We start from the raw sequence: 55,676 nt of genomic DNA, 5'->3' as shown, positions 1-55,676 counted from the left end.
GCCGGATCCGCCAGACCATGGATGACGACCTCGAGGAGAGCCACGAGATCAATGTCACGCCGTTCATCGATGTTATCCTGGTGCTCCTGATCATCTTCATGGTCGCGGCGCCGCTGGCGACGGTGGATGTCAATGTCGACCTGCCCGGGTCGACCGCGACACCGGCGCCGCGGCCGGAGACCCCGCTTTTCCTCACATTGAAGGATGATCTCACACTCTCGATCGGCAATGACACCGTGCCGCGCCCGGCTTTTGCCGCCACACTCGACAGCCGCACCAAGAGCGCCAAGCAGACGCGCATCTTCCTGCGCGCCGACAAGGCGGTCGCCTATGGCGACCTGATGGAGGCGATGAACCTGCTGCGTGCAGCCGGCTATCTGAAGGTCGCCCTGGTCGGCCTGGAGGCCGCTTCCGCCAGTGATGCCGCCGCACCGGGGCCAGGCGCGACGGCTGCCCCATGACATGCTCCGCCGCCTCGGCCACGATGGTCCTGTCGCGCTTCGGCTGGCGCGATCTTGGCCTGTGGGCATGTGCGGCCGTGCTGATGCTTGGGGCGCACGTCGCGGTCGCCTATGCCGTGCAGAATTTCAGTCCAGCCGACCTGCCGGATGGCGGACCGCCGCCAGCCCTGATGATCGAAATGGCGCCGATGATGGTGACGCCGGCGTTACCTGAACAGGCCGCGATGCTCGGTGCGGCCATTCCCGACCAGACCGCGCCGGTTGAAGAGACCAAAAAGGTCACCAAAGCCGAACCCGACAAGGTGACCGAGCAAGCGGAGCCTGCTGCCGAGCCGGAGACGGTGCCGCCGGACGAGTCAACGGAGATGACGAAAGTCGAACCAGTCGACCAGCCGCCGCTGGAGGAGGTCGTCCCCGATATCGTCGAGACCGTCGCGCCGGAGATTGTCGTTCCGCTGCCGCAGGCAAAGCCGACGGAGCGGCGCAAGGAAAAGGAACCGGCCGAAGCCAAGGTCAAAAGGCCTGTCGACATGCCCAAGCCAAAGCCGAAGAAGCAAAAGGCGGAACCGCCGAAGACGGCAAGTGCCGCAAGCGCCGAGATCAAGCCCGCCGCCAAGGCAGCGACGCCGAAATCGGCGGCCGGGATTTCGGGTGTCAGCCCAGTCAAATGGGAATCGCGGCTGACGGCGTGGATCAACCGCCACAAGCGCTACCCGAGTGCCGCGAAATCCCGACGCGCGCAGGGCAATGCCAATGTGGCCTTCACCGTGGATGCCTCAGGCCGGGTGATATCGGCGCACGTGGTCCGTTCGTCCGGCGATGCCGAACTCGACCGTGCCGCGCTCGCGGTGCTGCAGGGCGCCACCGTGCCGGCGCCGCCGTCGGAACTAGGCTCGCGCGTCAGCCGTACGGTGCCATTTGTGTTCAGTTTGCGGGACTAGCAGCCGCCAGGAATTGAACGGTGTCTATCGCCGGCTCATCGACTGGCAGAGCGCCTCGACCTGTTCCAGGTAGAACGGCATTTGGTGCGCAGGATTCCAAAGGTTGGGATCGCCGACGCCATTGATGTCGATGGTCTGCATCATGAAGTCGAAATGGACGTGAAAGGCATCCGCCGCGCCCCAGAGGCTGTCGGCCTGCCAGGTATCGGCCATTGCCATGGAAATCAGCTGCCGGGCCTCGAAGCGGGCAGCATCCGGCGAGGCCGTCCGGCTGGCGATCAGGGCCTTCAGCCGAGATGCTTTCGCCGGTGTCGGCGCTCCTGATGGTCGCGATCATGTTCATTTGCTGGTCCCCTCAAATCTGTGCGCATGAATGTCCGTGTCGCGGGCTGCCGGCGATCAGGCCGAGGTCCGCGGCGACCTTTTCCAGCAGCGGCAGCAAGTTTTGCAGCACCGCGCTACGCTGTCCTTGGTTGAGCGTGGTTGCCTTTCGCGTGTGCCTTGGGGTGCATAGGGTTGCCGCTGAGCTGCGCATGTCTGGCCGGCCGTGCGCCGCGCAAGACGTCGAAGGCCTCGGCATAGGCCATGCCGAGCAGATAGGAGATCATGGGAAAACGGCTTGCTTCGGCCATCTGCACCAGCTCATTGGTCATCGTCGCGATATATTGGAGACTATCGAGCTCTGACTGACGTAAGGAATGATTTGACACGTGCTGCTCCTGTCATCGGATGGAACTCTGGGAAGGGGTATTGGCTACATTGGACATGTTAAGTCGGCTAATTGATCGACCAAGCCGCCGTAGTGCATGCCCTGCGAGAAGAAGGCGGTCTGCGTGCCGGCGGCAACCGTCAGCTTCGGGGCATTGTTGACTTTCTTGGCCATTTTCGTCCCTTTCCCGACCCCCCCAATGGGATCTGTTGAAGGATCCCCAAAAGGGATCCGCGAGAAGAAAGGTATGGTCCGAGGAGTTAATCCTTTGTTAAAATTGTAGTAAATCAAATACGATCTAAAATATCTTTCTTGGTAGTAAAGTCTAAAAAAATCGATTTTACTCAGATATGGAGTAGGCAAAAGCCAGCATACGCTTTTTCGGGATATTCTTGTTCTTTTTCAGCGTAAGCATGCGGCCAGCCCAGTCCATCCCGGGCGAGGCTGACGACGAGCTGATCGATACCGGGATCATCGAGCCTGATGATGTGCGCCATGCGGATCGCACGCCTGGGCGGGATATTGGACATGTCCTGCCGCATGATGACCGACACGAATGCCGGTCCGGTTTCGGTCAGAAGCATGGCCTTGCCCGTCAGCACCGGTTCGGAGATAGGCGCCCATTGCACCGAGATCAGCGACGGCTCGCCTGTCTGGCGGCGGTTGACGCCGCTGAAATAGATCCAGTTGAGACGCGAGATCGCCACGCCATAGTGGTTGCCGCGCGCCCGCGCCCATGTCGAGCCGCGGCGCTCCGACCATCCGGTAACCCTGCGGAATGTGACCAATTCGGCCTCGCGACGCACGAAGGTCACCGAGCGCATCAGGAGGTCGGCGCGGGTCGGAATCGAAAAATAGGTGAAATAGGTGCCGCTCGCGATCGACGGAGCGGGCGGGCGGATCATCTGGGTGAACAGGCTTTCGGAAATCGGCGGCAGGCCGGGAGCCGAGAGCTCAGGCGTGCCGGGGTCCCGGTACAGTTCGGGTTCATCGACGCGGAAGTAGTCGCAGATCAGCTTGGCGGTGGTCTTGTTGGGAACGGTCTGCCCCTGCAGGTAACGCTCGAACTGCGTGCGGTTGATGCCCAGCTCGCGGCACACCGCGCTGACGGAAGCATGGTCCTTGCAGAGCCGCCTGAGATTTGCAGCGAGATTCTCGCGAATGGACACTTTTTTGCTTCCGCGGGCGGCTTCTTCATTTCGAGTCGGAATCCGTATAGCGCCTTCGGTCGCCCCTGCCGAAACGCCTTGTCACAACACACAGAAAAAACTGATTTGAGAACGCCAGTCTAATGGGGCGGCTTCCAAAAAAAATAGCGTCTACCGGACAGAGGCCATCGCCATAAGTCCAATTGACAACCATTTCGCCTTGGGAACGCGAAATCGCATCTGGCCATTTTTGGGGGCATTGACGCCGTGGTATCGCATGATGCTTGGGCGTTACCGCTCGGGAAAGGCGGACAATCGATTATTCCGCTGGTGGAGCTGAGGAGGATCGAACTCCTGACCTCGTCATTGCGAACGACGCGCTCTCCCAGCTGAGCTACAGCCCCGTCCAGCGGATGGCGCATTTATCGGGGGACGCGGTTTCCTGTCAAGGCGGCGCATCACCGAAACCCGACCGCAGGTCGCATGGCGGAACCTACCCTTGCCGGTTTGGCGTGTAATGGCTACATGTCGGCAACAATTGGAGACCGGCATGCTCGCCCTCATTCAAACCATCGTTATGGCGCTCGACCTCTATTGGTGGGTCATCATCGCCTCGGCGATCTTTTCCTGGCTCTATGCATTCAACGTCGTCAACTCGCGCAACCAGTTCGTCGGCAGCATCGGCAACATGCTCTACCGGCTGACCGAGCCGGCGCTGCGGCCGATCCGGCGCTTCATGCCCGACCTTGGTGGCATCGACATCTCGCCGATCATCCTGCTGCTGATCCTGTTCTTCCTCAGGCAGTTCATTCTCACCACGGTGGCGCCGCTGCTGCTGGCCTGAAGATCGCATGAGCGCGCCGTACCGCGTTAGCGAGAGCGGCATCGAGCTGTTTGTCCGGTTGACGCCAAAGTCTTCGGTGGACAGGCTCGAAAGTGTCGAGACATCGGCGGACGGACGAAGTCACGTGAAGGCGCGGGTCCGCGCCGTGCCGGAAAACGGCGCCGCCAATCAAGCGCTGGAGAAGCTGGTCGCCAAGGCGCTGGGCGTGCCGGCTTCGGCCGTTTCGGTCGTTGCAGGCGGCACGGCCCGGCTCAAGACTCTGCGCATTGTTGGCGAACCGGCTGCGCTGGCAAGACGTGTCGAAGCGCTCTGCGATCAATCCTCTGCCTGAAGTTCAATCAATCGCCCAGCGGCAAACGCGGATCGTCGACCTTCAGCGTGTTCACGCTCTGCTTGATGCGACGCAGGTTCTCCAGCACCTTCGGGCCGCGCGTCTCGGCGACCGATGTCACGATCATGTCGACGATCGCCAGCAGCGCGTAGCGCGACGATGTCGGCTTGTAGATGTTGCCGTCCTCGAGCGGCTGCAGGTGGATGACCGTGTCGGCGGCCATGGCCAGTGCGGAGTCGGGCGCGGTGACGGCCACCGTGGCGGCGCCATATTGCTGAGCGACCTGCACCGCCTCGATGACCGAGCGGGCATAGCCGGAGACCGAGAAGGCGACCACGGTGGTGTCCGGCGTGGCGACGGCGGCGTACATGCGCTGCAGTTGCCCGTCGATCTGCGCCAGAACCGGCAGGCCGAGCCTGAACAGCCGGTTCTGCATTTCGGTCGCCATCATCGAGGAAATGCCACCCGAACCGATGCACAGCACATTGCCTGACGCAGCAAGGCGCGCGGCGACATCGACCAGCGTCGTCATGTCGAGATTCTCGCTGGCGCGCTGGATGGCTGTGACAGCCGCTTCGGTGATGGCCGACGCAATGCGCTGCTCGCGGGCGTCGCGGCTCAGCGGCTCCGGCGACAGATACTGGCCGCCGATGGCTATGGCCTGCGCCAGATGGAACTTGAAGTCGCGCAGGCCCTCGCAGCCGAGATTGCGGCAAAAACGGGTCACCGTCGGCTCACTGACGCCGACGCGCGCGGCGATCTCGGAGATCGCGGCCTTCGAGGCGAAGTCGAGGTCAGACAGGACAAGACTTGCCAGTCGGCGATCCGACTTGGTGCCGTCCTGCGACATCAGCTGCAGCCGGGTGATGATGTCGGCAGGCGTCTTCATATCCGAGTTTCCGTCGTCATCTCAGAGGCAGGCCCGTCGCCGTGTCGAACAGATGGATGTTGCCGGGATCGACGGAGACCGGCAGCAGGTCGCCTGGCCGGACCGGCAGCCGGTCGCGGAACACGGCGCGTACCGTATCAGTGCCAATGGCACCGTAGACATGGGTTTCGGAACCAGTCGGCTCGACGACGTCAACCTTGAGCGTCATGGTGCCGGTGGCTTCACCGACGATGAAATGCTCGGGCCGGATGCCCGCCTCCACCGCACTGCCTGCCGGCACCGGCTTGCCGGCGAGCGCAAGCCGCCCGCCGCCGACCGACTCGAACCAGGTTTTCTCGGGCGTCGTCTTGAGAGCCCCGGACACAAAACTCATCGACGGCGAGCCGAGGAAGCCGGCGACGAACTTGTTGGCCGGCCGGTCATAGAGCTCCAGCGGTGCCCCGACCTGCTGGATCCTGCCGCGGTCCATCACCACGATGCGGTCGGCCATGGTCATGGCCTCGATCTGGTCGTGGGTGACGTAGACGATGGTCGATTTCAGCCGTTGGTGCAGCGCCTTGATCTCGGTGCGCATCTGCACGCGCAACTGTGCGTCGAGATTGCTGAGCGGCTCGTCGAACAGGAACACCGAGGGTTCGCGCACGATGGCGCGCCCCATGGCGACGCGCTGGCGTTGACCGCCTGAGAGCTGGCGGGGATACCGGTCGAGATAGGAGAACAGGTTGAGGACGCCGGACGCCTTCTTGACCTTCTGGTCGATGGCCGTGCGGTTCTCGCCCCGGATTTTCGGGCCGAAGCCGATATTGTCCGAGGCCTTCAGGTGCGGAAACAGCGCATAGGACTGGAACACCATGGCGATGTTGCGCTGCTGCGGCGGCAGGTCGTTGGCGCGCGTGCCGCCGATCAGGAGATCGCCGGAACTGATGGTCTCCAATCCTGCTAGCATGCGCAGCAAGGTCGATTTGCCGCAGCCGGACGGGCCGACCAGCACCACGAACTCGCCGCTCTTGATGTCGAGGCTGATGTCCTCGAGGATCTTGTGCTGGCCAAAGGATTTCGACAGGTTGCGAAACTCGACGTCGGTCATGGTCACGCTCCCAATATGTCGTCGATGAACGGCAGGCAGCCGGCGGTCAATCCCGCATCCACGGGCATCACCACGCCTGTTACGCCCGAGGCCCGGTCGGAGGCAAGGAAAGCCACCGCTTCGGCGACTTCCGAGGCGTTGACGATGCGGCCGAGCGGATAGAGCCGCTGCAGCTTGCCCAAGATCTCAGGGTCCTTGGCAAGGCGATGGTCCCAGGCGGCGGTGCGGATCGATCCGGGGCAAACCACATTGGCGCGCACGCCGCGGCGGCCGAGCTCGACGGCGATCGATTTGGAATATGCGTTGATGCCGGCCTTTGCGGCGGCATAGGCGGGGTTGCCGAAATGCGCGATGGCGTTGACGGAGGAAATGAAGACGACGCTGCCCGAACCGCGCGCGGCCATCGCCTTGGCAATGGGATCGGCGAACATCATCACGCCGGTCAGGTTGAGGTCGAGTTCGTGCTCGATCCTGTCCGCCGTCAGCGCATCAAGCGTCTCGGCGCGGGTCCAGCCGGCATTGTTGATCAGGATGTCGGGGACGCCGTCCTTTTCAAGCACGGCGGCGATCGTGGCTTCGACCGAGGCCCGGTCGAGAAGGTCGAAGACATGGCGCGAGGCAAGGTGCGGGCTCGCCAGCGCCTCTTGCGACTGGTCGCAGCCGACCACCCGCGCGCCCCTGTCGGCCAGCAATGCGACGATCGCCGAGCCAAGGCCACCACCGGCGCCGGTGACTATGACGGTCCTGCCTTCGAATTCGGCTCTCGAAACCACGGCGCTTGCTCCTCCCGCAGGTCGGGCAGATGCCGGGAGGCTAAAGAACACGATGTAATTAAGCAACATATTAATCCGCTTGCATGCGGCGAATTCATCGATAATGTAGGAAAGTCACATAAATCTTGTGTCAGCACCGGCACAAGGAGCGCGAATGCGCGGACAAATGGGAGAGATCGGATGAACCTTGCAAAATGGACGGCCGGCCTGATGGCCGGAATGGGCATGCTGGCCTTCGCGGCGCAGGCAGAGGCCGGCGAAGTGCGGGTTACCGTCGCTGAATACAGCGCCAAGACCGGCCCCTACTTCGAGCAGGTCAAGAAGGAGTTCGAGGCGAAGAACCCCGGCATCACGGTCAAGTTCGAGGTGGTGCCGTGGGATGTGCTCTTGCAGAAGCTGACCACCGACATAACCGCCGGCACCAATGCGGATCTCTCCATCATAGGCACGCGCTGGCTGATCGATTTCGTCCAGCAGGATGTCGCAGAGCCGCTCGACAGCTATATCACGCCCGAATTCAAGGGCCGCTTCATCGACACCTTCCTGTCGCCCTCGATCATGGGCGGCAAGACCTACGGCCTGCCGATCGCCGCTTCGGCGCGCGCCATGTATTACAACAAGGAGCTGTTCGAGAAGGCCGGCATCGCCAAGCCGCCGGCAACCTGGACCGAACTGCAGGAGGATGCGCGCAAGATCAAGGCGCAGGGTGCCTTCGGTTTCGGCCTGCAGGGCAAGGAGATCGAGACCGACGTCTATTACTATTACGCGATGTGGTCGCAGGGTACCGAGATCCTCAACAAGGACGGCACGTCGGGCCTCGGCACGCCGGGCGCGCTCGAAGCCGCCAAGCTCTACAAGTCGATGATCGACGAGGGGCTGACCGAGCCCGGCGTCACCTCCAACAACCGCGAGGACGTGCAGAACCTGTTCAAGCAGGGCAAGGTCGGCATGATGATCACGGCGCCCTTCCTGTCCAACCAGATCAAGGAGGAGGCGCCGAGCCTCAAATACGGCGTGGCCGCCATTCCGGCCGGTCCGACCGGCGTGCGCGGCACCTATGGCGTCACCGACTCCATGATCATGTTCAAGAACTCCAAGAACAAGGACGAGGCCTGGAAGCTGATGGACTTCCTGTTCACCACGGAGCAGCGCGCCAAGTTCACGCAAGGCGAAGGCTTCCTCCCGGTGAACAAGGAAGAGGCCAAGATGGATTATTACGTCAACAACGCCGATCTCGCCGCCTTCACTGCCCTGCTTCCGGATGCCCGTTTCGCGCCAGTCATCCCGGGCTGGGAAGAAGTTGCCCAGATCACCTCGGATGCCATGCAGAAGATCTATCTCGGCGGCGATCCCGAAGCAGGCTTGAAGGACGCCGCGGCCAAGGCCAATGCCGTGCTGAAGAAATAGGGCGTATCTCCCTGCGCCCGTGGCGCGCCCCCGACTCAGGCGGGGCGCGCCACATTTTTGACTTCCTGCCGGGTGCAGCGGATCCGAAATTCGCATAAGCAGAAACTCAGATCCAGCGCACCGGGACTCAACCCAAGCCGATGCAAAATCGCTTCCTGCCCTATCTCCTGACCTTGCCCAGCCTGTTCCTGGCGGCGGTGGTCATCTTCTGGCCGGTCTGGGACCTGATCCAGATCGCGACACATGACGTCAACCGCTTCGGTCAGTTGCGCGAGTTCAGCGGCCTTGCCAATTTCGCCGCGCTGACCGCCGATCCCGATTTTGTCGCCGCACTCTGGCGCACCGGGCTGTGGACCTTGCTGGTGGTCGGCGGCGCGCTGCTGCTCTCGATCCCGGTGGCGATGATCCTCAACACCGATTTCTATGGCCGGGGCCTTGCCCGTGTCATCATCATGCTGCCCTGGGCGGTGTCGCTGACCATGACGGCGGTGGTCTGGCGCTGGGCACTGAGCGGCGAAAGCGGCATGCTGAATTCGGCGCTGATCGGGCTTGGCCTGATCGACCACAACATCCAGTGGCTGGCACAGGCCGGAACCGCCTTTCCGATGCAGGTTCTGATCGGCATCTTGGTGACGGTGCCGTTCACCACCACGATCTTCCTCGGGGGCCTGTCGTCGATCCCGGACGATCTCTACGAGGCGGCCGCACTGGAAGGGGCAACGCCGCTGCAGCAGTTCCGCGAGATCACCTTTCCGCTGCTGAAGCCGTTCATCAACATCGCCATCGTGCTCAACACCATCTACGTCTTCAACTCGTTCCCGATCATCTGGGTGATGACGCAGGGCGGGCCGGCCAACTCGACCGACATCCTGGTCACCCATCTCTACAAGCTCGCGTTCCGCATCGGCAAACTCGGCGAGGCTTCGGCGGTGTCGCTGGTGATGTTCGCCATATTGCTGATCTTCACCATGATCTATGTGCGCCTCGCGATGCGGGAGCAGCGCGCATGACTGGCAAGCTGAAGCGCACCGTCATCGCCTGGCTGTTGCTGGCGCCCTTGATCGTGGTGACGATCTTTCCCTTCGCGGTGATGTTCCTGACGGCGGTCAAGCCACGGACCGAGGTGCTGACACCCACATGGTGGCCGAGCGAGTTCCGCTGGTCGAATTTTTCCGACATGTGGGTGGCGACCGGCTTCGGCCAGGCGCTGGCCAATTCACTCTATGTCTCGGTGATCGCCACCCTCGGCGCCATCTTGATCTCGGTGCCGGCGGCTTACGCGATGTCGCGCTTTCGCTTTGCCGGTTACGGCGCCTTCCGCCAGTTCCTGCTGATCTCGCAGATGATCTCGCCGATCGTGCTGGTGCTCGGCCTGTTCCGGCTGATGGCCGCCTGGGGGCTGGTCGAATCGACCACCGCGCTCGGCTTCATCTACATGGCCTTCAACGTCGCCTTCACGGTCTGGATGCTGCAGAGCTATTTCGACACCATTCCGCGTGACCTCGAGGAGGCGGCCTGGATGGAAGGCGCCGGCCGCTGGCTGACGCTGCGCAAAGTGTTTCTGCCGCTCTGCCTGCCGGCGATCGCGGTGACGGCGATCTTCACCTTCATCAACGCCTGGAACGAATTCGTCGTGGCGCTGACCATGCTGCGCAGCCAGGAGAGCTACACGCTGCCGATCCAGGTGTTCTCGTTGGTCGCCGGCCGCTACACGATCGAATGGCATCACGTCATGGCCGCGACGCTGCTGGCCACTTTGCCGGTGGCGATCCTGTTCATCTGGCTGCAGCGTTATCTCGTTCGGGGGCTGGCGCTCGGGGCGGTCAAGTAGCGATCCCAGCAAGTCCAGGAAAAGTGCGCGGCGGTTTTCCGTCCGGAATTGCGAAAAACAAGAAGTCTACGGAGCTTTCATGCGCGTCTTCACCGCCTCGCTGGCGACGGAAACAAACAGCTTCTCGCCGGTGCCGACCGACCGGGCCTCGTTCGAGATGGCGTTCTATGCCGGGCCGGGCAAGCATCCGGAAACGCCGACCCTGTGTTCCTCGCCGATCGTGGCGCTGCGCCGTTGCGCGGCCGCGGAAGGGCTGACCGTGATCGAGGGCACCGCGACCTGGGCCGAGCCCGGCGGTCTCGTGCAGCGGCAGACTTATGAAGCGCTGCGCGACGAGATACTCGGCCAGCTCAAGGCGGCACTTCCGGTCGACGCCGTCATTTTGGGCCTGCATGGCGCCATGGTGGCGCAGGGTTATGATGATTGCGAGGGCGATCTGCTGGAGCGCGTGCGCGGCATTGTCGGGCCCGGCGTGGTGATCGCCTGCGAGTTCGATCCGCACAGCCATCTGACGCCGAAGCGCGTGGCGGCGTCCGACATCATGGCCTACTTCCTCGAATTCCCGCACACCGATTTCTACGAGCGCGGCGAGCACGTCGTCGAACTTGGACTTGCCGCGGCGCGCGGCGAGATCAAACCCGTCATCTCGACCTTCGACTGCCGCATGATCCAGGTGCTGCCGACCAGCCGCGAACCGATGCGCTCCTTCGTCGACCGCATCAAGGCGCTGCACGGCAAGGACGGCGTGCTGTCGGTCTCGGTCATCCATGGCTTCATGGCCGCGGACGTGCCCGAAATGGGCACGCGCATCCTTGTCGTCACCAACGATGACAAGGCCAAAGGCGATGCGCTGGCCGAGCGGCTGGGACGCGAGCTCTATGCCATGCGCGAAACGACGGCGATGGCCATGCTGAGCGCGGCCGACGGCATCAATCGGGCGCTGGCCGTTCGCGCCGAAAATCCCGGCAAGCCCGTGGTCATCGCCGACATCTGGGACAATCCCGGCGGCGGCGTTCCCGGCGACGGCACCATCGTGCTTCGCGAACTGCTGGCGCGGGGCATCGCAAGCGTCGGCGTGGCGACGATCTGGGATCCGATCGCGGTGACTTTCTGCCAGGCGGCGGGCGAGGGCGCGGTCATCGACCTGCGCTTCGGCGGCAAGGCCGGGCCGCAGGCGGGCGAGCCGATCGACGCGCGCGTCACCGTGTTGAAGGCTGTCAGCGAAGGCTGGCAGAGTTTCGGTCCGAGCCGCGTGACATTGGGACCGTCAGCGGTGGTGCGCATCGAAGGCACCGAGGTCGATGTGATCCTGAACACCAATCGCACGCAGACCTTCGAGCCCGATGTCTTTTCCAACATCGGCGTCGATCCGCTGACAAAGGACCTACTGCTGATCAAATCAACGAATCATTTCTACGCCGGCTTCGAGCCGATCGCCGCCGAGATCATCTATGTCGCAGCGCCGAGTTCGTATCCCAGCAATCCGGCGGCGACGAATTACACGAAGCTGAGCCGGCCAGTGTGGCCGAGGGTGGCTGATCCTTGGGCGGTGTAGGGTTCTTCCTTCTCCCACAACAAGGGGAGAAGGAAAAGGGCGCTACACCAATCCGCGCTTGACCATCATTGCTTCGGGCGAAGGCATCTTGCCGCGAAACGCCGTGTAAAGCTCCTCAGGGTCCTTCGAGCCGCCGGCGGCATAGATGTTCTTCCTCAGCCGCTCGGCCAGCGCCGGGTTGAAGGGATCGCCTGTTTCCTCGAAGGCGGCGAAGGCATCGGCGTCGAGCACCTCGGACCACATGTAGGAATAATAGCCGGCCGAATAGCCTTCGCCCGCAAAGACATGGCCGAAATGCGGGGTGCGATGGCGCATCGCGATCGTGTCGGGCATGTCGAGCTTTTCCAATGTTTCGGCTTCGAAACGAAGCGGCTCTTCCGGTGCATCGGGCAGTGCATGGTAGGCCATGTCGATCAAGGCAGAAGCGGTGAACTCGACGGTGGCGAAGCCGGCGCCGAAAGTGCGCGTGGCCAGCATCTTATCGAGCAGCGCCTGCGGCATCGGCTTGCCGGTCTTGACATGCAGCGCGTGCTTTTCCAGCACCGCCGGCACCGTCAGCCAGTGCTCATAGAGCTGCGAGGGCAATTCAACGAAATCGCGGCTGACCGAGGTGCCGGACACCGACGGCCAGGTAACGTCGGTCAGCATGCCGTGCAGCGCATGGCCAAACTCGTGGAACAAGGTCTTCGCCTCGTCGACCGACAGCAGGGCCGGTTCGCCCGCCGGCGGCTTGGCGAAGTTCATGATGTTGTAGATCACCGGCTGCGAGCCATGCCCGAGCTTGTAGCCGGACTTCAGCGCGCTCATCCAGGCGCCGGAACGTTTTGAAGGCCGCGCGAAATAGTCGGCCAGGAACAGGCCGCGCTCGCTGCCGTCGGCGTTCTTCACCACGAAGACTCGCGCGTCCGGATGCCAGGCGGCGATGCCCTTCTTCTCCTGGAAGGTGATGCCGAACAGCCGTGTCGCCACATCGAAACAGGCATCGATGATACGGTCGAGCTGCAGAAAGGGTTTCAGTTCCGCCTCGTCGAAAGCGAACTTTTCCGCGCGCAGCTTCTCCTGGTAGAAACGCCAGTCCCAGGCAGCGAATTTTTCGTTGCTGCCGGCCTCGGCCGCCAGCCGCTCCAGCTGCTTCTGGTCGGCGGCGGCTTTTTCCAGCGCCTTTTCCCAGACCGGGTCGAGCAGCGCATGCACCGCCATCGGCGTCTTGGCCATGGTGTCGTCGAGCTTGAGCGCGGCGAAGGAGGCGTAGCCGAGCAGCTTCGCCTTTTCGGCGCGCAGCTTCAGCATGTCGCGCACCACGGTCGTGTTGTCGGACGCGCCGCCATTCTGGCCGCGCATGGTGAAGGCGCGATAGGCGATCTCGCGCAGGTCGCGGCGTTCCGAGAAGGTCGTGAACGGCTCGTAGATCGAGCGCGACAGGGTGACGGCGTAGCGGCCCTTCCGGCCGCGCATCTCGGCGGCCTCGGCCATCGAACTTTTCACGAAATCCGGCAGGCCGGCGAGGTCGGCCTCGTCGAGGAACAGCGCCCAGTCGCGCTCGTCGGCCAGCACGTTCTGACCGAAAGTCGTGCCGAGCGACGACAGCTCCTCGTTGATCTTGGCCAATCGTATCTTGCCGTCGGCGTCGAGTTTGGCGCCGGAACGCACGAAGCCTTTCCAGGTCTTCTCCAGGACACGCAGCGTCTCGGGATCGAGCTTCAGAGCTTCGCGGCGCTGGTAGAGGTCGTCGATGCGGGCAAACAGCTTCTCGTTCATCGAGATCGCTGAGAAGTGCCTCGACATCTTCGGCGAAATGTCGCGCTCCAGCGCCTGGATCGTCTCGTTGGTATAAGCGCCGGCGCGGCACCAGAAGATTGACGACACATGATCGAGCGCCTCGCCGCCAAGTTCCAGCGCGGCAAGCGTGTTCTCGATGGTCGGCACTTCCTTGTTGGTGGCGATCGCGTCTATCTCCGCCTCATGCGCCTTCAGCGCGGCGTCGAAGACGGGGGAAAAATCACCATCGCCAATATGGGCAAAATCGGGCAGACCGAGCGGGCCTCGCCACACGGTCAACGGATGGGCGGCAAGATCGACGACTTTCGTGGAGGGCATGGAGGGTCTTTCGCTGGCGTCAGGAAGGAGGGTATCACCGATGTAGGACGCTGCCTGCTGACCCGCAATATACCAGTTGGTCGCTCCGCCTCAGTAGCCCTCGCAGGTTTCGGCGATCGCTGCTTGCGAGCTGGCGGTGATGCGGTTGTCGCTCACCGCGAAGGTTTCCTGCATCAGCATGTCATTGTTGGGGAAATCGTAGCAGGCGATCACGGTGGTCACCCCGCCTTCGCTCTTCTCGATGCGGTGGCGGATAGCAGCACCGGCAACCGCACCTTTCCATTCGTCGAGCGAAGCGATGAATTCCTGTTTGCTCTGGACGACGCCGAGGTCGTCGAGCTTGATGCGGACGTCGTCGGCGAGCAGGTCCGCCAGTTCGGTGCGATCGGCGACCAGCAGCGCCGAATACCAGCGGCTGATGATGGCGCGGTCATCGGCGCGAGCGGCCATGATCGCCAACAGCAATACGGCTGCCGTGAAGACGACCGGCCGGACGTCCGTCAGCTGTCGCCCGGCCCCGTTCATTCCAGCACCGGCCGCTCGAAATCGCCGGTCTCCTTGTTCATCACCCAGAGCTCGCCGGTCGAAATGTCGAACCACGCTCCGTGCAGCGACAGCCGCCCCTTGCCCTCGAGGATCGAGACGCAGGGAAAGGTCCTGAGATTGGCGATGGAATAGCGGACCGAGATGCGCTCGAGGGCCGTCTGGCGCTCTGTCGCCGTCATGAAGGTGCTGGCCGACACCGTCTCGGCAGCCGGCGCGATCAGGCTCATCCATTTGCCGATGAAGTCGCCAGGAGACAGCGGCGCGGAATTGGGGTCGAGCGCGGCGCGAATGCCGCCGCAGCGGCCGTGGCCCATGACGACGATGTTCTTGACCTTGAGGCTCTGCACGGCGAATTCGAGCGCCGCCGAGGTCGAATGGAACTCGCCGTCCGGCTCGTAAGGCGGCACCAGATTGCCGACATTGCGCAACACGAAAAGCTCGCCGGGGCCGGCGTCGAAGATCGCCTCGGGCGCGGAGCGCGAATCGCAACAGGCGACGATCATGGTCTCGGGCGCCTGGCCTTCGCGGGCGAGCTCGCGATAGCGGCCGCTCTCGGTGAGGTAGCGGCCGTTCATGAAATTGCGGTAGCCGGCGAGGAGGTGGTCGGGAAGATGAGGCATGGGCGGCTAAGGCCTTTCCGGTTGGAGGCGGCAGCTCGTTGCGGTCGAGGAAAGGCTCTAACGGCAAAAGCCCGCTGCGAGCAATGCAGAATTGCGGGAGCTGGCCATAAATGCCATGCGCCAAAGCGGGACGCCCGCCGACTTTGTCACGCCCAGATGGCGACCGGTATGCCAAAGCCGTCAGCGAGCGGCGGATTGGGAAACGGCTTTGCTTCGCCACTGGCGATGCGGCCGGCGATCAGCATCATGGCCGCCGCGTCGAGGAAATCATCGGCGGCCGCACCACGTGGCGGCGGCTGCTCGAGGAAATCCATGTCATAGCCGTGCCGGCAAAGCAGCGCCTTGCGTTCCGCCATGCCGGCTGGATTGACGCTGCCCTTGATCTTCTTCGGCAACAGCATGGCCCGATCGCCGTTCAGGCGGCAGAAGGCGACTTCCGGGTGCGATTCGAAGACACGGCCGCGCAGCTCGGGCCGCGCGATCAGCAACGCGTCGATCTCGCGGATTTTCGAGAAGATGCCGAAGGCCTGGATGGAAACGCCGCGCGGAGGGTCCGATGTCGTCCTGGCCACGTCGCTTGCCCTGAGATGTGCTGCGTACCAGGCTTCGGTCGTGGTGAAGCCGCTGGTGTCGGCATAGAGCGCGGCGCGCGACGGGATCGAAAAGACGCTGGACTGGCGCGCACCGAGCAGCGGCCGCACCTGCGCCTCCGGTCCGCGCCCGCCTTTGCTGGAAAATTCGGGCAGGCCGATCGGCATGTCGACGGCGACGATCGCGTCGTGGGGGATCGCCGCCAGCAAGGCGGCGAAGGTGGGGAAGACATCGGCCGAAGGCGCGGCGTCGGGGTTACGAGGTGTCGAACCGGGTTCGCGCAGCACGGCGATCCAGCCGGCCTTGCAGCCATCGGCGCCGACGAGCAGGACTTTGGCCGGGGTCACGCCCGGCGGTCCCGCCCCGGATGCGTGAGGTGGCGCAGCTGGACCATGGCCATCGGGTGCGACAGGCTCTGCGCATCGGTCTCGAGTTGCAACTCGTCGCCGCCGCGTTTTGCCGTGCGCGCCAGGATCTCGTAGACCGCCGCCGTGGTCGACTGCAGCGCCTTGATCGCCGGCTGGCCGGACAGGATGCGCGCCAGGTAGACCGCCGCGGTCAGGTCGCCCAGGCCGTTCGGCGGCTTGTCGATCAGGCGGTGTTCAGCGAGCAGCGCCTGGGTGCCGTCGAGCAGCAGATTGCCGGTGCCGCCTGAAATCATCGACGGTGCCGAGGTGACCAGCATGGTCGACGGTCCGGCATGGAGTGCCGCCGAGATCACCGATTTCAGGTCGGGCAGCGGCGCGCCGGCCATCCATTCCAGCTCATAGCGGTTGGGAGTGGCGATGTCGGCGATCGGCATCAGCCGGTCGCGCATGACGGCGGCGGTGGGCTCGGGCACATAGAGGCCACCGGAATCACCCATCACCGGATCGCAGATATAGACGGCGTCGGGCGTTCTCGTCTTGACAGCGGCGACCAGAGAGGCGACCGCCTCTGCCTGGCCGGCCTCGCCGAGATAGCCCGACAGCACGGCATCGACCTCACCGAGCCACGGCGCGCGCTCCAGATCGGCCATCAGCGCCTTGAACTGGTCGAGCGGCGGCACGATGCGGGTCGCGCGGCCATGGCCGGGATGCCATGGCAGGATGATTGTCGGCACCGCCCAGACCGGAAAGCCCAGTGTCTCCAGCGCGAACACGGCGGCACGGTTGCCGACCGAGCCACGCGCGACATGGCTGGAAATGACGATGACCGCGCGCGGCGCGTCGGTTCTTTCGGCGCTCATTGTTTTTGATTCCTAGCTGCCCCGGGTGAGGAAAAGCACGAGCCAGACCATCAAGCCCAGCGCCAGAAGCAGGCCGAGTATCCTGCCAACGCGCGTACCCCAGACTTCGATCGGGTCCGAGCGGTCGGCATCGGCCGCGGAGACGTGGTCGTGCATGCCTTTTGCCGTCCGTGCCACGAAAGAATTGCCGGCCGGATCGGTCTCCTGCGCGACGCGCTGGAGGATACGGCGCGATTCCCTGTCGCTGTCCTGGCCTTCCGGCATGATGATGTCCCGTTTTGGTGGAACCTTATCGCGTTCGCGCGGCCAATCACAGGGCCTTGCGCGGGGTGATCCATGCCGAGCCTGATGCAGAGGTCGGGGCCGTTTTCTTGCGGGCCGATTGTGGTAATGCTTCGGATGCAACTTCTATCGAGGGACCCCATCATGCTTGCCCAGCGCCTTGCTCGACCATCGACATTACGCACGCTGCCCACCTTCCTGATGATGGCAATCGTGCTGCCGCTGCTTGCCGGCTGCGGCTACAACACGATCCCGACGGCGGAAGAAAACGCCAGGGCGGCATGGAGCGAGGTGTTGAACCAGTATCAGCGCCGCGCCGACCTCATCCCCAATCTGGTCGAGACGGTCAAAGGCTATGCCTCGCATGAAAAGGACACGCTCGACGCTGTTGTCCAGGCGCGGGCCAAGGCGACGCAGATCACGGTAACGCCGGAAACGCTGAAGGATCCGGAAGCGCTCAAGAAGTTCCAGGATGCCCAGGCAGGGCTGACCAGCGCACTTTCGCGGCTGATCGCGGTGTCGGAGGCCTATCCCGACCTCAAGGCCAACCAGAATTTCCTGGCGCTGCAGGCGCAGCTCGAAGGCACGGAGAACCGCATCGCGGTGGCGCGGCGCGACTACATCCAGGCCGTCAGGGACTACAATCTGACGCTGAAGACGTTCCCGTCGGTGCTGTGGGCGACCTTCTGGTTCCGCGGCAGCGAGCCCTTCGCCAACTTCACCGTAGCGGAAGACAAGATGCAGCCGCCGAAGGTCGATTTTGGCACGAAGCAGGGCGGGTGAACGGCGACTGTCATCGAAATAAATTCCGCGAAAAGACGGATCGCTGGCGTGCAAACACCCCTCTCTGTCCTGCCGGACCCGGCCCTTCGCTGTCGCTCCGGGCGTTCGTCATTCGGAAAGCCAAGCAATTGGCTTTCCGTCCGCTTCGCGGACCACTCCTCACCCCCCGCAAGGGGGGAGATTGGCCGCTTTGCGGCCGGCTTCCACTCTCAATCCCTGGCGATTGGCGAAACCCTGTATGACATCCAATCTTCCCCCGTGAGGGAGAGGTGTCCTGCCGGACAGAGGGGGGCGCGACAGAACGCCAACCTGGCTTTTCTTGGCGCGTTATTCTGCCTTTTCCTCCTCTTGCCCCTAACCGCCTTCGCTGCGGATCTGCCGGCGCTCACGGGCCGCGTGGTCGACAATGCCGGCATCATCGATGCCGCGACCAAGGGGGCGCTGACGCAGAAGCTGGCGGACTTCGAAACCAAGGGCTCGGACCAGATCGTCGTCGCCACCATCCCCAGCCTCGACGGCGAGGAGATCGAACCCTACGCCAACCGGCTGTTCCGCTTCTGGAAGCTCGGCCAGGCCAAGGAAAACAACGGCGTCCTGCTTCTGGTCGCGCCCAACGACCGCAGGATGCGCATCGAGGTCGGCTATGGGCTGGAAGGCACGCTGACCGATCTGCACACCAAGCTGATCATCGAGAACGACATGGTGCCGGCCTTCCGCGCCGGCGATTTCTCCGGCGGCATCTCGAAGGCCGTCGACGACATGATCATGGTGCTGGAGGGCAATCCGGAGGAGCTGGAGGCGCGCGGCAAGCGCAACGAGCAGGCCCCGTTCAATTCCGACGACCTGTTCTTCGCCATTTTCATCAGCATCTGGGCGATCATTTTCTTCGGCGGCATCGCGGCTTCGGTCCTGCCGCCGATCTTCGGCCAGAAGCTTGGGCCCGGACGCTATCGCTGGCTCGGCATGACCTTCGAGCCGCACCGGCGGTCCTTATCCGGGGGCGGCTGGTCGTCCGGAAGTTCCGGCGGCGGCTGGTCTTCGGGCGGCGGCGGTGGCGGTTTTTCGGGCGGCGGCGGTTCGTCCGGCGGCGGCGGCTCCTCGGGAAGCTGGTAAGGGCATGACGACGCGCAGCATCAGCCTGCTGAGGTCCGGCCGCCTTATCCCGGCTATCCATGCTGTCCTGATGGTGCTGGCGCTACTGCTGTCCAGCTTCGCGGGTTTCGCCGCCGAGCTGCCTGTTCTGAGCGGCCGCGTCGTCGACAATGCCGACATCATCGATGCCGCGACCAAGGCGGCGCTGACGCAAAAGCTGGCGGACTTCGAAACCAAGGGCTCGGACCAGATCGTCGTCGCTACCATCCCCAGCCTCGACGGCGAGGAGATCGAACCTTACGCCAACCGGCTGTTCCGCTTCTGGAAACTGGGGCAGGCCAAGGAGAACAACGGCGTTCTGCTTCTGGTCGCGCCAAACGACCGCAAGATGCGCATCGAGGTCGGCTATGGGCTGGAAGGCACGCTGACCGATCTGCACACCAAGCTGATCATCGAGAAAGACATGGTGCCGGCCTTCCGTGCCGGCGATTTCTCCGGCGGCATCTCGAAGGCCGTTGACGACATGGTCATGGTGCTGGAAGGCAATCCGGAGGAACTGGAGGCGCGCGGCAAGCGCAATCCCGCCGACAGCAGCACTCCCATGGACCCGGTCGTCGCCGTGTTCCTGATCCTGTGGGCGACGATGTTCTTCGGCGGCCTGGCAATGGCATTCCTGCCGCCGATGTTCGGCACGAAGCTGTCGCCGGGCGTGTATAGATGGCTGGGCATGACGTTTCGTTATGGCCAGGGAGCGGGCGGATCCACGCGCAGCAGCGGTTGGACGACGGGGTCGGGCGGCGGCTGGTCCTCGGGCAGTTCTGGCGGCGGGTGGTCTTCGGGGTCAAGCAGCAGCGGCGGCGGCGGGTTTTCGGGTGGCGGCGGCTCGTCCGGCGGTGGCGGTTCTTCAGGAAGCTGGTGAGACAAGATCATGGCAACACGACCAATCAGCCCACAGGATCATGAGCGGATCGCCGCTGCGATCCGCTCGGCGGAATCCAGGACCGACGGCGAAATCTATTGCGTCGTGGCGCATGCCAGCGATGGCTATTTCGCCCCTGCGGCCTTGATGGCGACGCTCGGCATGCTGGTCGTCAGCCTCGTGATCGCCTATGGGCTGGAGGCCTGGTGGCTCACCATCCGCCTGCCTCATTTCGTCATCGCTGAGTTGCTGGCGCTGGTCTGCGTGCTTGCCCTGCTGTGGACGCTGCCCGGCCTGCGCATCCATATGGTGCCGCGTCGGCTGCGCTATCTGGCCGCGCATGCCAATGCGGTCAAGCAGTTCCTCGCCCGCAACGTCCACCGCACCACAGCGCGCACCGGCGTGCTGATCTTCGTCTCGATCGCCGAACGCTATGCCGAGGTGGTCGCCGATTCAGGCGTCGACGCCAAGGTCGGCCAGCATGTCTGGGACAGAGTGGTGCGCGATCTCACCGCGCATGCCGGCGACGACCGGCTCGCCGACGGCTTCGTCACGGCAATCGAGCAGGTGGGGGCGGTGCTGGCCGAGCACTTCCCGGTCACGCAAGGCGATACCAACGAGCTGGACGACCATCTGGTCGAGATCTGAAAGCTCGCCCGCAAACGCTCCTCAGCCGGATTCCTGACAGGCTTTGCTGGATGTCAGCAGCGTTATGGATCGTCTGTGCGAAAGCGCACCATCGGCCGCCAGGACTCTTGCAATCGGGCAATGCGGGTTTATGGTTAATAAATCATGAATACGCTGACGATCGACATTCGGAAGGCAGACCCGCGCGATGCCGGCGCCATTGCCGAGGTGCATCTGGAAGCCTGGCGGGGCGCCTATTCCGGCATCATTCCGCACCGTACGCTGACATCGATGATCAACCGCCGTGGCGCCGACTGGTGGGCGAATGCCATCCGCCGCGCGGCCACCGTGCTGGTCGTCGAGATCGGCGGCAAGATCGCCGGCTATGCGACGATCGGCAAGAATCGCGCCAAGGAACTCAAGCAGCAGGGCGAGATCTACGAATTGTACCTGCGCCCGGAGTATCAGGGCATCGGGCTTGGCAGGCGGCTGTTTTCGGCGGCCAAGGCACGTCTCGCCGACCACGGGCTGAAAGGCATGGTGGTGTGGGCGCTGGAAGACAACCAGAACGCGCTTGCCTTCTATGCCGGGGCCGGCGGCCGCGACATCGCCGAAGGCGTCGAGATTTTCGAGCAGAAGGCGCTCAAGAAGGTCGCCTTCGTCTGGGAGTGACCGCCGGGGAATAATCGGAAGGCGAAGTCCCCGACTCACGCAAAATCACGGCGCTGAAACATCTTGTGCCGATGATTGAACGCGTGGAGCCCCGTCGCGTCTCTCCGGATGCATCTAAGCACCATTCGCCGCATTGCACCATTTTGCGCCGCCCGCTATCTCCTGCCAATCGAGAGAGGGACAAAAGCCATGCGCATCGAAGCCATAGCCACTGGAAAGAATCCGCCTGACGACGTCAACGTCATCATCGAGGTGCCGATCGGCGGCGAGCCGATCAAGTACGAGATGGACAAGGAGGCCGGCACGCTGTTCGTCGACCGCTTCCTGCACACCTCGATGCGCTATCCCGGCAATTACGGCTTCGTGCCGCACACGCTGTCGGGCGACGGCGACCCGATCGACGTGCTGGTCTGCAACACGCGCGCTTTGGTGCCGGGCTGCGTCATCAACGTGCGGCCTATCGGCGTGCTGATCATGGAAGACAATGCCGGCCAGGACGAGAAGATCATCGCGGTGCCGTCGCCGAAGCTGACACTGCGATACGAGAACGTCACCGAATACACGCAGCTGCCCGACATCACGCGCCAGCAGGTGCAGCACTTTTTCGAGCACTACAAGGATCTCGAGCCCGGCAAATGGGTCAAGATCGAGGGCTGGCACGATTCCAAATATGCCAAGAAGATGATCATGGACGCGATCGACCGGGCGAAGGCGAGCAAGTAGGTACCCGACTTCGTCATGCCGGGGCGGAGCAGCCGCGAAGCGGCGCTTCGGCGACGTCCTCAGTTATCGACCCGGCCGAAAGCCGGCACGTTGCCGACCACCACGCGCTTGTCCTTGCCACAGGCGAAGCCTTTCGCCTTCTCGTCGGCGATCTTGCGCGCCTGGTCGTTGGCGGTGAGGTTGCCGGTGGCCAGCACCAGGCCGACGGTGCAGCCGTCACGGGCGTCCATCTGGGCGACCTTGGCGACGAGCAGCACCTCGGTCTTCTTGGTCTCGTCCTCGGGATCGCTGATCGAGCGGCGGTGGATGACCGCGAATGGCACGGCTTTGTCGCCATTGGTTTCGATGCGCCACTCGACCTTGGCCCCAGACGAATTCAAGGCCGAAAAACTTTCCCAGGCGGACGTCATGTCGCCGCCGGGCGGAAAGCCGTAGAACAGCGATTCGCGGGCGTCGTCATATCCGATCAGCACGGAATAGCCGCGATAACCGGAGCAGGCGAGGTCGGCCCAGTCGCCGTCGCCCTGCTCGGCCTGCGCATAGGTCACGCAGTCCTTCTTCCAGTCGAGGTCGGTGTAGGCGCTGGATATCTCGCCGGCTTGTGCCGCCTGGCAGAGGCCGGCGAAGGTGAGCGGGATCAACAGGCTGCGCATCGCGGAGATCTCCGTTGGAGGTCGCCCCAGCGTATCGCCAATCGCTATTTCTTCAAGCTCGCTTCGATCAGCAGGTCGGCGTTGCGGGCAACCGACTGCGCCGGTCCGCCGAGGCCGAAGAGCTGGCCGCTGATATAGGCGCCTTCGATCAGGAGCAGCAGCCCGTCGCCCAGCGTGTCAGGGTCTTGCGCGCCCATCGCAGCCGCCATGGCGCGCAGGCGGCGGCGCAATTCTTGCTTGTTGGCCTCACTGACGACGCGGGCCGGATGGCTGTGGTCGGGATATTCGACCGCCGCATTCGTCATGCCGCAGCCGCGATAGTCCGCCACTTGCGTTCGCTTGCCGATGCGGGTCAGGAAAGCCTTGATCTGCGCGCGCGGGTCGCCGGGATAGGCGGCAACGGCCTCATCGAAACGCTCCCAGTATTCAAGATCGTATTGCCTGAGGTAGGAGGCGGCCAGCTCGTCCTTGGAGGGAAAGCTGCGATAGAGGCTGGGCTTGGTGACGCCGGCGCGCTTGACGATTTCGTCGACGCCGATCGCCCTGATACCTCGCCGGTAGAACAGGTCATAGGCCACGTCGAGGATCTTCTTGGCGGCCTTGGGTGGCGCGGAAGCATGACCGTCTCTGATGGTCAGTTCAATATTTTTGTCGCTTGGCATCATGGGACTCGATTGACAATGTTACCGATCGGTACGATACATACTCCCACCTTGCAACGTACCGGTCAGTAACATGATAGCTCAATCCCGTCCATTTGGCCAGCGCTACGCTTTCGTCGTGGTTGGGGTCATCTTCCTTTGCCTGCTGATCGCCGCCGGCCTGCGCTCGGCGCCTTCCGTCATGATGCTGCCGCTGGAAAACAGTTTCGGCTGGCGACGCGACGTCATTTCGCTGGCCGCGGGCGTGGGCATCCTGCTCTATGGGCTAACCGGTCCGTTCGCAGCAGCGCTGATGGAGCGCATCGGACTGCGCCGCACGCTGCTTGCATCGCTGGTGATCATGTCAGGTTCGACCACGCTCAGCCTGCTGATGACCAAGCCATGGCATCTGTTCATCACCTGGGGCGTTTTTTCCGGCATCGGATCCGGCGCCGTCGCCAGCGTGCTCGGCGCCACCATCGTCAACCGCTGGTTCAAGACCAATCGCGGCCTTGTGATGGGGCTGATGTCGGCCTCCAGCGCCACCGGCATGCTGGTCTTCCTGCCGCTGATCGCCTCGCTGGCGCAAGCCGGCGGCTGGCAGCCCGTTGTCGTCGCCGTCGCGATCGCCACTGCTGCGCTGATCCCCCTGGTCTGGCTGCTGGTGCCGGAGCGCCCGGCTTCGATCGGCATGGTGCGCTATGGCGCCGAGACGGATGATGTGCCGCCGACTTCGCCCGCGTCACAAGGCAATTTCCTGGCGCATACGCTCAACACGTTGCGCCGCGCCGCCGGCACGCGGGTGTTCTGGTACCTGTTCGCCACCTTCTTCGTCTGCGGCTTCACCACCAACGGGCTGGTTGGCACGCATCTGATCGCGTTCTGCGGCGACATGGGTATTGGCGAGGTGCAGGCCGCCGGCCTGCTGTCGATGATGGGCATTTTCGACCTGATCGGCACCACGCTGTCAGGCTGGCTCACCGACCGTTTCGACCCGCGCAAGCTGCTCGGCGTCTACTATGGCATCCGTGGCCTGTCGCTGATTTACCTGCCCTATTCCGGGTTTTCGGCGACCAGCCTGATCATCTTCGCCGTGCTCTACGGCCTCGACTGGATCGCCACAGTGCCGCCGACGCTGCGGCTGGCCAACGAAGCCTTCGGCGACCGCAGCGGGCCGATCGTGTTCGGCTGGATCGTCGCCGGCCACCAGGTGGGTGCCGCCACCGCCGCCGCCTTCGGCGGCACCATGCGTGAACTGCAAGGCAATTACGAACTGGCGTTCCTGATTGCCGGCATGACGGCAATCGCGGCGGCCTGTATTTCGCTCCTGATCAACACCAGCCGACCGGCCTTCGATCCGGAACCGCAGGCGGCTTGAGGCGCGTCGATATTCAGGTGAGGCCGGCCTGCAAACGGCGGCTTCCTGCGCTTCCGGTGCTCACGTACAAAAGTACGCTCTGCTCCGGTTCTCGGAATCCACCGTTTTCGACTCGGCCTCACCTGAATATAGACACGCCTCAGCGTGTAAGAACTGGCGCGAGAGGCGTCTCAGTCGGGGTAGCAGACCATTGGAATGTTGGGCCAAACCGCCGCATCGCAGTTGGCGCTGGCCTGTCTCTGCTTGAAGGCGGCGCTGACCGGGCCGGTGACCACCGGGTCGACGCCGTCGGGCGCGTCGGCAAAGGCCTGCTGCGCGGAAGGCGTATTATCAGGCAGGACAGACCGCGCTTCCTTCAGCGTCGCGGCCGACTGCGCGGCGTTGGCCGCCAGCAGGACAGCAAACGCAGCGGACGCGATCAGCGGCCAAAATCGGTTGAGTTTATCGGTCATGACGTTCGAACTGCCCGGGGCCTTAAAAGGTTCCCGCCTTGGTTAACAAAATCATTTCACACGCAGATGCTTAAGATTTGATGAGTATTTGGTGTCGCGCGTCCCCTTTCGCAACTGCGAAAAACCCTGTATGAGCCGCGCAACCGAAAGAGGCAGCGCCCTTGGCCTGCTGCCTGCAACGCTTCCGAGACCAGAATCATGAACCTCCGTAATATCGCGATCATCGCGCACGTCGACCATGGAAAGACCACCCTGGTCGATCAGCTTTTGAAACAGTCCGGCTCCTTCCGCGACAACCAGCGCGTCGCCGAGCGCGCCATGGATTCCAACGATCTCGAAAAGGAACGCGGCATCACCATCCTGGCCAAGGCGACCTCGGTCGACTGGAAGGACACCCGCATCAACATCGTCGATACCCCCGGCCACGCCGATTTCGGCGGTGAGGTCGAGCGCATCCTGTCGATGGTGGATTCGGCCATCGTGCTGGTCGACGCCGCCGAAGGGCCGATGCCGCAGACCAAGTTCGTCGTCGGCAAGGCGCTCAAGGTCGGCTTGAAGCCGATCGTCGTCATCAACAAGATCGACCGTCCCGACGCGCGCCATGTCGAGGTGGTCAACGAGGTGTTCGACCTGTTCGCCGCGCTCGACGCCACCGACGAGCAGCTCGACTTCCCGATCCTCTATGGTTCGGGCCGCGACGGCTGGGTGTCGGAAAACCCGGAAGGGCCCAAGGACCAGCAGCTCGCGCCGTTGTTCGACCTCGTCATCAAGCATGTGCCGGCGCCGACCGTCCATCCCGGTCCGTTCCGCATGATCGGCACCATCCTGGAAGCCAATCCGTTCCTCGGACGCATCATCACCGGCCGCATCGAGAGCGGCACGCTGAAGTCCAACCAGGCCGTCAAGGTGCTGCACAATGACGGCACCCAGATCGAAACCGGCCGCATCTCCAAGATCCTCGCTTTCCGTGGCCTCGAGCGCCAGCCGATTGAAGAAGCGCAGGCGGGTGACATCGTCGCCATTGCCGGCCTGTCCAAGGGGACCGTCGCCGACACGTTCTGCGACCTGGCGGTGACCGAGGCGCTGCATGCACAGCCGATCGATCCACCGACCGTGACCATGTCCTTCCTCGTCAACGACAGCCCGCTGGCCGGCACCGAAGGCGACAAGGTGACCAGCCGCGTCATTCGCGACCGGTTGCTTCGGGAAGCCGAAGGCAATGTCGCGCTCAAGATCGAGGAATCGCCCGACAAGGATTCGTTCTTCGTCTCCGGACGTGGCGAATTGCAGCTCGCCGTGCTGATAGAGACGATGCGCCGCGAAGGCTTTGAAATCGCCGTCTCGCGTCCGCGCGTCGTCATGCAGAAGGGCGAGAATGGCGAATTGCTGGAGCCGGTCGAGGAAGTCGTGATCGACGTCGACGAGGAGCATGCCGGCGTCGTCGTGCAGAAGATGTCGGAACGCAAGGCCGAAATGGTCGAACTGCGCCCGTCGGGCGGCAACCGCCAGCGTATCGTCTTCCACGCGCCGACGCGCGGCCTGATCGGCTACCAGTCGGAACTTTTGACCGATACGCGTGGCACCGCCGTGATGAACCGGCTGTTCCATGCCTATGAACCCTACAAGGGCGAATTGCCCGGCCGCACCAACGGCGTGCTGATCTCCAACGAGCAGGGCGAGTCGGTCGCCTATGCCATGTGGAACCTGGAAGACCGTGGCCCGATGGTCATCGATCCGGGCGTCAAGGTCTATCAGGGCATGATCATCGGCATCCACAGCCGGGACAACGATCTCGAAGTGAACGTGCTGAAGGGCAAGAAACTGACCAACATCCGCGCCGCCGGCAAGGATGAAGCGGTCAAGCTCACCCCGCCGATCCGCATGACGCTGGAGCGCGCATTGGCCTGGATCCAGGACGACGAGCTGGTCGAGGTGACGCCGAAGACCATCCGCCTGCGCAAGCTCTATCTCGACCCGAACGAGCGTAAGCGTTTCGAGAAGTCGTCCAAGGCGGTCGGCGCGGCGTAAGGTTTTCCTTTTTCGAGAACTGAGAGGGCGGAGCACCTGTGCTCCGCCCTTTTTCGTTCACCCACCAGCAGCCGAGATGATGGTCCGACGGTCGGGCTCGCCGGCGAGATGGATGCGGATTGTCGCTCCCTCTCGGGCTGGTTTGCGCAGGGCCTTTGCTCCATCCGGCTCGACGGTCAGCAACTTCCGTTCGTCCAGCGCCTGAAGCCGCGACCGCGAGATGCGAAGTTCGTTGGCAAGCAGCCGGTCGAGCCTCAGCGATACCGGCGTTTCCAGACCGAGCCGGAGTTCCAGCGCCGTCGCGTCTTCCTTCATCTCGCCGATCACCTGCTTGCGCACGGCGGCGTCAGGGAACTCCTCGACGCGTCCCACCTGTTTGCGCAGGGCAACGATGTCGAAGGCATGGCTCCGGACCAGTGCCGGATCATTGCTTTCGAGTGCCGCGAGCAGCGCCGGCGCGATGTCGCGGCGGTTGCAGCGCTCGAAAATACCGAAATTCCAGGAATTGTCGCAATCGACGCAACGATAGATCAGCCACACGTCGATGCGCTTGCCGTTGGCGTTGACGCGGAATTTCCCGCTGCAGCGATAGGCTTTCACGCAGCCGCAGCGATTGCAGTTGATCAGGGGGCGTGGTGCGATTTCAGGCGCGATCGTCCAGTGGATGCGCAGGGCCGAAGACATGCCGGTAAGTCCTTCCCGTCGGGAAGTTCATCCGGTCGGCGATGTCGAGATGCCCATGCGGGCGCGGCGTGGCGGGTGGCTGCGGAGAATGTGAATACAGGTGTCGCTTGCAAAAAGCGTGCGACAGCGGTTCAGCAGTGCCAAACCGGTCTCGAACCGCCGCCCAGAAGAACACATGAAAACGAAACAGGCACTGCTGATGCGGCGCCATGCAGGTGTGTCGGGGGAGTTTGACGAGACCGGCGATTACTGAGGCAAAGTGAGGCTCGAAATTGTTTCGCGGCGGCCCTTCTAGCGGCGTGACGCCGGGTCTGCAAGGGCTCCGCGAGCACGCGGCAGGTCAGCGCCCACGGCCCATATTGTCTTGCCTTTGCCAGAGCCGCAGCTGTCGGGTTATTGTGGCTGATCGAGCCCCAACGCAGAGACCCTCGCCATGCATCTCGCCTCACTGCTGATCTTCGCCGCCGCCTTGTTCGTGGCCGCCGGTTCGCCCGGTCCGTCGATCGCGGCGCTCGTCGCGCGCGTCATCTCGAAAGGGTTTCGCGATGTGTTTCCGTTCCTGCTTGCCATGTGGATCGGCGAAGGCATCTGGCTGTCGCTGGCTGTGTTCGGGCTGGCGGTGGTGGCGCAGACCTTCCATCTCGCTTTCGTCATGGTGAAATGGGTTGGCGTCGCCTATCTCGCCTACCTCGCCTGGAAGATGTGGACGGCGCCCGTCGACGCCAAGGAAGGCGAGATGCCGCGCGAGGATTCGGCCGGCAAGCTGTTCTTGGCCGGCATGGCCGTCACGCTCGGCAATCCCAAGATCATGATGTTCTATCTGGCGCTGTTGCCGACCATCATAGACCTCGCTTCGGTCAGCCTCGTCGGCTGGGTCGAACTGACGGCGACCATGGCGGTGGTGCTGATCGCCATCGATTTCGCCTGGGTGCTTGCCGCCTCGCAGGCGCGCAAGCTGCTCAGGAGCAAGCGCGCCATGAAGATCGCCAACCGCGTCAGCGCCACGACAATGGCCGGTGCCGCGGCGGCCATTGCGGCGAGGTCCTAGGGCAGTTCGCCGTTTTATGGAAACGTCGAACCACTCTAGCTCTTTTTTAACGCAATTCCTTAGGGAAAGCGCTACGCGCTTCTCCGGGGAAAACCGCTTCGCACTTTTCCTGGAATTGCTCTAAGCAGGCGTCAGCCCATCATGTTGATGATCGGCGCGATCTCGACGTTGCAGTTCGGCTCCATCAGGATCGGACACTCCCTGGCCTTGCTGGCCGCATCATCGATGTCCTTCGCCTCGATGATCGAATAGCCGCCGGTCGGGTTGCTGCCGCCATTGTTCTCGACCTTGCCGCCGGGCAGCACCGTCTTCGACATGCCGACAGGATTGCCGCGCTCGACCACGGCCGAGCCGAGTTTTCCGAACCAGCCTGTCCAGGCGTCGGTCATTGCTTTGCGGTCCGCTTCGTTCGCCGGCATCTTGCCCGAGCCATGATAGATGTAGAGAAACTTTGCCATGCTCTCCTCCCTGATCAGCGGCATCGAACCGACATGCGGTCATGCCGCCTGCCGATCATCGGGCCAAAATGACCAGCAGGCAATGAAAATTCGCCAGCGCTAATATTCGTCTCCGCGAGGTGATCGCCATTGCTACTCGACCGTCCTGAAGGTGGGCATCGGTATCCTGGTACCCGCCTTGCGGCGGCCTTCATCACTTGGGCAGAACGCCGGCCGTCGGAAATGCGGCACTCTTCGGCGCCTGCGGTCCGCCGGGATAGAATTTCGAGGCCGGGTTCTCCTGCATGAAATCATAGGCGACCATGCCGAGCGGCCGCTTTTGCCGTTCCGATGCCGCCTGATGCCAGGGGATCACCTGGCGCAGCGCCTCGAGTGCCGCGGTTGGCGCCTCACCGAATTTCCGCTGCGGGTTCTGCGCCTTGCGGATTTCCATCCAATAGCTTGCCGTCAACAGGTCCTGAGCCAACAGGTGAAACGACAGATCGACCGCTTCGCGGGCGCGTTGCGTTTTGATGCGGGTCTGCGCTTCGAGGTCCTCGACGGTGGCGACGATGGCCTGGCCATTCGGTGTCACCGGCGTGCCGAGGTCGGCCAGTTCCTGCCAAAGATCGGTCGGAAGATAGCCGTCGAAGGTCGGGATATCCTTGCGCTCTTCGGGCTTCAGCACATCGGCCGGCTTGACCACGGTGAAGAAGGGATTGCGGAAGCGCTCGATGCGCTGCGCCACCGCGACGCCAAGATTGGTGAGAGAGATGGTGAAAGCCTCGACCTGATTGGCCATGGGATAGGGATCCCAGTTGGCGTTGGAGAAGATATAGCCGGACTTGCCGTTACTCAGCGGTCCGCCCTTGATGTAATATTTCAGGAATTGCGGTGTGCTCAGCTCGGGCGAGCTCTGCGGCGTCAGGCCCGGCAGCACGGCCGGATTGTGATCCGACGAGTTGATGGAGAGCAGCACGGATTGGCGCAGATCCGCCCAGGCCTGCCAGGCCGAGCCCTGGCGCTGGCTGGAGGCGCGCATGCTTTCCGGGTCCTGGATGATGCGGGCCGCATCCTCATCGAAGAGATAGCTGCCCTTGATCATGTCCATGATCCTCGCCGCATCCCATGTCAGCCACGGGTAAGGCCGCATGGATTGCACCGGCGCCGATATCGGCGTCACGCTGGAATTCATGCCGTTCAGCCCCATGGCGTAGCTGAGGTCGGTCCATTCCAGCAGTTTTCGCGCGTCCTCCAGCAAAAGCACCGCCTGTGCCTGCGCGTAGGCATTGCTGCTGATCAGCGCGGCCTGGTCGGCGGCGAACGGTTCGAGCGGCTTCAGGCCGGCCTGCGAGAGGGCCTGCGCGGCCGGCATGCGAACGCCGTTGAGGTAGGCCTCGCCTTCGCCGACCATGGCCGCGCCGATATTGCCGAGTGTCGCGAGGTCACCTTCGCCGAGCGTGCCGCGCGATTGCACGACCGGCGTCACCCGCTTGTTCAGCATGTCGAGGAGCATATGCGTCAGCTGCGGGCTGGCGGCTTCGTAGGACATGGTGTTGGCGCGGATCGCCATGATCGCGCGCACGAGCGCCTCCTCCTGCAGTTCCGGCCCGTAGCCTCTGTTGACCCCGCCCTTGAAGCGGGCGAGCTGCTGATCCTTGAGGAGCTTGCTGTTTTCCGGCGTCGTCGGGTCGCCGGAGAAGATCACCGTTTCGCGCTGGTCGCCGGCGCCGCGGTTGAACCAGTAGATCGTGATACCTTCGGCGGCACCCTCGAGCAGCAGGCCGTAGGCATCCGCCGAGCGCTGCAGCGCTTCCGGGCTGAGTTCGACCTTGGCGCCGTTGCGGGCGATGTCGATGACCTGATCGACGGTCAGGTCGTGGCCGGTCAACGTTACCGTCTTGGCCGCCGCCGTTTCGAAAATGGGCTGGTAGGCTGTCGCCGCCTCGAATGCATGGGCGGGTGCGGATGCGAGCGCCAGCGTCAGGGCGCAAAGAACAATCCTGGGTTTGGCAATTCGGTCAAGCATAAGGGCTCCCATTCTCGAAGCGTTAGCCTCGGGCACGAAGTTTCACCCCTCGGAAATTTTGTTTCCCGGAAACCTAGCCGGCAGTGTCTGCCTGTCAACGCTTGATGAGAACGAGGACCGATGGTGGAGCGCGCGTGGCCCTATCGGGCCATGGCGTGATATTCGTCGTTCGGCCGCATGTCGATCGCGGCCGCGACACGATTCGACATGTTGAAGAAGGCCGCGGTCGAGGCGATGTCCCAGATGTCGCGATCACTGAAGCCGGCCTGGCGCAATGCAGCGCGGTCGGCCTCGACGATCCTGGCCGGCTCTTGCGTCAACTTGACGGCGAATTCGAGCATCGCCGTTTGCTTCGGAGAAAGGTCGGCCGCGCGGAAATTCATCACCATCATCTCGCCGAGCAAGGGATCGCCCGAGAGCTGACGCACCGCAGCGCCATGGGCGGTCAGGCAATAGTAGCAGTGGTTGATGGAGGAGACGGCGACAGCGATCATCTCGCGTTCCAGCTTCGACAGGCCGGATTCGCCCAGCATCAGGTCGTTATACATGTCGGTGAAGGCGCGCAGCTTCTTGTCGTCGAAGGCATAGGCCCTGAGCACGTTGGGGACGAGCCCGAGCTTTTCCTCGCATTTGGCGAAATAGGCTTTTGTCGGCTCGCTTAGCTCTCCCAAGGCCAGGTCAAGCGCGGTGATTTTGCCGGTCATGGATCATTTCTCCTCGTCAGGCGATGCCTTGCCGCCGAATTCCGATAATTCTTAGCAAGCCGTCAAACCTTTGTCGCCAAACAGCGGTCATCTGCTACCATAGTCGCAAAAGCATGCGACGGGAGGGAAGAAGCGTCATGGCCAGTGTGAAGTCCGCAGCCAAGTCGAAGAAGAAGGCACCTGCGGCGAAGATCGAGGACAGACCGGCCAGGCTCACCGATTACCTGCTCGCCCGCGCGCCGGCGGAGGATATCGCCGCCTACGACGTGACGGACCTCGAACGTGCCGCCGATCTCGCCGGCCAGGCGGTCGCCGTTCACAAAAAGGGTGAGTGCGTCGTCGCCGTCGAAGCCGATTCGGGCGTCTTTCGCGAAGGCCGCCCGGTGACCGTCATCACGGTCGTCAACGACAACATGCCGTTCCTGTTCGATTCCATCCTCGGCGAGGTCACAGAGACATCAGGTGAACCGACCCTGGTCACCCATCCGGTGATCACGGTTCGCCATGGCAAGACGGGTGTGGACGAAATCCTCGGCGACGGCAATTTCGCCAAGGACGACGGCAGCCACGACCGGCTGAGCGTGATACATGTGCATATTCCCCGGCTGACGCCCGAACAGGCAAATGGCTTGACCGAGCGGCTGCGCAAGATGCTTGGACAGGTCCACGCCGCGGTCAACGACTGGCGGCCGATGCTGGCCCGGCTCGATCAGGCAATCTCCGAATTCCGCTATTCGGCGGTGCCGCTCGACAAGAAGAGCGTCGCCGAGGCCATCGCCTTCCTGGAGTGGCTGCGCGACGACAACTTCACCTTCCTCGGCATGCGTGAATTCAAATATACCGGCGGCGAGGAAAGCGGCAATCTGGAACGCGCCGAAAAGCCCGGCCTCGGCATCCTGACCGACCCGGACGTGCTGGTGCTGAGGCGCGGGACCGAGGCGGTGACGACGACGCCGGAAATCCGTGCTTTCCTGCACGGACCGGAGCCGCTGATCGTCACCAAGGCCAATGCAAAGTCGCTGGTGCACCGGCGCATCTATCTCGACTACATCGGCGTCAAGACCTACACCGCCAAGGGTGCGCTGGCGGGCGAACTGCGCATCGTCGGCCTGTTCACCTCGACCGCCTATACGCGGTCGGTGATGAAGATCCCGTATCTGAGGTCCAAGGCCGAAACCATCATCGCCAAGTCCGGGTTCGACCGCCATGACCACTCCGGCAAGGCGCTGATCAACGTGCTGGAAAGCTACCCGCGCGACGAGCTGTTCCAGGTGCCGGTTCCGATCCTGCGCAAGCATGCCGCTGCCATTCTCGGCCTGGTCGAACGGCCGCGCGTGCGAGCGCTGGTGCGCGCCGACCAGTTCGACCGTTTCGTCTCGATCCTCGTCTTCGTGCCGCGCGACCGCTACGACAGCGTCGTGCGCGAGAAGATCGGCGCCTATCTGAAAACCGTGTTCGAGGGCCGGCTGTCGGCCTACTACCCGGCCTTCCCCGAAGGCGGGCTGGCGCGCGTTCACTTCATCATCGGCCGCTCCGGCGGCAAGACGCCGAAGGTCGAGCAGGCGACGATAGAGGCGGCGATCCGCGACATCGTGCGCACCTGGGAAGATGCGCTTGCCGACGCAGCGGAAGCCAGCGGCAGCGATCCGGCGTTGAAAGCGATCGCCGCGCGGCTGCCGGAGAGCTACCGGGATACGTTCAGCGCGGCGGTGGCGCTGGCCGACGCCGGGCGTATCGCCAAGATCAGCGCCGGCAATCCGATCGCCATCGACTATTACCGCCATGCCGAGCAGAAGCCACACCAGGCGGCGCTGAAGATCTATCACCATGGCAGCCCGGTGGCGTTGTCGCGGCGCGTTCCGGTGCTGGAGAACATCGGCTTCCGTGTCATCAGTGAGCGCACCTTCGAGGTCGGCGACGACCAGTCGGGCTTGGTCTTCATCCACGACATGGAGCTGGAGAACAGCTACGGCAAGCCGATCGACCTCGCCGACGGCGGCGCGCTGTTCGAGGACGCTTTCCTGTCGGTGTGGCGCGGCGATGTCGACAATGATGGCTATAATGGCCTTGCCCAGACCGCCGGCCTGTGGTCGGGCGAGATCACGATCCTGCGCGCCTATGGCCGCTATTTGCAGCAGGTCGGCATTCCGCAGAGCCAGGATTTCATTGCCGCGGCGCTCAACCGCTATCCCGAGATCGCGCGCGGCCTGCATGACCTGTTCATCGCGCGGCTCGGCCCGACGGCGGAAACGGAAGGCGTGGTGGCGGCCAAGCACCTCAAGGCCAAGATCAGGGATGCGCTGGAAGATGTGCCCAACATCGACGACGACACCATCATCCGCCGCTATTTAAATCTGATCGAAGCCTCGCTGCGCACCAATCATTTCGTTGCCGATACGAAAGAGAAAGGCCAGTCGCTGGCGATCAAGCTCGAATCGCAGGCGGTCGAGGGATTGCCGGCGCCGCGGCCATGGCGGGAAATCTTCGTCTACGGCTCCGAGGTCGAAGGCCTGCATCTGCGCTTCGGCCCGGTGGCGCGTGGCGGCTTGCGCTGGTCGGACCGCGCCCAGGACTACCGCACCGAAGTGCTCGGCCTGGTCAAGGCGCAACAGGTCAAGAATGCCGTCATCGTGCCTGTCGGCGCCAAAGGCGGCTTCTATCCCAAGAAGCTGCCGATGAGCGCCGGCCGCGACGCCATTTTCGAGGCCGGCACCTCGGCTTACAAGAACTTTGTCTCCAGCCTGCTGTCGATCACCGACAATATCGGCCTGGACGGCGTCATTCCGCCGGCCGGCGTAGTGCGCCGCGACCAGGACGATCCTTATTTCGTCGTCGCCGCCGACAAGGGCACGGCGACCTTCTCCGACACCGCCAACGCCATCTCGGAGAAGCACGGCTTCTGGCTCGACGATGCCTTCGCCAGCGGCGGTTCGGCCGGCTACGACCACAAGAAGATGGGCATCACCGCCAAGGGCGCCTGGGAAGCGGTCAAGCGGCATTTCCGCGAGATGAACCGCGATGTCCAAACCTCGCCGTTCTCTGTTGTCGGTGTCGGTGACATGTCGGGCGACGTGTTCGGCAACGGCATGCTGTTGTCGCCGAAAACGCGGCTGATCGCCGCCTTCGACCATCGCGACATCTTCATCGATCCGGATCCTGACATGGCGGCCTCGATGGCCGAGCGCGAGCGCATGTTCGCGTTGCCGCGTTCGAGCTGGCAGGACTATGACAAGACCAAGCTGTCGGAAGGCGGCGTCATCGTCTCGCGCAACCAGAAGTCGATCACCTTGCCGGCGGCCGCGGCGGTCGCGATCGGCCTCGCCAAGACGACCGCCACGCCGGTCGAGATCATGACCGCCATCCTCAAGGCGCCGGTCGACCTGTTGTGGTTCGGCGGCATCGGCACGTATCTCAGGGCGTCGACCGAAACGAATGCCGAGGTCGGCGACCGCGCCAACGATGCCGTCCGCATCACCGCGCTCGACGCGCGCGCCAAGGTGATCGGCGAGGGCGCCAATCTCGGTGTGACGCAGCGCGCACGCATCGAGTTCGGCATGAATGGCGGCCGCTGCAATTCCGACGCCATCGACAATTCGGGCGGCGTCAACTGCTCCGACGTCGAGGTCAACATCAAGATCGCGCTGGCGTCCGCCATGCGCAAGGGATCGCTGACACGTCCGGCGCGCAACAAGCTGCTGGCCGAGATGACCGACGAGGTCGGCGGCCTGGTGCTGTCCAACAACTACCAGCAGACGCTGGCGCTTTCGATCGCCCGCAAGCGCGGTCTCGCCGACATCGCGCATCAAAGCCGCTTCATGACGGCGCTGGAGGCGCGCGGCCTGCTCGATCGTGTGGTCGAGACGTTGCCGTCGCCGGTAGCCCTTGCCGAGCGCGAGGCACGCGGCGAGCCGCTGACCCGGGCCGAGCTTGGCGTTCTGCTCGCCTATGCCAAGATCGTGCTGTTTTCCGACATCGTCGCCAGCGACGTGCCGGACGATGCGCATTTCGACCGCGATCTGATGGGCTATTTCCCGGACCGGATGGCGAAGAAATACGCTTCCGAGATCCACGGTCATCGGCTGCGCCGCGAGATCATCGCCCGTGTCGTGGCCAACGACCTGGTCAATCGCGGAGGGCCGTCCTTCGTCAACCGGCTGCAGGAAGCGACGGGGCGCACTGCCGCCGATGTGGTGCGCACCTTCGCCGTGGTGCGCGATGGCTTTGCGCTGCCGGCGCTCTATCGCGAGATCGACGCGCTCGACAACCAGATCGACGGCCAGGTGCAGCTCGATCTCTACCAGATGGTGAGCCGGCTCATCTATATGAGCAGCGGCTGGTATCTGAAGAACGATGCCGGCACGGCACCGCTCGGCCAGCGCATCGCCGAACTGCAGGAGGCGCGCAAGGCGCTGGAGCCCAAACTGGTATCGCTGCTGCCGGCTTTTTCCCGCGAGCGGATCGAGGAGAAGCGGCACGGGCTGTTCAAGGCTGGCGCCCCGGAGAAGCTGGCCGAGCAGCTGGCGATGAGCGAGGCGGCGGAGCTCATCCCCGATATCGCGCTGACGGCGCGCACCGCCGTTGCCGATATTGTCGCGGCCGCCAGGGCGTTCTTCGCCGTCAGCGACGCCTTCCGCATCCCGCGCGTCGAGGATGCGGCGCGCTCGATCACGCCTTCGGACTATTATGATCAACTCGCTCTGTCCCGCGCCACCGACACGATCGGCGCGGCACGGCGCGGTATCGCGGTCGCCGCGCTCACCGGCCAGTCCAAGGCGGCCGATCCGGTGGCGGCCTGGCTCGAAGCCGGCGGCGAGCGGGTGGCGCGCATCCGCGATCGGCTACAGGCGCTGACGGAAGGCGGCGACATCACCGTGTCGCGGCTGTCGGTTGCGTCGGGCCTGATGAGCGATCTGACGGGAATGTGAGCCAGCGCTTGTCCATTTGCATGAACATTCGAAACATGCAGACATGGCGCCCGAAATGGGCGGAGCGGGTGCCGGGGGAATCACTATGGCGGTAGAGACAATCCAGCGGGCGTCCGGGCGCGGCATTTGGGGGTGGATGTTCTTCGACTGGGCGGCGCAGCCGTTCTTCACGGTCGTCACCACCTTCATTTTCGGCCCCTATTTCGTTTCGCGCATGGCGGGCGATCCCACCACCGGCCAAGCCGTCTGGGGCTATGGCATCGCCGCTGCCGGGCTGGTCATCGCGGTGCTGTCGCCGATCCTCGGTTCGATCGCCGACCAGACCGGACCGCGCAAGCCATGGATCGCCTTCTTCGCCGCGATCAAGGTCACCAGTCTCACCTTGCTCTGGTTCGCCGCGCCCGGCTCGAACCTGTTCCTGATCGTGGCGCTGTTCTCGCTGGCGTCGGTGGCGGCGGAGTTTTCCACCGTCTTCAACGATTCCATGATGCCGCGCCTGGTGCCGAAGAGCGAGATCGGCCGCATCTCCAACGTGGCCTGGGGTCTCGGTTATCTCGGTGGCATGATCGCACTGATCTTCGTCGTCACCTGCCTGGCCGGCTCGCCGGAAACCGGCAAGACGATCATCGGCATCACCCCATTGTTCGGTCTTGACCCGCAGCTGGGCGAGGATGCCCGCGCCACCGGGCCGCTGTCGGCCGGATGGTATTTCCTGTTCATCCTGCCGATGTTCTTCTTCACGCCCGACGCCATCAAGGGCATCCCGATCGGGCCGGCGGTGCGCGAAGGCCTGTCGGAGCTGAAATCGACGCTGGCCGAGGTGCGCAAGCGTGGCGGCATCTTCCGCTTCCTCGTCGCCCGCATGATCTACCAGGATGGCGTCAATGCGCTGCTGGCGCTGGGCGGCACGTTCGCGGCGGGCATGTTCCAATGGTCTATCACCGAGATCGGCATGTTCGGCATCATCCTCAACGTCGTCGCCATCTTCGGTTGCTGGATCGCGGCGCGGCTCGACACCGGCCTGGGTTCCAAGGCGGTGGTGATGATTTCGTTGGTCATGCTGTCCATCGCCACCATCGGCGTCGTCTCGACCGGCCCGGGCTTCACGCTGCTTGGCCTGATCCAGCTTTCGACCACCGACTCGGGAGGCCTGTTCGGCACGGCGGCCGAAAAGGCCTACATCATGTACGGCCTGCTGATCGGCCTGGCTTTCGGGCCGGTGCAGGCGTCGTCGCGCTCCTACATGGCGCGCAGCGTGACCGCAGCCGAATCCGGCCGCTATTTCGGCATCTATGCGCTAGCCGGCCGGGCAACCAGTTTCCTGGCGCCGTTCATGGTGGCGACGATTACCGCAACCAGCGGCTCGGCGCGGCTCGGCATGGCGGCGATTATCCTGTTCCTGGCCATCGGCATGGCGATCCTGGTTCGCACGCCGTATCCGGCGGATCGGCCGGTTGAATAGCAGCGCCTCTTCCTTCTCCCACAACAAGGGGAGAAGGGAAGAAGCTCCTCAATGCCGGAAATGCCGCACGCCTGTGAACACCATGGCGATGCCGTGTTCGTCGGCGGCGGCGATGACGTCGTCGTCGCGCATCGAACCGCCCGGCTGGATCACGGCGGTGGCACCGGCCTCGATGGCCGACAGCAGGCCGTCGGCGAAGGGAAAGAAGGCGTCCGAAGCGACCACCGAGCCCTTGGTCAACGGCTCCGCCATGCCTGTCGTCTCCGCCGCGTCGACCGCCTTGCGCGCGGCGATGCGTGAGGAATCGACCCGGCTCATCTGGCCGGCGCCGATGCCGACGGTGGCACCGTCCTTGGCATAGACGATGGCGTTCGACTTGACGTGCTTGGCGACGCGGAAGGCGAATTTCAGATCGGCCATTTCGCTGGGCGTCGGCGCGCGCTTCGTCACCACTTTCAATTCGAGGTCGTCGACCACGGCATTGTCGCGGCCCTGGACGAGCAGGCCACCGGAAACCGACTTGACCGTCGTGCCTGCCGTGCGCGGGTCGGGCAGGCCGCTGGTGACCAGCAGGCGCAAATTCTTCTTGGCAGCTATGATTGCCGCGGCCTCGTCGGTGGCGTCGGGGGCGATGATCACCTCGGTGAAGGTTTTCACGATTTCCTCGGCCGCCTCGGCGTCAAGGGCGCGGTTCAAGGCGACGATGCCGCCGAAGGCCGAGACCGGGTCGCAGGCGAGCGCCTTGGCGTAGGCCGCTTTCAGCGACGTACCTTCGGCCACGCCGCACGGATTGGCGTGCTTGATGATGGCGACGGCGGCCGAGCGGTTCGGATCGAACTCGCCGGCCAGTTCGAAGGCGGCATCGGTGTCGTTGATGTTGTTGTAGGATAGCTGCTTGCCCTGCAGCTGCCGCGCCGTGGCGACGCCCGGCCGTTTGTCGCCATTGACGTAGAAGCCGGCATCCTGATGCGGGTTTTCGCCGTAGCGCATGACCTCGGCAAGCCTGCCGCCGAAGGCGCGCCAGGTCGGATGCTCGATCTCCAGCGCCTCGGCGAACCAGCCCGAGATCGCCGCGTCATAAGTGGCGGTGCGGGCGAAGGCCTTGGCCGCCAGCTTCTTGCGGAAATCCAGCGACAGCGAGCCGATGTTCATCTCCAGCGCGTTGAGCACCGCGGCGTAGTCGCCGGGATCGGTGACAATGGCGACATAGGCATGGTTCTTGGCCGAGGCACGGATCATCGCCGGGCCGCCAATGTCGATATTCTCGACGATCGCCGCGTAGTCGGCGCCGGAGCGGCGGACCTCCTCGAACGGATAAAGATTGGAGACGACAAGATCGATCGGCTCGATGCCGTATTTGCGCATCGCCAATGTATGCTCGGGATCGTCGCGCACGCCAAGCAGCGCGCCGTGCACGGACGGGTGCAACGTCTTGACGCGGCCGTCCATGATCTCGGGAAAACCGGTGAGCTCGGAGACATCGCGCACCGCCATGCCGGCTTCGGCGATCGCTTTTGCCGTGCCGCCGGTGGAGACGAGCTCGACGCCGGCCGCGGCCAGTGCCCTGGCGAAATCGATCAGCCCGGTCTTGTCGAAGACGGAGAGCAAGGCACGGCGGACGGGAACGAGGTCCGGGGCGGGAATGTTCTTGGCGGCGACGGCCATTGGCTGGCGGCCTTTCACGGCTGGTGTGATGGATGCCCCGCGCCGTAGCATATGAGGCCCGGAAATCAAGCGTGGCGCGTCATTCGACGGTTTCATATGAAATTGAGGGCATCCAGTATAGGCTCATGTGCTCGCGATGGAGGAAAACCTATGGCATTCGTGCGTATTGGCCAGTTCAGGGCGTTGCCGGACACGACGGAGCGGGTGCGGGACGTCTACGAGGCCGAGGCGATCCCCGCCATCCGCGCTGCCAAGGGCAATATCAGCGCCGTTCTGCTGCAGCAGCACCAGGCGCGCGACACGTTCATGGCAATCACCGTTTGGAGCACGGCAGAGGATGCCGAGCGCTATGAGCGGCGAGGCGGCGGCGATGGTCGACAAGATCCGCTTCGCCTTCGCCGGCCCGCCATCGCTCAGCACCTATGACGCCCTCGGTATCCCGCAGCAGGCTTGAGCCGACTGGTTTGGCGGCGGTTCAGTTGTTTTCGGGATAACCGGCGATCTTTGTCCGCGTCAGCTGCCAATGGACTTCGGCAATGTCGGACGCCTTGAAGGCGAGCACGATCTGGCGGCTGCGGCGCGGCCCGCCCAGACCGGCGAAATAGATCGATTCCTCAACTTCGGGCACCACCTCGTCCGAGGTGAACACCCAGGTGTCGGCCAGATCGGCGGTCAGCACCAGCCGCTCCTGTTCGTCCTGCAGCAGATTGATGTCCGGATGGACGTGAAAGCGCACCGTGATGAAATCGCGGCCGCTGTTGCGGATCGCGGCGTTGCCGGGCCGCTGGAACCGGTCCCGGCCCGCCAGCACATTGCCGTCCGAAGACAGTTTCAGCTCACGTTCGTGCAGGAAGCCGAAACGCTGCAGATATCCGTCATGACGGGCGATGAAGCCGTGGACGCCCTTCTGGTCGATGCGCTTGCACTGCACTTGCTGCGGGCCGCCGATCAATGGTGATCCCAACTGGTCGTTGACCCGCAGCGCGTGGGTGAAACGCGCCGAAGACGTGTCGTTGATGGTGGCTGTCGAATGCGCTGCGGTGGCGCGGGCCAGTGGCCGGAACTCCGCGGCGCCGTAGGTGTCGATGCCGGCATTGACGATATAGTGCTGGCGGCCCGACGACAGTTCGAAGGCGAGGCAGCCGGCATGGGCTGCATTGGACACGTCGACCGGCGGCGGCAGGCCGGTATCGGCGATCACGGTGGCGCCGCCGATCGCCAGCCGTTCATAGCCCGAATGCGGTGCATGCAGCAGCGGGGAGCCGGCGGTGTCGTCATGGCGCAGGATGGTGGCGATGCGGTCATGGATTGTGGCGCCCATACCGTTGAAGCGGGCGAGGCTGCCATCCTGATGACGGAAGAAGCGCAGCGCCGGCAGCATGCGGTCGATGGCGCCGATCAGCGCCTGCGGCGGCGCTTCGGCCTGGTTGGCGTAGGTCTGGCGTAGCGGCAGGAGGTCGGCGAGGATTTCCAGCACAGCCATTGGATTGCGCGAGATATGGCCGCCATCGGCAAGGATCTGGCGATTGAGTTCCCCGGCAAGGTTGCGGGTGGCGCCGCGCAGCGCGGAAGCCGGCGCCGGCAGGGACAGTGCCGCGAAGGCCAGCGCGATGCGGGCGCGCAGCCGGTCCTTGCCGTCGGGCATTTCGCGCGCCATCGACCTGAGATAGCGGATCTGCATGGCCAGCGATTTCAGGAACGCGCGGTAAAAGGGGAACTCGGCGCCCTGCAGCACGACGGAGGAATGCTGCAGCCAGGCGATGATGCGTTTGGCCGTCGTGCCTGGCTCCCAGGCGATGCCTGAAATATGGTTGCCATGCATGGCGATCCAGTCGGAGACGAGCGCGCGGGCGTTTGCCGCGGCGAGCTCCGTGCCGGCGGCACGCATGTGGCGCAGCCAGCGGAAGCCATGCAGCGTCTTCTGCCACCCGTGATTGGGGACATTGATCTGGAAAGGGGATTTGCCGCCGGTCTCAACCAGATGGCCAGACAGGGGATAGCGGCCGTAATAGATCTCGAGTGCGATCTGCGGGTCGGCGAGGCGCAGGTCCGGCGGCGCGATCAGGACACGTTCGGGCGTGCGGCCGGAATAGCGCCAGCGATAGACCGGGCTGGCACGCAGGCGCCGGCGCGTCTTGCGCCAGAACTCCTTCGCGACCAGCGTCCATAGACGCGTCGTGTTGCTGGCAGCCAGTGCCAAAACCCCTCCTGATCGTCCTCTACCCCAAGCACAAGCTTATATGATTCAAGAACTTATGCGAAGGCGAATTCCATAGAACGGCGCCGGGTCCCCCGCTTTTGGACCGGTTCCTTCCTAAAAAAATCTGCAAATCCCAGTGCTTAGGCCGAGGTTCGACGCATGCGCGCGGCGAAGAAGCCGTCCAGACCGGAGCGCTCCGGCGCGCCGAGGTCAAGATCGGCGGGCGTGGTGCGCAGTGTGCCTTGCGGCGTCAGGAACGAATCGATGCCGGCGATCTCGCCTTGCCGCAGCGGATCGTCAATGACCGCAGCCGTGTCCTTGAGAAAGGAACGATGCAGTTCTTCGCCCTCGATCGGATCGAGGGAACAATTCGAAAAGACGATCCTACCGCCGGGCCTGACCAGTGTAACGGCGCGCGCGAGCAGCCTGCGTTGCAAGTCGGCGAGTTTTTCGACGTCCGCCGCCGTCTTGGTCCACGGCACGTCCGGATGCCGCCGCACCGTGCCCGTCGAGGAACATGGCGCATCGAGCAGCACGGCGTCGAACAATTCGCTGGGCTCGTATTTGAGCAGATCGGCCTGGACGATGTCGGCGGAGAGGCCGAGGCGGCCGAGATTCTGCGCCAGCCGCGCCAGGCGGTTCTTCGAGGTGTCTACCGCTGTGACCCTGGCGCCAGCGAGAATGAGCTGCGCGGTCTTGCCGCCGGGCGCTGCGCAAAGGTCGGCGACGCGCAGGCCGGCGACATCGCCGAACAGCCGGGCGGGAAGGCTGGCCGCCGCATCCTGGACCCACCATGCCCCCTCCGCGAAGCCCGGCAATTCCGTGACGGCGCAGGCTAGCTTCTCCACCCGAACCGTTCCGGTGGGCAGGACAATGCCGCCGAGCTTTTCGGCCCAGAGTTCGGCATCGGCCTTGACCGAGAAATCGACCGGCGCCTCGTGGCGATGGGCAGCCAGGATCTGCCGGGCCTTCTCGGTGCCATAGGCGGCCTTCAGCCGGTCGGAAAACCATTTTGGCGCTTCGTCTGTGGCGGCAAGCGCGGCCGGAAGCTCGGCTTCCTTGGCTCGCGCCAGCGTGCGCAGCACGCCGTTGACCAGGCCGGAAAAACGCTGCGTGCGGGGGTCGGACTTGGCGTGGGTCACGGCTAGGTCGACGGCGGCGCTGTCGGGAATGTCGAGGAACAGGATCTGCGCTGCCGCCACATGCAATATGTGCGACAAGGCGGTCGCGTTGGGCGGCAGCGGCTTTTCCAGGCGCCGCGCCAGCAGTCCCGAGATGGTCATGCGGTAGCGCAGCGCGGTTACCAGTACGGCGCGCACCAGGCCACGGTCGCGCAAATCGAGGACCCTGTATTGCGGATGGCCGTTCTCGTGGTCGGTCAGGCCATCAAGCGGCGTGCGGGCATCGATGACTGCGGCCAGCAGCCGCGCCGCAGCCTTCCGCGCGGCGAGGCCGGCAACGAACTCGCCGCCGGCATTGTGTTCCTGATCGCCTGCAACCGTGCGTCGAGGTGCTCTGCCCGCCACGCTCACGACCACCGGCCCTTGGGCCCGGTCGGGTTGCGACCCCACGGATTGGATTTCGGGCTGGCCGGTTCGGCCGGCTTGCCCCACGGTCCAGCTGCTTGCGGCTCGTCCATTAGCGGTGGCGTCGGTGCCTGGCGCTGCGCGGTTCGCGGAGCGCCATCGCCCATCTGCCGCGCCATTGCCTGCAGGGCGGCGATGCGGTTGTCGGTGCTCGGATGGGTGGAGAACAGACTGTCCATGCGCTCGCCATGCAGGGGGTTGATGATGAAGAGATGCGCCATCGCGGGATTGCGCTCGGCATCGGGGTTGGGAATGCGTTCGGCCCCGCGGGCGATCTTGTCAAGCGCGGAGGCCAGCCATAGCGGGTGTCCACAGATTTCGGCGCCGCGCCGGTCGGCCTCGTATTCGCGGGTGCGGCTGACCGCCATCTGCACGATCATGGCCGCGAAGGGCGCGACGATCATCGCCGCCAGCACGCCGACAAAGCCGAACGGGTTGTTGTCGCGGTTGCCGCCAAGGAAAAAGGCGAAATTCCCGAGCATCGAGATGGCACCGGCAAAGGTGGCGACGATGGTCATGGTCAGCGTGTCGCGGTGCTGGACGTGGGCGAGCTCATGCGCCATCACGGCGGCGACCTCTTCATGGGTCAGCCGCTGCAGCAGGCCGGTGGAGGCGGCGACGGCCGCGTTCTGCGGATTGCGGCCGGTGGCAAAGGCATTCGGCTGCGGATTGTCGATCAGATAGGTTTTCGGCATCGGCAGCCCGGCCTGTTTGGCCAGTGCCTGGACGATGGCGTAATATTCCGGCGCGTTCTTCTCGTCGACCTCGACGGCGCGGTTCATCGACAGCACCATCTTGTCGGCGTTCCAGTAGCTGAACAAATTGGTGCCGGCAGCGACCAGCAGGGCGATCATCATGCCGCCCGAACCGCCGATCAGGAAGCCGACGCCCATGAACAGCGCAGTCATGGCGGCGAGAAGCATGGCGGTGCGAATGGTGTTCATCGTCTGCTCCTGTCCGGATGGTGGTGAAAAAGGGTCGATCCTCGTGACGTCATCGCTATATGATGGGAAACGCCTGTTCCTGTTTCAATCCACTCGAGATATCGCATGAACGATGAAACCAGTAAAACGCCAGCCGGCACGGATGACGGCGAGCCGCCAAAAGAGCTGACGCCCGCCGCCCGCCGCGCGCTGCAGGAAGCCGAGGCAAGGCGGCAAGACTACCGCCGCAAGGAAGCAGCACTGCCCCGGGAAATCGGCGGCCGCGGCGGCAAGGAACCCGGCCGCTATGGCGACTGGGAGGTCAAAGGCCTGACCAGCGACTTCTAGAGTGTGTTGATATTGAGGTGAGACCGGCCTGCAAACGGAAGCTGCCTGCGCTTCCGTTGCTCACATATACCTCAGTACGCTCCGTTCCGGTTCTCGGCAGCTTCCGTTTTCGACTCGGCCTGACCTGAATCTCGGCACACTCCAGACCGCGCTGCACTCTAAGCTGCGTTGCGCTGGGGCTCGAGCGCAACCCAGCCGCGTTCGTCGACGGTGATGTCGATGTCATCGTAACCGGCGATCGTGGCATGCTGTGTTGCCAGGGGATGCTGGTGCGTGGCGTTGATCACCATGACCGACGCTCCCGCCGCCTCCGCCGCCGCGATACCAGCCGGGGCATCCTCGAACACCAGGCAGTCACGCGCGTCGAAGCCAAGCCGTCTTGCGCCGAGTTGGAAACAGTCGGGCGCCGGCTTGCCACGGGAAACATCCTCCGCCGCGACGAGGACCCCAGGGACAGGAATGCCGGCGACCTTCATGCGTGCAAGCGCCAACGAGCGTGGCGCCGAGGTTACGATCGCCCAGCGCTCCGGCGGCAGCGCGTTGAGAAACGCCACGGCACCGGAGATCTGGAGGATGCCCTCGAGATCGTCGGCCTCGGCCTTCAGCAGTAAATCGGCTTCGTGTGTCGGGTCGACGCCCGGGAGTGCAAGGGCGGTGATGGTCTCGATCGCCCGCACGCCATGAATTGTCGGCAGGAAGGCCGCGACGTCGAGGCCGTGGCGCAGCGCCCAGTCGCCCCAGACCCGCTCCGCCGAGGCGATGGAATTGATGAGCGTGCCGTCCATATCGAAGAGGAAGGCGGCGAATTTTTTGCCAGCAAACATGATTTTCCTTGAAGTCCGGGGGAGGGTGTCGAGGGAGGACGCAACCGTAACGCCAAGGTGCCGACATGAAAAGGCGCGAGAGCGCTTTTGGGTCGCGATCCAGGGAACCACCGTCACCTTGCAACGTTTGAAATCGTACAATTCCCATCACGCGAACCAGGGACGACGCCCATGCTGATACGCCTCGGCTACGAGATCGCGATTGAATGCGCCGAGGCAACCCCGGTGATTTCTCTGCTCGAAATCCACAAGGACAGGCGGGCCGACATCAAGCGGCAGACACGTGTGCTCATCTCGCCATCGGTGCCGACCAGGCTCTATCACGACCTGCATGGCAATGCCTGCCGCCGTTTCACCGCGCCCGCCGGCGGCTTTCGCATCCTCTACGACGCGGTTGTCGAGGACAGTGGCGAGACGGACGAGGTCAACACGCTGGCCCGGGAAATGCCGGTCGCCGAGTTACCCGACGAGGTGCTCTTCTATCTCCTGGGCAGCCGCTATTGCGAGACAGATCATCTGAGCAATCTCGCCTGGCAGCTTTTCGGCCATCTTCCGTCCGGTTGGGCGCGGGTGCAGGCGATTGTCGACTATGTCCACAACCGCCTGTCCTTCGGCTATGGCTATGCGCGTTCGACCCGCACTGCCGCGCAGGCGCACGAGGAACGCGTCGGGGTGTGCCGCGACTTCGCCCATCTGGCCATCACGCTTTGCCGTTGCATGAACATTCCGGCGCGCTACGTGAACGGCTATCTCGGCGACATCGGCGTGCCGGCCGATCTGGCGCCGATGGATTTCTCGGCCTGGATGGAAGCGTTCCTCGACGGCAAGTGGTACACGTTCGATCCGCGCCATAACCGGCCCAGGGTTGGTCGCGTCGTCATCGCGCGCGGCCGCGACGCCACCGACGTTCCCTTGCTGCACAGTTTCGGCCCGCACCGGCTCACCTTGTTCAAGGTATGGACCTACGAACAGCAAGGCAGGCTGTTCAATCCACCCCACCGCGGTATCGACAGGACGGCCAGCGCGCAGATGCTGGCCTAGCTCTCGGCGTCAGCCATTTTCGACTCGGCCTGACCTGAATCTCAACGCGTTGGCTAATGCATGTCGCCCGGAAGTGTCCTCGGTTCTGGGACAACGACATGCATTAAATCAGAAGCCTACAGCAGGTCGGGCGAATCCCATTCGCCGCGACATGCTGTAGGTTTGTGCCATGCCTCGCAACCCTGGGACAGTTGGTCGCTTCGGCACAGAAGGCCTGTGCCGCAACAAGACGTCGCCAAGACTTCGGCGATTGCCTCGCTTCGAGCATGGTAAGCGTCTGGTAAACGCGGCGAGGATCGTGGTTTTTCGTTTACCAGCCGTTCACTTTCACGAAGGTCTAAAGCAAGCAAAAACAACAGCTTGATATCTGGCCGAAGGTGTCCCGGCGTGAGGCGGAGTCATCCGGCTGGAATCCTGCATTGCCCTGTCCGCGGCGACGAGGCCGAGGCAAGCGGAGGCTGTTGGATGCGGAATTACGGGGGGCTTGTTCACGCGGTCGGCAGGTTCGCCAGAGATCGCGGTGGAAATTTCGCGGTCCTGTTCGGCTTTGCTGCCTCGGTCTTGGCGCTGGTCGCGGGCTTCTCGGTCAATGTCACGCAGCTCTACAATGCCAAATCGAGCCTGCAGGGCGTCGTCGACGCGGCGGTGACATCGACGGCACGTGACCTGACCACGGGTGCCATCAAGGAGGCCGACGCAAACAAATCCGTGCAGGCCTTTCTCGACGCCAACGCTACCGCCGGAATTCTGCAGGCCGGCCAAGTCGTTCTTGACCGGCTGATCGTCGACAAGATCGCAAAAACGGTCCAGGTGGACGCCCACGTCGATGTTGCCCTGTTCTTCCCGATTTTCGGCACGGACGATGCGAGGCAGGTCACTGCTTCGACAACATCGCTTTATTCGGACAAGACCATCGAAGTGGCGATGATGCTCGATGTAACCGGATCGATGGCCGGTCAGAAAATCAAGGACCTGAGGACCGCCGCCGCCAATGCGGTGGACAGCTTCCTGGGTACTCAGGACCCGAACAAGCCGCGCGTTCGCCTCTCCATCGTGCCCTACGCCAATTCGGTCAATACCGGCCAACTTGCGGCCAGCAGCGTCTATGTGGAAGCCAATGCCAGTCAGCGCAAGCAGGCACCCGGCAATGCGAGCGCTCAACCTGCTTCGGCATCCCCGCGCCCGGACAATTGCGCCACCGAACGCAAGGGGACCGATCAATATTCGGAGGCGGGTCCTGGCTCCAGCATGGTCAACCGCGACTATCTGTTGTCTAGCTTTGCCGCTAACACAAACACTGCGGCTTGCCCGGCCGCCGCACTCGTCCCTTTGACGGCTGACGTCGCCACGCTCAAGAATGTCATCAAGAATCTTGGCGCCTCGGGGGGTACTGCCGGCCACATCGGCGTTCAATGGACCTGGTATATGCTGTCGGAAAGCTGGGGCGGCGTGCTCAATGCCTCTCAGCGGCCAGCCAAATTCGATCCCAAGAAAGTTGGCAAGTACGCGATCCTTATGACAGACGGCGAATTCAACCTGTCCTATTTCGACGCGACCAGCGTTGGCGGAGTCTATAACGATGCCGGCAAGGAAACGATCCGCACGGCCGCGACAAAACTCTGCGCCGCCATGCGCGACAAAGGCATAGAGATATTCACGATCGGCTTCAAACTCGATGAGACGAATGCCGCTTCGACGCTCCAGAACTGTGCCAGCCCCGATACCGGTTCAGTCAAGCACTTCTATCAGGCCGCCGACGGCGCCGAATTGGATTCGGCCTTTCAGACAATCGCCCGCAACATCGAAACCCTTGCTTTGACCAAGTAGGACCCAGCCCAAACGGAAAAGGCCGCCGCTTCTTTCGAAGCCGGCGGCCTTCCGTGTTTCCGTCCATGGCGCGGCTCAATGGCGGTGACGTTCACGTCACCCGCCGCGCATCTCGCGCCTTAACGGGAAGACTGCTTCCCGAAAGTGCAATCCGCTGAGGCCACGTTCTGGAAAACGAAATCACTCGACATCGGATCACCTCCTTTCGATTTGTTGAACACACCCTCATGATGGGGTGCGTTGCAGCAAATGACAAGTGCCATGCTGAAAAAGGCATCCTTGCCGGAAGATGGCGCCGTATGCTTTGGCTTGCGATCCAGGTCCCGAACGGACAAGATTGAGCCATCGACAGTGGGGAAGGGTATGGACGCCACCGAAAGAGCTGCGCGCATCGTTCGAACGGTAGTCGAGGCGGTGAAGCCCGCCTTCGCGGTCAGGCTGTGGACCGGCGAGCGGATCGGCCCCGCCACCGGCCCCGTGCTCGTCATCAACGACCACGACATTGTCTGGCAGATCGTTCGCCGACCGTCCCTGTCGACCCTTATCGAGATGTGGATTTCCAAGGCAGTCGACATCGAGGATGGATCGCTGTTCGATTTCTACGCCCTGCCTTCGACGGGCAAGCTGCGGTCGAAGCTGAAGACATTGCCGAAACGGGCGCTTCTGCGTGACTTGCCGGCGGTGCTGTTTTCGAGAAAGCAGATGACGTCGCGGGTTGATCTCGCTGGTCGCAACCCGTTCGTCAGCGGCTCCAGCAAGGAGGCGATCCAGCATCACTATGATATCTCGAATGCCTTCTACGGGCTCTTTCTCGACGAGCGCATGGTCTATAGCTGCGGGTATTTCCAGGATTTCGCAAACGGCATCGACGAGGCGCAGGTCGACAAGCTCGACCATATCTGCCGCAAGCTTCGGCTGAAACCGGGTGAAAGATTGCTCGACATCGGCTGCGGCTGGGGCGCGATGCTGATCCACGCCGCGAAAAATTATGGTGTCGTCGGACACGGCGTATCGCTGTCGCAAGCCCAGACCTCACTAGCCCGCGAGCGCATTCGCGCCGAGGGTCTGGAGGACAAGATCACCATCGAGATAAAGTCCTATGCAGAGCTCACCGGCACCTTCGACAAGATATCGTCCATCGGTATGTTCGAGCATCTGGGCCTGGCAAACCATGCGGCCTACTTCTCCGCTGTCCACCGGCTGCTGAAACCGGGCGGAATCTATCTGCATCACGCCATCACAAGGCGCAGCAAGGGCGACATCAAGAAGACCCTGCGCAAGGGGCCGGAATACCGGGCGCTGATCAAATACATCTTCCCGGGTGGCGAGCTCGATACGGTCGGCATGACGCTAGGCAATCTCGAAGCGCACGGCTTCCTCGTCTACGATGTCGAGAATTTGCGCGAGCACTATGCCCGCACCTGCAGGCTGTGGGCCGAGCGTCTGCAGGCGCGGTTCGGCGAGGCAATCGCCGAGGTCGGCGAAGCCAAGGCGCGGCTGTGGCTGCTTTACCTGAGCGGCTGCTCCATCACCTTCGAACGCGCCTCGGCGCAGATATTCCAGACCGTCGCCACCAAACGCGCGCGAGGCCCGAGCGGCCTGCCACCGACCCGGGCGGACCTTTATCGATAGGCTTGGGTCGGCAGGTCAGACAAACCGCATCGGCGCACCGATCTCGACACGGCCAGGCTGGTCGACGGTGCAATAGACGCCGAGATTGTGGCCGTTGTGGCGGACCAGATTGCGCAGGATCCCTGGATCATTGTCGAAACCGTCCTGGGCGATGATGGTGAAGCCGCAGCGGCGGCACGGCTCGGAGATGGTCAAGACCAGGTCGCCGATGGCGAGCTTTCGACCGATCCATTCGGTTTCGGGAAACGAGCCCTCGACCGGAGCGATGTCGACGACGATGTTGGGGCGGAAGCGGCGCGGATCGGCGGCCCCTTCCGGATGCAGTGCCTTCAGCCGCGCCAGCGATGCCGTGGTCAGGAGATGGATCGGCGCCTTGCGGTAGCGTTCCGCGGTCAGCGGACCGGCATAGCCTGCCGCATTCTCCCTGCGGAACGGCCGGATCGAGGCGCCGAAGCCGAGATAGGCCGACACGGCGCGGTCGCATTCGGCGCTGGGTGCGGCGAGCCAGTCGCCATCGGGGATGGCGATTTCCAATTCGCCGCCGTGGCTCAGCCGGGTGCGGATGCTCGGCACCTTGTGCCATTTGGCGTCACGATCGGGCCGGGCGATCTCGTTGTCCGAGATATCGACGAGGCCGAACATACGGTCGCCCTCGATGCTGTGGGTGCCGACCAGGATGGCGTCCTGGCGCTCGCCGGCGAGCGAACTCGCCGGATAGCGCCACAACTGGGTGACGGTGCCCAATGCCGCGTCTTCCCGCATCAGCCCTTCTTGTTCTGCCGGTTGGCGATGAGATCGTCGACCACGGCCGGATCGGCAAGCGTCGAGGTGTCGCCGAGTGCGGAAAAATCGTCCTCGGCGATCTTGCGCAGGATGCGGCGCATGATCTTGCCCGAACGCGTCTTGGGCAGGCCGGGCGCGAACTGGATCTTGTCGGGCGTGGCGATGGCGCCGATCTCCTTGCGGACATGGGCGACGAGTTCCTTGCGCAACTCTTCGCTCGGCTGCTCGCCGGCCATCAGCGTGACATAGCAATAGATGCCCTGGCCCTTGATGTCATGGGGATAGCCGACCACGGCGGCCTCGGAAACCTTGTCATGGCTGACCAGAGCCGATTCGACCTCGGCCGTGCCCATGCGGTGGCCGGAGACATTGATGACGTCGTCCACGCGGCCGGTGATCCAGTAGTAGCCGTCCGCATCGCGGCGGCAGCCGTCACCCGTGAAATATTTTCCCTTGTAGGCGGAAAAATAGGTCTGCACGAAACGGTCGTGATCGCCATAGACGGTGCGCATCTGGCCCGGCCAGGAATCGGTGATGCAGAGGTTGCCATCGGCCGCACCGTCCACCACCTTGCCCTCGCTGTCGACCAGTTGCGGCTGGACGCCGAAGAAGGGCCGTGTCGCCGAACCTGCCTTGAGGTCGGTAGCGCCCGGCAGCGGCGTAATCAGGATGCCGCCGGTCTCTGTCTGCCACCATGTGTCGACGATCGGCACCTTGCCGTCGCCGACGACGTTGAAATACCACTCCCAGGCTTCCGGGTTGATCGGCTCGCCGACCGAGCCCAGCACGCGCAGCGATTTTCGCGATGTCTTGGTGACATGCGCGTCGCCGGCGCCCATCAGCGCGCGCAGCGCTGTCGGGGCGGTGTAGAAGATGTTGACCTTGTGCTTGTCGATGACTTCCCAGAAGCGCGACTGCGAGGGGTAGTTCGGCACCCCCTCGAACATCAGCGTGGTGGCGCCGTTGGCGAGCGGTCCATAGACGATGTAGCTGTGGCCGGTCACCCAGCCGACATCGGCGGTGCACCAGTAGATGTCGCCGTCATGATAGTCGAAAACATATTGGTGCGTCATCGACACATAGACGAGATAGCCGGCGGTGGTGTGCAGCACGCCTTTGGGCCTGCCGGTCGAGCCCGACGTGTAGAGGATGAACAGCGGATCCTCGGCCTTCATCTTCTCCGGCTTGCACTCAGGCTTCACCGTCGCGACTTCGTCGTGATACCAGACATCGCGCCCCGGCGCCCAGCCGATCTTGCCGGCCGTGCGGCGCACGACCACGACGGTCTTGACCTTGACATGGTGCTTGGCGGCAACGTCGATCGCCTTGTCGGTGTTCTCCTTCAGAGGAATGGGTTTTCCTCCACGCAGACCCTCGTCGGCAGTGATGACGAAGGTCGATTCGCAGTCGACGATGCGGCCGGCCAAGGCATCCGGCGAAAAGCCGCCGAAGACGACCGAATGAATGGCGCCGATACGCGTGCAGGCCAGCATCGCGTAAGCCGCCTCCGGGATCATCGGCATGTAGATGGTGACGCGGTCCCCTTTCTTGACGCCGTGCTTCTTCATCACATTGGCAAGCCGGCAGACATGCTGGTAGAGCTCGTTGTAGGTGACCTTCCTGTCGTCGTAGGGGTTGTCGCCTTCCCAGATGATGGCGGTCTGGTCGCCGCGCTTCTTCAGGTGGCGGTCGATGCAATTATACGAGACGTTGGTCTGGCCATCCTCGAACCACTTGATCGAGACCTTGCCGTCGAAGGAGGTGTTCTTGACCTTGGAGAAGGGCTTGAACCAGTCGATCCGCTTGCCGTGCTTGCCCCAGAACTTGTCCGGGTTCTTCACGCTGTCGGCATACCATTTGAGGTAAGTGTCATTGTCGATCAGCGCGTTCTTCTTCCACGCCGGCTGGACGCGATGGACATGAACCTCGGACATTTCTTGGCTTTCCTCCCGAACCAATCCGCGGGCTTGAAACGCCCGCGGGATCGCGGCCACGCAGCCGCGAATTCGGCGGCATTATTACCAGTTCCGCCGCGACGGCAACATTAGACGTTGGATTCGCGTGGCGGGATGCCGCAGGAGCGCTTTCCGAGGCTGTCAGCACTCGACGCGGTTCGCTGCTAACTGCATGTTTTTGTGGGGAAAGTTCGTTCTGCGATCAAGAAAAATCAATAGACAGTTAAGTAACGGCGCGCACAATTGGTGCTTGGGAGGACAGGAGAATCAACCTTGGGAACCGCAATGCGCGACCATCTGGAAATGGACCTGATGCTCAAAGGCTACGGCCTGACCACGGCCAAGATTCTTTATCATTTTCCCGACCACCCGCATCTCCTGCAGAGCTTCGTCTGGCAGGACTACGACATCGCTCCGACATTTCCGGTGCTGATCAGGTTCATCGAATTCTGGAAGGCCAAGCTCGACGGGCCCCTGCATTCGGTCAGCTACACGCACCAGAAGCTGATCGCGCCGAACGAATGGCGCAAGGTGGATGGCGAGTTCGTGCTGCACTGAGGGTCCGGCGCAGAAGCTTTGAGGCTCGCTTGCGTTGACGGGCCGATATGCATGGCGATTGACGGAACGCCTATCGCTTCGTCATCCTAGGGCGCAGCGAGGAGCGGAGCGACGAGAGCAGACCCTAGGATCCATGCCGCGACCTCTCGACGTTGCAGCGGTCCAGAATTCTGATCCGCCGCATTGCTCAACAGCCGTCACGGCATGGATCCTCGGGTCTCCGCGACGGAGCTTCGCTCCTGCTTCGCCCGTGGATGACGAAACTGAGAGGCGTCGGCCAATCCCGAACGTTGCCGCCCAAATGAACGATCGCGAGTTTAAACCGCCGGCGGGTTCAGCCGGGCGAAGCCTTCCTGACGCCGATAGGGGAAATAGGGGTAGGGCGCGGTGACCTCGCTTGCGGCGTCGAGCTTTTTCATCTGCTCCGGCGTCAGCGTCCAGCCGACGGCGCCGAGGTTCTGTCGCAGTTGCTCCTCGTTGCGGGCGCCGATAATGACGGAGGAAACGGTCGGGCGCCGCAGCAGCCAGTTGATCGCGATCTGCGGAACCGTCTTGCCGGCTTCCTCAGCCACGGCGTCGAGCGCATCCATGACCCGATAGAGATGCTCATCCTCGACCGGCGGGCCGAAGCTCGCGGTCTCGTGCAGCCGGCTCTTTTCCGGCAAGGGCTGGCCGCGGCGGATCTTGCCGGTCAGGCGGCCCCAGCCGAGCGGGCTCCACACCAGTGCGCCGAGGCCCTGGTCGAGGCCGAGCGGCATCAGCTCCCATTCATAGTCGCGGCCGAGCAGCGAATAGTAGACCTGATGCGCGACATAGCGAGGGTAGCCGTGCATCTCCGCCAGGCCGAGCGACTTCATCACTTGCCAGCCGGAGAAGTTGGAGACGCCGACATAGCGCAGCTTGCCGGAGCGAACGAGGCCGTCCAGCGTCGACAGAACTTCCTCGATCGGCGTGCCGGCATCGAAAGCGTGCAGCTGCAGCAGGTCGATGTAGTCGGTGCCGAGGCGCTTCAGCGCGGCGTCGACCGACTTGATCAGCCGCGAGCGCGACGAGCCAAAGTCGGCCGGCCCGTCGCCCATGGGCAGCGCGGTCTTGGTCGAGATCAGCACCGCGTCGCGCCGGCCCTTGATCGCTTCGCCGAGCACCTCCTCCGAGGCGCCGTTCGAATAGACGTCGGCGGTGTCGAACAAATAGACGCCGGCCTCGAGGCAGATGTCGATGAGGCGCCGCGCTTCGCTGGCGTCACTGTTGCCCCAGGCACCGAACAGCGGGCCGGAACCGCCAAAAGTTCCGGCGCCGAATGAGAGCGCCGGCACATTCAGGCCCGATGCGCCGAGACGTCGATAGTCCATTTTCTTGCTCCTGGTGGTTTGTGAAGTGGAGAGGCGATTCGGGTGTCGGCTGATGTCACGACCGGACGGTGGCAGGCGCGCCTGATGTGGTGCCACGATCGAGGCGAAGCGCCAGTCCGGCCACGGCGAGTGCCGCCAGCGGCAGCAGGGCGGCGACCCAGGTGAGCGAACCCAGCCCAAGGCCATGGGCGATGACCGTGCCGCCAAGCCAGGCGCCGGCCGCATTGCCGAGATTGAAGGCGGCGATGTTGAACGATGAGGCCAGGCTTTGGGCGGCGCCTTGCGCCTTCTCCAGCACCCACATCTGCAGCGGCGCCACGGTGGCGAAGGCGGCCGCGCCGAGCAGGCCGACATAGATCACGGCCATGACCTGGCTGTGGATGGC

General features: G+C 63.6%; 55 protein-coding genes and 1 tRNA gene (2 of these 56 cut by a window edge). 25 read left to right on the top strand and 31 right to left on the bottom strand.

The window, feature by feature from the left end:
• Together exbD and FJ960_RS21945 are read left to right on the top strand one after the other, a co-directional pair.
• Positions 1–461, top strand: the 3' portion of a protein-coding gene (gene exbD / locus FJ960_RS21950) for a TonB system transport protein ExbD (protein WP_140716731.1). 7 nt of this gene lie to the left of the window's left edge; only the last 461 of its 468 coding nucleotides appear in the window; the start codon falls outside the window, past its left edge; its stop codon occupies positions 459–461.
• Positions 458–1,402 carry an energy transducer TonB gene (locus FJ960_RS21945; protein WP_140716729.1) on the top strand — a complete coding sequence of 315 codons (945 nt, stop codon included), beginning with the start codon at positions 458–460 and terminating at the stop codon, positions 1,400–1,402. Before exbD ends, FJ960_RS21945 begins: the two co-directional genes overlap by 4 nt.
• Positions 1,403–1,426: 24 nt before the next feature.
• Here the strand turns inward: FJ960_RS21945 and FJ960_RS29960 are convergent, their stop codons facing one another.
• From FJ960_RS29960 to FJ960_RS21925, 5 genes are all read right to left on the bottom strand, one after another.
• Positions 1,427–1,621 (bottom strand): hypothetical protein, encoded by a 195-nt coding sequence (locus tag FJ960_RS29960; RefSeq protein ID WP_246672897.1) that lies wholly within the window; start codon positions 1,619–1,621, stop codon positions 1,427–1,429.
• 239 nt (positions 1,622–1,860) lie between these two features.
• Complete coding sequence (locus FJ960_RS21935; RefSeq protein WP_140510785.1) at positions 1,861–2,112, bottom strand: hypothetical protein; 252 nt, start codon at positions 2,110–2,112, stop codon at positions 1,861–1,863.
• A gap of 44 nt (positions 2,113–2,156) precedes the next feature.
• Complete coding sequence (locus tag FJ960_RS30180; RefSeq protein WP_281405580.1) at positions 2,157–2,285, bottom strand: hypothetical protein; 129 nt, start codon at positions 2,283–2,285, stop codon at positions 2,157–2,159.
• Positions 2,286–2,455: 170 nt separating this feature from the next.
• Positions 2,456–3,280 carry a helix-turn-helix transcriptional regulator gene (locus FJ960_RS21930; protein WP_246672896.1) on the bottom strand — a complete coding sequence of 275 codons (825 nt, stop codon included), beginning with the start codon at positions 3,278–3,280 and terminating at the stop codon, positions 2,456–2,458.
• 307 nt (positions 3,281–3,587) lie between these two features.
• A tRNA-Ala gene (locus FJ960_RS21925) sits at positions 3,588–3,663 on the bottom strand.
• Positions 3,664–3,809: 146 nt separating this feature from the next.
• Here FJ960_RS21925 and FJ960_RS21920 point away from each other — a divergent pair.
• Positions 3,810–4,103, top strand: a complete 294-nt coding sequence (locus FJ960_RS21920) for a YggT family protein (RefSeq protein WP_015315112.1) — start codon at positions 3,810–3,812, stop codon at positions 4,101–4,103.
• Between the two features lie 7 nt (positions 4,104–4,110).
• The gene (locus FJ960_RS21915) at positions 4,111–4,434 is read left to right on the top strand and encodes a DUF167 family protein (protein WP_140716727.1); all 324 of its coding nucleotides are present in this window, start codon (positions 4,111–4,113) and stop codon (positions 4,432–4,434) included.
• Between the two features lie 7 nt (positions 4,435–4,441).
• Here FJ960_RS21915 and FJ960_RS21910 read toward each other — a convergent pair whose 3' ends face one another.
• The 3 genes from FJ960_RS21910 to FJ960_RS21900 are packed head-to-tail and all read right to left on the bottom strand — an operon-like array spanning position 4,442 to position 7,183.
• Positions 4,442–5,323 carry a MurR/RpiR family transcriptional regulator gene (locus FJ960_RS21910; RefSeq protein ID WP_140716725.1) on the bottom strand — a complete coding sequence of 294 codons (882 nt, stop codon included), beginning with the start codon at positions 5,321–5,323 and terminating at the stop codon, positions 4,442–4,444.
• 16 nt (positions 5,324–5,339) lie between these two features.
• On the bottom strand, positions 5,340–6,410 hold the full coding sequence (locus FJ960_RS21905; protein ID WP_027144547.1) for an ABC transporter ATP-binding protein: 1,071 nt from the start codon (positions 6,408–6,410) through the stop codon (positions 5,340–5,342).
• 2 nt (positions 6,411–6,412) lie between these two features.
• A complete protein-coding gene (locus tag FJ960_RS21900) occupies positions 6,413–7,183 on the bottom strand; it encodes an SDR family oxidoreductase (RefSeq protein WP_140716723.1) in 771 nt (256 codons plus the stop codon).
• A 180-nt stretch (positions 7,184–7,363) separates the two neighbouring features.
• On the opposite strand from FJ960_RS21900, the gene FJ960_RS21895 reads away from it, so the two are divergent.
• From FJ960_RS21895 to FJ960_RS21880, 4 genes are all read left to right on the top strand, one after another.
• Positions 7,364–8,590: a sugar ABC transporter substrate-binding protein gene (locus FJ960_RS21895; RefSeq protein WP_140716721.1), complete on the top strand. Its 1,227-nt coding sequence runs from the start codon at positions 7,364–7,366 to the stop codon at positions 8,588–8,590.
• A 140-nt stretch (positions 8,591–8,730) separates the two neighbouring features.
• A complete protein-coding gene (locus FJ960_RS21890) occupies positions 8,731–9,600 on the top strand; it encodes a sugar ABC transporter permease (RefSeq protein ID WP_140716719.1) in 870 nt (289 codons plus the stop codon).
• On the top strand, positions 9,597–10,421 hold the full coding sequence (locus FJ960_RS21885) for a carbohydrate ABC transporter permease (RefSeq protein WP_027144543.1): 825 nt from the start codon (positions 9,597–9,599) through the stop codon (positions 10,419–10,421). The genes FJ960_RS21890 and FJ960_RS21885 overlap by 4 nt, the downstream gene beginning before the upstream one ends.
• 79 nt (positions 10,422–10,500) lie before the next feature.
• Complete coding sequence (locus FJ960_RS21880) at positions 10,501–11,976, top strand: M81 family metallopeptidase (RefSeq protein ID WP_140716717.1); 1,476 nt, start codon at positions 10,501–10,503, stop codon at positions 11,974–11,976.
• 42 nt (positions 11,977–12,018) lie between these two features.
• Here FJ960_RS21880 and FJ960_RS21875 read toward each other — a convergent pair whose 3' ends face one another.
• The 6 genes from FJ960_RS21875 to FJ960_RS21850 all read right to left on the bottom strand — a co-directional run bounded on the left by FJ960_RS21875 (position 12,019) and on the right by FJ960_RS21850 (position 17,322).
• Positions 12,019–14,073 carry a M3 family metallopeptidase gene (locus FJ960_RS21875; RefSeq protein WP_140716715.1) on the bottom strand — a complete coding sequence of 685 codons (2,055 nt, stop codon included), beginning with the start codon at positions 14,071–14,073 and terminating at the stop codon, positions 12,019–12,021.
• A gap of 90 nt (positions 14,074–14,163) precedes the next feature.
• A complete protein-coding gene (locus tag FJ960_RS21870; RefSeq protein WP_140716713.1) occupies positions 14,164–14,598 on the bottom strand; it encodes a nuclear transport factor 2 family protein in 435 nt (144 codons plus the stop codon).
• Positions 14,595–15,239, bottom strand: a complete 645-nt coding sequence (locus FJ960_RS21865) for a carbonic anhydrase (RefSeq protein ID WP_027144539.1) — start codon at positions 15,237–15,239, stop codon at positions 14,595–14,597. Before FJ960_RS21865 ends, FJ960_RS21870 begins: the two co-directional genes overlap by 4 nt.
• 146 nt (positions 15,240–15,385) lie before the next feature.
• Positions 15,386–16,177 (bottom strand): DUF429 domain-containing protein, encoded by a 792-nt coding sequence (locus FJ960_RS21860; RefSeq protein WP_140716711.1) that lies wholly within the window; start codon positions 16,175–16,177, stop codon positions 15,386–15,388.
• Complete coding sequence (gene pdxY / locus FJ960_RS21855) at positions 16,174–17,058, bottom strand: pyridoxal kinase PdxY (protein ID WP_140716709.1); 885 nt, start codon at positions 17,056–17,058, stop codon at positions 16,174–16,176. Before pdxY ends, FJ960_RS21860 begins: the two co-directional genes overlap by 4 nt.
• A 12-nt stretch (positions 17,059–17,070) precedes the next feature.
• Positions 17,071–17,322 (bottom strand): hypothetical protein, encoded by a 252-nt coding sequence (locus FJ960_RS21850; RefSeq protein ID WP_140503944.1) that lies wholly within the window; start codon positions 17,320–17,322, stop codon positions 17,071–17,073.
• 162 nt (positions 17,323–17,484) lie between these two features.
• Here FJ960_RS21850 and FJ960_RS21845 point away from each other — a divergent pair, with 162 nt between their 5' ends.
• The 6 genes from FJ960_RS21845 to ppa all read left to right on the top strand — a co-directional run bounded on the left by FJ960_RS21845 (position 17,485) and on the right by ppa (position 22,156).
• Positions 17,485–18,123 carry a LemA family protein gene (locus FJ960_RS21845; RefSeq protein WP_140716707.1) on the top strand — a complete coding sequence of 213 codons (639 nt, stop codon included), beginning with the start codon at positions 17,485–17,487 and terminating at the stop codon, positions 18,121–18,123.
• A gap of 309 nt (positions 18,124–18,432) precedes the next feature.
• Positions 18,433–19,236, top strand: a complete 804-nt coding sequence (locus FJ960_RS21840) for a YgcG family protein (RefSeq protein ID WP_246672901.1) — start codon at positions 18,433–18,435, stop codon at positions 19,234–19,236.
• Between the two features lie 4 nt (positions 19,237–19,240).
• Positions 19,241–20,134, top strand: a complete 894-nt coding sequence (locus tag FJ960_RS21835; RefSeq protein WP_140716704.1) for a YgcG family protein — start codon at positions 19,241–19,243, stop codon at positions 20,132–20,134.
• A 9-nt stretch (positions 20,135–20,143) separates the two neighbouring features.
• A complete protein-coding gene (locus FJ960_RS21830; RefSeq protein WP_140716701.1) occupies positions 20,144–20,782 on the top strand; it encodes a TPM domain-containing protein in 639 nt (212 codons plus the stop codon).
• Between the two features lie 144 nt (positions 20,783–20,926).
• Positions 20,927–21,433 (top strand): GNAT family N-acetyltransferase, encoded by a 507-nt coding sequence (locus FJ960_RS21825; RefSeq protein WP_140503934.1) that lies wholly within the window; start codon positions 20,927–20,929, stop codon positions 21,431–21,433.
• 189 nt (positions 21,434–21,622) lie between these two features.
• Positions 21,623–22,156 carry an inorganic diphosphatase gene (gene ppa, locus FJ960_RS21820; protein WP_140503932.1) on the top strand — a complete coding sequence of 178 codons (534 nt, stop codon included), beginning with the start codon at positions 21,623–21,625 and terminating at the stop codon, positions 22,154–22,156.
• 59 nt (positions 22,157–22,215) lie between these two features.
• Here the strand turns inward: ppa and FJ960_RS21815 are convergent, their stop codons facing one another.
• A complete protein-coding gene (locus FJ960_RS21815) occupies positions 22,216–22,809 on the bottom strand; it encodes a hypothetical protein (RefSeq protein WP_140716699.1) in 594 nt (197 codons plus the stop codon).
• A gap of 44 nt (positions 22,810–22,853) precedes the next feature.
• Positions 22,854–23,471 carry a TetR/AcrR family transcriptional regulator gene (locus tag FJ960_RS21810; RefSeq protein WP_140716697.1) on the bottom strand — a complete coding sequence of 206 codons (618 nt, stop codon included), beginning with the start codon at positions 23,469–23,471 and terminating at the stop codon, positions 22,854–22,856.
• Between the two features lie 73 nt (positions 23,472–23,544).
• Here FJ960_RS21810 and FJ960_RS21805 point away from each other — a divergent pair, with 73 nt between their 5' ends.
• Positions 23,545–24,828 carry an MFS transporter gene (locus FJ960_RS21805; protein ID WP_181174285.1) on the top strand — a complete coding sequence of 428 codons (1,284 nt, stop codon included), beginning with the start codon at positions 23,545–23,547 and terminating at the stop codon, positions 24,826–24,828.
• Between the two features lie 170 nt (positions 24,829–24,998).
• On the opposite strand, the gene FJ960_RS21800 is transcribed toward FJ960_RS21805, so the two are convergent.
• A complete protein-coding gene (locus tag FJ960_RS21800) occupies positions 24,999–25,280 on the bottom strand; it encodes a hypothetical protein (RefSeq protein WP_140503924.1) in 282 nt (93 codons plus the stop codon).
• A 198-nt stretch (positions 25,281–25,478) separates the two neighbouring features.
• Between FJ960_RS21800 and typA the strand changes: the two genes are divergently transcribed.
• Positions 25,479–27,308, top strand: coding sequence for a translational GTPase TypA (gene typA, locus FJ960_RS21795; protein ID WP_027145159.1), 1,830 nt, complete (start codon positions 25,479–25,481; stop codon positions 27,306–27,308).
• Positions 27,309–27,365: 57 nt separating this feature from the next.
• Here typA and FJ960_RS21790 read toward each other — a convergent pair whose 3' ends face one another.
• Both FJ960_RS21790 and FJ960_RS21785 read right to left on the bottom strand, forming a co-directional pair.
• The gene (locus tag FJ960_RS21790; protein ID WP_140716693.1) at positions 27,366–27,992 is read right to left on the bottom strand and encodes a DUF1062 domain-containing protein; all 627 of its coding nucleotides are present in this window, start codon (positions 27,990–27,992) and stop codon (positions 27,366–27,368) included.
• A complete protein-coding gene (locus FJ960_RS21785) occupies positions 27,952–28,203 on the bottom strand; it encodes a hypothetical protein (protein WP_140503921.1) in 252 nt (83 codons plus the stop codon). The genes FJ960_RS21790 and FJ960_RS21785 overlap by 41 nt, the downstream gene beginning before the upstream one ends.
• A gap of 222 nt (positions 28,204–28,425) precedes the next feature.
• On the opposite strand from FJ960_RS21785, the gene FJ960_RS21780 reads away from it, so the two are divergent.
• The gene (locus FJ960_RS21780) at positions 28,426–29,040 is read left to right on the top strand and encodes a LysE family translocator (protein ID WP_140716691.1); all 615 of its coding nucleotides are present in this window, start codon (positions 28,426–28,428) and stop codon (positions 29,038–29,040) included.
• A gap of 131 nt (positions 29,041–29,171) precedes the next feature.
• On the opposite strand, the gene FJ960_RS21775 is transcribed toward FJ960_RS21780, so the two are convergent.
• The 3 genes from FJ960_RS21775 to FJ960_RS21765 form a co-directional block, all read right to left on the bottom strand.
• Entirely contained in the window at positions 29,172–29,498 is a 327-nt protein-coding gene (locus FJ960_RS21775; RefSeq protein ID WP_027145156.1) for a hypothetical protein, read from the bottom strand.
• A gap of 193 nt (positions 29,499–29,691) precedes the next feature.
• On the bottom strand, positions 29,692–31,506 hold the full coding sequence (locus FJ960_RS21770) for an aromatic amino acid ammonia-lyase (protein WP_140716689.1): 1,815 nt from the start codon (positions 31,504–31,506) through the stop codon (positions 29,692–29,694).
• Between the two features lie 140 nt (positions 31,507–31,646).
• On the bottom strand, positions 31,647–32,210 hold the full coding sequence (locus FJ960_RS21765; RefSeq protein WP_140716687.1) for a peroxidase-related enzyme: 564 nt from the start codon (positions 32,208–32,210) through the stop codon (positions 31,647–31,649).
• A 137-nt stretch (positions 32,211–32,347) separates the two neighbouring features.
• On the opposite strand from FJ960_RS21765, the gene FJ960_RS21760 reads away from it, so the two are divergent.
• Positions 32,348–37,135 carry an NAD-glutamate dehydrogenase gene (locus FJ960_RS21760; protein ID WP_140716685.1) on the top strand — a complete coding sequence of 1,596 codons (4,788 nt, stop codon included), beginning with the start codon at positions 32,348–32,350 and terminating at the stop codon, positions 37,133–37,135.
• A gap of 85 nt (positions 37,136–37,220) precedes the next feature.
• Positions 37,221–38,597 (top strand): MFS transporter, encoded by a 1,377-nt coding sequence (locus FJ960_RS21755; protein WP_140716683.1) that lies wholly within the window; start codon positions 37,221–37,223, stop codon positions 38,595–38,597.
• A gap of 48 nt (positions 38,598–38,645) precedes the next feature.
• Here FJ960_RS21755 and purH read toward each other — a convergent pair whose 3' ends face one another.
• Positions 38,646–40,262, bottom strand: a complete 1,617-nt coding sequence (purH, locus tag FJ960_RS21750) for a bifunctional phosphoribosylaminoimidazolecarboxamide formyltransferase/IMP cyclohydrolase (RefSeq protein WP_140716681.1) — start codon at positions 40,260–40,262, stop codon at positions 38,646–38,648.
• Positions 40,263–40,412: 150 nt separating this feature from the next.
• Here purH and FJ960_RS21745 point away from each other — a divergent pair, with 150 nt between their 5' ends.
• The gene (locus FJ960_RS21745) at positions 40,413–40,688 is read left to right on the top strand and encodes an antibiotic biosynthesis monooxygenase (protein ID WP_210243290.1); all 276 of its coding nucleotides are present in this window, start codon (positions 40,413–40,415) and stop codon (positions 40,686–40,688) included.
• Between the two features lie 49 nt (positions 40,689–40,737).
• On the opposite strand, the gene FJ960_RS21740 is transcribed toward FJ960_RS21745, so the two are convergent.
• From FJ960_RS21740 to htpX, 3 genes are all read right to left on the bottom strand, one after another.
• The gene (locus tag FJ960_RS21740; protein WP_140503905.1) at positions 40,738–42,462 is read right to left on the bottom strand and encodes a heparinase II/III family protein; all 1,725 of its coding nucleotides are present in this window, start codon (positions 42,460–42,462) and stop codon (positions 40,738–40,740) included.
• 140 nt (positions 42,463–42,602) lie between these two features.
• Complete coding sequence (locus FJ960_RS21735; protein WP_181174284.1) at positions 42,603–43,994, bottom strand: RsmB/NOP family class I SAM-dependent RNA methyltransferase; 1,392 nt, start codon at positions 43,992–43,994, stop codon at positions 42,603–42,605.
• A complete protein-coding gene (gene htpX, locus FJ960_RS21730) occupies positions 43,991–44,992 on the bottom strand; it encodes a zinc metalloprotease HtpX (RefSeq protein ID WP_140716677.1) in 1,002 nt (333 codons plus the stop codon). The genes FJ960_RS21735 and htpX overlap by 4 nt, the downstream gene beginning before the upstream one ends.
• Before the next feature lie 105 nt (positions 44,993–45,097).
• On the opposite strand from htpX, the gene FJ960_RS21725 reads away from it, so the two are divergent.
• Positions 45,098–45,319, top strand: coding sequence for a DUF1674 domain-containing protein (locus tag FJ960_RS21725; RefSeq protein WP_027145146.1), 222 nt, complete (start codon positions 45,098–45,100; stop codon positions 45,317–45,319).
• Positions 45,320–45,477: 158 nt separating this feature from the next.
• On the opposite strand, the gene FJ960_RS21720 is transcribed toward FJ960_RS21725, so the two are convergent.
• Positions 45,478–46,143 (bottom strand): HAD-IA family hydrolase, encoded by a 666-nt coding sequence (locus FJ960_RS21720; RefSeq protein ID WP_140503902.1) that lies wholly within the window; start codon positions 46,141–46,143, stop codon positions 45,478–45,480.
• A gap of 171 nt (positions 46,144–46,314) precedes the next feature.
• Here FJ960_RS21720 and FJ960_RS21715 point away from each other — a divergent pair, with 171 nt between their 5' ends.
• From FJ960_RS21715 to FJ960_RS21705, 3 genes are all read left to right on the top strand, one after another.
• Complete coding sequence (locus tag FJ960_RS21715; protein WP_140716675.1) at positions 46,315–47,184, top strand: transglutaminase family protein; 870 nt, start codon at positions 46,315–46,317, stop codon at positions 47,182–47,184.
• A gap of 465 nt (positions 47,185–47,649) precedes the next feature.
• Positions 47,650–49,011 carry a pilus assembly protein gene (locus FJ960_RS21710; RefSeq protein ID WP_140716673.1) on the top strand — a complete coding sequence of 454 codons (1,362 nt, stop codon included), beginning with the start codon at positions 47,650–47,652 and terminating at the stop codon, positions 49,009–49,011.
• 363 nt (positions 49,012–49,374) lie between these two features.
• Positions 49,375–50,643 (top strand): cyclopropane-fatty-acyl-phospholipid synthase family protein, encoded by a 1,269-nt coding sequence (locus tag FJ960_RS21705; RefSeq protein ID WP_140503898.1) that lies wholly within the window; start codon positions 49,375–49,377, stop codon positions 50,641–50,643.
• Positions 50,644–50,658: 15 nt separating this feature from the next.
• On the opposite strand, the gene FJ960_RS21700 is transcribed toward FJ960_RS21705, so the two are convergent.
• Both FJ960_RS21700 and acs read right to left on the bottom strand, forming a co-directional pair.
• Positions 50,659–51,405, bottom strand: coding sequence for an MOSC domain-containing protein (locus tag FJ960_RS21700; RefSeq protein WP_140716671.1), 747 nt, complete (start codon positions 51,403–51,405; stop codon positions 50,659–50,661).
• The gene (gene acs, locus FJ960_RS21695; RefSeq protein ID WP_140716669.1) at positions 51,405–53,360 is read right to left on the bottom strand and encodes an acetate--CoA ligase; all 1,956 of its coding nucleotides are present in this window, start codon (positions 53,358–53,360) and stop codon (positions 51,405–51,407) included. Before acs ends, FJ960_RS21700 begins: the two co-directional genes overlap by 1 nt.
• A gap of 306 nt (positions 53,361–53,666) precedes the next feature.
• On the opposite strand from acs, the gene FJ960_RS21690 reads away from it, so the two are divergent.
• Positions 53,667–53,939, top strand: a complete 273-nt coding sequence (locus tag FJ960_RS21690; protein WP_140503972.1) for an usg protein — start codon at positions 53,667–53,669, stop codon at positions 53,937–53,939.
• 317 nt (positions 53,940–54,256) lie between these two features.
• Here FJ960_RS21690 and FJ960_RS21685 read toward each other — a convergent pair whose 3' ends face one another.
• Both FJ960_RS21685 and FJ960_RS21680 read right to left on the bottom strand, forming a co-directional pair.
• On the bottom strand, positions 54,257–55,291 hold the full coding sequence (locus tag FJ960_RS21685; RefSeq protein WP_140716667.1) for an aldo/keto reductase: 1,035 nt from the start codon (positions 55,289–55,291) through the stop codon (positions 54,257–54,259).
• Between the two features lie 55 nt (positions 55,292–55,346).
• Positions 55,347–55,676: the 3' end of an MFS transporter gene (locus FJ960_RS21680; protein WP_140716665.1), read on the bottom strand. The gene runs 852 nt beyond the window's last position; the window shows 330 of its 1,182 coding nt (coding positions 853–1,182); the start codon falls outside the window, past its right edge; the stop codon is at positions 55,347–55,349.

This window comes from Mesorhizobium sp. B2-3-11, from assembly GCF_006442215.1.
In the GTDB taxonomy this organism is placed as follows: Bacteria; Pseudomonadota; Alphaproteobacteria; order Rhizobiales; family Rhizobiaceae; genus Mesorhizobium; species Mesorhizobium salmacidum.
Note: the sequence above shows the minus strand (reverse complement) of the source record. Positions and strands in the feature narration are given on the sequence as shown.

Coding starts and splice junctions, on each gene's coding strand:
- FJ960_RS21945 (WP_140716729.1), top strand. CDS start 458: ATGACATGCTCCGCCGCCTCGGCCACGATGGTCCTGTCGCGCTTCGGC.
- FJ960_RS29960 (WP_246672897.1), bottom strand. CDS start 1,621: ATGGCAATGGCCGATACCTGGCAGGCCGACAGCCTCTGGGGCGCGGCG.
- FJ960_RS30180 (WP_281405580.1), bottom strand. CDS start 2,285: ATGGCCAAGAAAGTCAACAATGCCCCGAAGCTGACGGTTGCCGCCGGC.
- FJ960_RS21920 (WP_015315112.1), top strand. CDS start 3,810: ATGCTCGCCCTCATTCAAACCATCGTTATGGCGCTCGACCTCTATTGG.
- FJ960_RS21915 (WP_140716727.1), top strand. CDS start 4,111: ATGAGCGCGCCGTACCGCGTTAGCGAGAGCGGCATCGAGCTGTTTGTC.
- FJ960_RS21910 (WP_140716725.1), bottom strand. CDS start 5,323: ATGAAGACGCCTGCCGACATCATCACCCGGCTGCAGCTGATGTCGCAG.
- FJ960_RS21905 (WP_027144547.1), bottom strand. CDS start 6,410: ATGACCGACGTCGAGTTTCGCAACCTGTCGAAATCCTTTGGCCAGCAC.
- FJ960_RS21895 (WP_140716721.1), top strand. CDS start 7,364: ATGAACCTTGCAAAATGGACGGCCGGCCTGATGGCCGGAATGGGCATG.
- FJ960_RS21890 (WP_140716719.1), top strand. CDS start 8,731: ATGCAAAATCGCTTCCTGCCCTATCTCCTGACCTTGCCCAGCCTGTTC.
- FJ960_RS21885 (WP_027144543.1), top strand. CDS start 9,597: ATGACTGGCAAGCTGAAGCGCACCGTCATCGCCTGGCTGTTGCTGGCG.
- FJ960_RS21880 (WP_140716717.1), top strand. CDS start 10,501: ATGCGCGTCTTCACCGCCTCGCTGGCGACGGAAACAAACAGCTTCTCG.
- FJ960_RS21875 (WP_140716715.1), bottom strand. CDS start 14,073: ATGCCCTCCACGAAAGTCGTCGATCTTGCCGCCCATCCGTTGACCGTG.
- FJ960_RS21870 (WP_140716713.1), bottom strand. CDS start 14,598: ATGAACGGGGCCGGGCGACAGCTGACGGACGTCCGGCCGGTCGTCTTC.
- FJ960_RS21865 (WP_027144539.1), bottom strand. CDS start 15,239: ATGCCTCATCTTCCCGACCACCTCCTCGCCGGCTACCGCAATTTCATG.
- pdxY (WP_140716709.1), bottom strand. CDS start 17,058: ATGAGCGCCGAAAGAACCGACGCGCCGCGCGCGGTCATCGTCATTTCC.
- FJ960_RS21850 (WP_140503944.1), bottom strand. CDS start 17,322: ATGCCGGAAGGCCAGGACAGCGACAGGGAATCGCGCCGTATCCTCCAG.
- FJ960_RS21845 (WP_140716707.1), top strand. CDS start 17,485: ATGCTTGCCCAGCGCCTTGCTCGACCATCGACATTACGCACGCTGCCC.
- FJ960_RS21835 (WP_140716704.1), top strand. CDS start 19,241: ATGACGACGCGCAGCATCAGCCTGCTGAGGTCCGGCCGCCTTATCCCG.
- FJ960_RS21830 (WP_140716701.1), top strand. CDS start 20,144: ATGGCAACACGACCAATCAGCCCACAGGATCATGAGCGGATCGCCGCT.
- FJ960_RS21825 (WP_140503934.1), top strand. CDS start 20,927: ATGAATACGCTGACGATCGACATTCGGAAGGCAGACCCGCGCGATGCC.
- ppa (WP_140503932.1), top strand. CDS start 21,623: ATGCGCATCGAAGCCATAGCCACTGGAAAGAATCCGCCTGACGACGTC.
- FJ960_RS21815 (WP_140716699.1), bottom strand. CDS start 22,809: ATGCGCAGCCTGTTGATCCCGCTCACCTTCGCCGGCCTCTGCCAGGCG.
- FJ960_RS21810 (WP_140716697.1), bottom strand. CDS start 23,471: ATGCCAAGCGACAAAAATATTGAACTGACCATCAGAGACGGTCATGCT.
- FJ960_RS21805 (WP_181174285.1), top strand. CDS start 23,545: ATGATAGCTCAATCCCGTCCATTTGGCCAGCGCTACGCTTTCGTCGTG.
- FJ960_RS21800 (WP_140503924.1), bottom strand. CDS start 25,280: ATGACCGATAAACTCAACCGATTTTGGCCGCTGATCGCGTCCGCTGCG.
- typA (WP_027145159.1), top strand. CDS start 25,479: ATGAACCTCCGTAATATCGCGATCATCGCGCACGTCGACCATGGAAAG.
- FJ960_RS21790 (WP_140716693.1), bottom strand. CDS start 27,992: ATGTCTTCGGCCCTGCGCATCCACTGGACGATCGCGCCTGAAATCGCA.
- FJ960_RS21785 (WP_140503921.1), bottom strand. CDS start 28,203: ATGGCGCCGCATCAGCAGTGCCTGTTTCGTTTTCATGTGTTCTTCTGG.
- FJ960_RS21780 (WP_140716691.1), top strand. CDS start 28,426: ATGCATCTCGCCTCACTGCTGATCTTCGCCGCCGCCTTGTTCGTGGCC.
- FJ960_RS21775 (WP_027145156.1), bottom strand. CDS start 29,498: ATGGCAAAGTTTCTCTACATCTATCATGGCTCGGGCAAGATGCCGGCG.
- FJ960_RS21770 (WP_140716689.1), bottom strand. CDS start 31,506: ATGCTTGACCGAATTGCCAAACCCAGGATTGTTCTTTGCGCCCTGACG.
- FJ960_RS21765 (WP_140716687.1), bottom strand. CDS start 32,210: ATGACCGGCAAAATCACCGCGCTTGACCTGGCCTTGGGAGAGCTAAGC.
- FJ960_RS21760 (WP_140716685.1), top strand. CDS start 32,348: ATGGCCAGTGTGAAGTCCGCAGCCAAGTCGAAGAAGAAGGCACCTGCG.
- FJ960_RS21755 (WP_140716683.1), top strand. CDS start 37,221: ATGGCGGTAGAGACAATCCAGCGGGCGTCCGGGCGCGGCATTTGGGGG.
- purH (WP_140716681.1), bottom strand. CDS start 40,262: ATGGCCGTCGCCGCCAAGAACATTCCCGCCCCGGACCTCGTTCCCGTC.
- FJ960_RS21745 (WP_210243290.1), top strand. CDS start 40,413: ATGGCATTCGTGCGTATTGGCCAGTTCAGGGCGTTGCCGGACACGACG.
- htpX (WP_140716677.1), bottom strand. CDS start 44,992: ATGAACACCATTCGCACCGCCATGCTTCTCGCCGCCATGACTGCGCTG.
- FJ960_RS21725 (WP_027145146.1), top strand. CDS start 45,098: ATGAACGATGAAACCAGTAAAACGCCAGCCGGCACGGATGACGGCGAG.
- FJ960_RS21720 (WP_140503902.1), bottom strand. CDS start 46,143: ATGTTTGCTGGCAAAAAATTCGCCGCCTTCCTCTTCGATATGGACGGC.
- FJ960_RS21715 (WP_140716675.1), top strand. CDS start 46,315: ATGCTGATACGCCTCGGCTACGAGATCGCGATTGAATGCGCCGAGGCA.
- FJ960_RS21710 (WP_140716673.1), top strand. CDS start 47,650: ATGCGGAATTACGGGGGGCTTGTTCACGCGGTCGGCAGGTTCGCCAGA.
- FJ960_RS21705 (WP_140503898.1), top strand. CDS start 49,375: ATGGACGCCACCGAAAGAGCTGCGCGCATCGTTCGAACGGTAGTCGAG.
- FJ960_RS21700 (WP_140716671.1), bottom strand. CDS start 51,405: ATGCGGGAAGACGCGGCATTGGGCACCGTCACCCAGTTGTGGCGCTAT.
- acs (WP_140716669.1), bottom strand. CDS start 53,360: ATGTCCGAGGTTCATGTCCATCGCGTCCAGCCGGCGTGGAAGAAGAAC.
- FJ960_RS21690 (WP_140503972.1), top strand. CDS start 53,667: ATGCGCGACCATCTGGAAATGGACCTGATGCTCAAAGGCTACGGCCTG.
- FJ960_RS21685 (WP_140716667.1), bottom strand. CDS start 55,291: ATGGACTATCGACGTCTCGGCGCATCGGGCCTGAATGTGCCGGCGCTC.